This window comes from Micrococcus sp. CH7 (genome assembly GCF_001595485.1).
Lineage (GTDB): Bacteria > Actinomycetota > Actinomycetes > Actinomycetales > Micrococcaceae > Micrococcus > Micrococcus luteus.
The window spans coordinates 56,825-112,057 of the sequence record NZ_LOSQ01000008.1 but is presented as its reverse complement, the minus strand read 5'-3'; the positions used below and the strand labels follow the sequence as shown (position 1 = coordinate 112,057).

The following is a 55,233-nucleotide window of genomic DNA, read 5'->3' as shown; positions in this document are numbered from 1 at the left end:
TGCCGGCGGGGCCGCCCGCATCCGGTCCGGCCCGGGCGGCACCGAGGTCCACCTGACGCTGACCGAGCCCGAGGGAGCGCGAGCGCTCACCGGACAGGAGCACCCATGACCGACCCCGCCCCGCGCACGGCCGTCATCGTGGACGACCACGCGATCTTCCGCTCCGGCCTGCGCGCCGACCTGGACCCGGACCGACTGGCCATCGTCGGCGAGGCCGGGGACGTGGACGAGGCCGTCCGCACCGTGCTGGACCTGGCGCCGGATGTGGTGCTGCTGGACGTGCACCTGCCCGGCGGGGCCGGCGGCGGGGGAGCGGAGGTGGCCGAGCGCGTCCTCGCGCGCCGACCCGCGCAGCGGTTCCTGGCCCTGTCCGTCTCGGATGCGGCCGAGGACGTCGTCGCCGTGATCCGTGCGGGGGCCCGCGGCTACATCACCAAGACGGCCTCCGGCGCGGAGGTGGCGGACGCGGCGGTCCGCGTGGCCGACGGCGACGCGGTGTTCTCGCCCCGGCTGGCCGGGTTCGTCCTCGACGCCTTCCGCGGCACGGCGCCCGCGCCCCCGCTCGTCCCCGCCGCGGCGGCGAGCGGGGCTGCGGCCCCCGACGAGGACCTCGACCGGCTCTCGGCACGGGAGCGGGAGGTCATGCGGCTGATTGCCCGCGGCTACACCTACCGGGAGGCCGGGGCGGAGCTGTTCATCTCGGACCGCACGGTCGAGACCCACGTGTCCTCCGTGCTGCGCAAGCTCCAGCTCTCCAACCGCCACGAGCTGACCCGCTGGGCCGCGCGCCGCGGATACGCCTGAGCCCCGCGGCACGCGGCGTCGCGGGGCTCAGGGGCGGGGTGTGCGGCTCAGGCGCTGAGCAGGGCGCGGATGCGCTCGACGCCCTCGGCGAGGTCCGCATCGCCCAGCGCGTAGGACAGTCGCAGGTAGCCGGACGGGCCGAACGCCTCGCCGGGGACCACGGCGACCTCCGCCTCGTCGAGGATGAAGGCGGCCAGCTCGGCCGACGTCGTGGGGGTGACGCCGCCGCGGTAGGTCTTCCCGAGCGCCTCCCGCACGTCCACGTACGCGTAGAACGCACCCTGCGGGGTGGGACAGTGGAAGCCCGGCACGGCGTCCATGGCTTCGACCATGGCCCGGCGCCGGCGGTCGAACGCCGTCTTCATCTCCGCCACGGCGTCCAACGGGCCGGCGATGGCGGCCAGCGCGGCCCGCTGCGACACGTTGGCCACGTTCGAGGTGGCGTGGGACTGCAGGTTCGTGGCGGCCTTGACCACGTCCAGCGGGCCGGCCATCCACCCGACGCGCCAGCCCGTCATGGCGTAGGTCTTGGCGACGCCGTTGAGGATCACGGACTGCTCCGCCAGCTCGGGCACGGCGCGGACGATCGAGGTGAACGGCATGCCGTCGTAGGTCAGGTGCTCGTAGATCTCGTCGGTGACCACCCACAGCCCCCGCTCCCGTGCCCACCGGCCGATCGCCGCCGTCTCCTCGGGGGAGTACACGGCGCCGGTGGGGTTGGAGGGGGAGACGAACAGGAGCACCTTGGTGCGGTCCGTGACGGCCTCGTCGAGCTGGTCCACGGTGACCTTGTAGCCCTGCTCGGGGCCGGCGAACACCTCGACCGGCACGCCGCCGGCCAGGCGGATCGCCTCCGGGTAGGTGGTCCAGTAGGGGGCGGGGACGAGCACCTCGTCCTGCGGGTCCAGCAGGGCGGCGAAGGCGTTGTACACGGCCTGCTTCCCGCCGTTGGTCACGAGCACCTGGGCGGCCTCGAGGGACACGCCGGAGTCGCGCAGCGTCTTGGCCGCGATCGCCTCGCGCAGCTCGGGCAGGCCGGCGGCGGGGGAGTAGCGGTGGTTCTTCGGGTCCCGGGCCGCGGCGACGGCGGCCTCCACGATGTAGTCCGGGGTGGGGAAGTCGGGCTCGCCGGCGCCGAAGCCGATCACCGGGCGCCCGGCGGCCTTGAGCTCCTTGGCGCGGGCGTCGACGGCGAGGGTGGCGGAGGGCGCGATGGCGGACAGACGGGCGGAGACGCGGCGGGCGGGCGCGGCCATGAGGACCTTCTTCGAGCTCGACGGGGAGGGCGGGGCGGAGCGGGGCTCCGTCCTGCCAGGGTACTGACTGCCCGGGGCCCGTTCGACTCCCGCCGCCCGATGGCGTATCCTGGATCTCCGGTACCGCGTTCGCGGTCGATCCCGCGAGGGTTCGGTCGGCTCCGTCGGTTCGAAGGGTAGTGGCGCAATTGGTAGCGCAGCGGTCTCCAAAACCGCAGGTTGCAGGTTCGAGTCCTGTCTGCCCTGCTCGATGCCGGGCCTCGTGCTCGGCATCGGACGTGTAGAAAGCGATTCGGCGATCCGACGAGTGAGGCCACGTGACTGAGATGGCGGCGAACGGCGGGGGGCCCGCCCCCACGCCGAGCAGGCAGCGTCGCGGGCTGTTCGCGCGGATCGCGCTGTTCCTGCGCCAGGTGGTGGACGAGCTCCGCAAGGTCGTCACCCCCACGAGCGAGGAGCTGCTGCGCACGACCGGAGTGGTGCTCGCCTTCGTGGCGTTCATGATCCTGCTGGTCATGGGGCTGGACTGGGTGTTCGGCACCGTGGCGGGTCTCCTGTTCGGCGCCGGCGGCCTCTGAGCCCGGCGCGGACGGTCCCGACGTCGCAGGACGCGTCCCCCGCACGCCCGTGAGGGCCCTCCCCGACGGCAGGGCCCCCCGTCCGTCAGCAGAAAGCAGGAACCGTGTCCGAGCAGGAACTGGATCGTCAGCCCGCCGAGGAGTCCGTCCCGATGTCGGAGGACGCCGTGGCCGAGGAGACCGCCGAGACCGCGCAGGACGCCGGCACGCCCGTCGAGGACGCCCTGGACGAGGTCGCCGGCAGCGGTGACGAGACCGCCGAGGCCACCGTGCAGGAGGCCGACCTGGCCGTCGCCGAGGGCGAGGACGCACCGACCCCCGTCGAGGAGCAGTCCGACGACGAGCCCGCCGTGGACCCCGCCGAGGAGCTGCGCACCCGCCTGCGCCGCCAGCCCGGCGACTGGTACGTCGTCCACACCTACGCCGGCTACGAGAAGCGCGTGAAGACGAACCTCGAGGCCCGCATCCTGACCCAGGACATGGAGGACTCGATCTACGAGATCGAGGTCCCCATGGAGGAGGTCGTGGAGATCAAGAACACCACGCGCAAGATCGTCTCGCGCGTGCGCATCCCGGGCTACGTGCTCGTCCGCATGGACCTCGACGACGCCTCGTGGGGCGTCGTACGGCACACCCCGGGCGTCACGGGCTTCGTGGGCAACGACGCCCACCACCCGCAGCCGCTCAGCCTGGACGAGGTGTACGACATGCTCGCCCCGTCCGTGATCCAGGAGGCCGCCCGCGCCGCCGAGAAGGCCGGCCTGGCCGTCCCCGCCGCGGCCGAGTCCGGCGCGCCCGCCGCCCCCGCGATCCACGTGGACTTCGAGGTCGGCGAGTCGGTCACCGTCAACGACGGCCCGTTCGAGACCCTCCCGGCCACGATCTCCGAGATCAAGCCGGAGGCCCAGCAGCTCGTGGTGCTCGTCTCAATCTTCGAGCGCGAGACCCCCGTGACGCTGTCCTTCAACCAGGTGACCAAGGCCATCTGAGGACACCCGACGCTTCCGCACCGGGCCGGCCGCCTGCCGGCCCGGACGCGGCACCGGCCGCCGCGCCACGGCGGCCACCGCCCCCGGTGCGCTCCTGCGCCGAGGGTCCCCCAGTGAGAGAAGGATCCACTCATGGCTCCCAAGAAGAAGGTCACCGGTCTGATCAAGCTTCAGATCCAGGCCGGCGCCGCCAACCCGGCCCCGCCCATCGGCCCCGCCCTGGGCCAGCACGGCGTGAACATCATGGAGTTCTGCAAGGCGTACAACGCCGCCACCGAGTCGCAGCGCGGCAACGTGGTCCCGGTCGAGATCACCGTGTACGAGGACCGCTCGTTCACCTTCGTGACCAAGACCCCGCCGGCCGCCGAGCTCATCAAGAAGGCCGCCGGCGTCGCCAAGGGCTCCGCCACCCCGCACACGGCCAAGGTCGGCACGCTGACCCAGGCCCAGTGCGAGGAGATCGCCCAGACCAAGATGGAGGACCTGAACGCCAACGACGTCCAGGCCGCCGCCAAGATCATCGCGGGCACCGCCCGCTCGATGGGCATCACCGTCGAGGGCTGACGCCCACCCCCACCCCCTTCCAGTGGCAGGGCCGAGCGCGGCCCGCAGACCACGACTGCACAAGGAGAAGAACGCAGATGGCACAGCGCAGCAAGGCATACAAGGCGGCCAAGGCCGCGATCGGCGAGGATCTGTACTCGCCGGTGGAGGCGATCCGCCTCGCCAAGGAGACCAACCCCTCCAAGACCGACGCCACCGTGGAGGTGGCCCTCCGCCTCTCGGTCGACCCCCGCAAGGCCGACCAGATGGTCCGCGGCTCCGTGAGCCTGCCCCACGGCACCGGCAAGACCGCCCGCGTCGTCGTGTTCGCCACCGGTGACCGCGCCGAGGCCGCCCGCGCCGCCGGCGCGGACGTCGTGGGCGACGACGACCTGATCGCCCGGATCTCCGAGGGCTGGGTGGACTTCGACGCCGCCGTGGCCTCCCCGGAGCTCATGGGCAAGGTCGGCCGTCTGGGCAAGGTGCTCGGCCCCCGCAACCTGATGCCGAACCCCAAGACCGGCACCGTGACCCCGGACGTGGCCAAGGCCGTGGCCGACATCAAGGGCGGCAAGATCGACTTCCGCGTCGACAAGCACTCCAACCTGCACTTCATCATCGGCAAGACCTCCTTCGAGGCCAAGGCCCTGGTGGAGAACTACGCCGCAGCCCTCGAGGAGGTCCTGCGTCTGAAGCCGTCCTCCTCCAAGGGCCGCTACATCTCCAAGGCCACCGTGGCCACCACCTTCGGCCCGGGCGTGCCCATGGACCCGAACGTGACCTCGGTGGACTCCTCCGAGCTCTGAGCCACGCGGCCCCGGTGATCGGGGCCCACGACGTCGGCCGGTCGTCCCCGCAGCGGGGACGACCGGCCGGCGTCGTCCCGGGTCGATTTTGCGGGCCCGCCCCGGACGTGTACGCTGGTGCCTACCGAAGACCGCCGGTCGTGGTGCCCTGCCTCCGGGCAGAGCCCACCGAAGGATCTCCCTGACGGAGACGGCCCGCGCAGGTGAACGTGAGCCACGCTCGCATCCGCACGTCGACCCTCCGGGTCCGGCCGCGTCGATGCTCCTGCTGCGCCCCGTGCATCTGCACGGGGCGCTTTCTCGTCTCGGGGTGGCGGTTCCCACGCATCATCGAGAGGAGTGCCATGGCGACGTCCGCGAAGGAGTCGGCGGTGGCTGAGCTCACGGACCTGTTCCGTGAGTCCAGCGCCGCTGTTCTGACGGAATACCGTGGCCTGACGGTGACGGAGCTCAAGCAGCTGCGCGACTCCATCCGTCAGGACGCGACCTACGCCGTGGCGAAGAACACGCTGGCCGAGATCGCGGCCAAGGACGCCGGTCTGGAGGGCCTCGAGGCTCACCTGTCCGGTCCCACCGCGATCGCGTTCGTGACCGGGGACCCGGTCAACGTCGCGAAGGCCCTGCGTGACTTTGCCAAGGATCACGAGAAGCTCGTGCTCAAGGGCGGCTACATGGATGGCCAGCCCCTGGACGAGGCCGGCATCAAGAAGCTCGCGGACCTCGAGTCCCGCGAGGTGCTGCTGGCCAAGTTCGCCGGCGCGATGAAGGGCAGCATGTCCAAGGCTGCCGCCCTGTTCCAGGCGCCGCTGTCCAAGACCGTCCGCACGGTCGAGGCGCTGCGCGCCGCGCAGGGCGAGGCTGCCTGAGCAGTCCGCCCCGGGCTGCACGGCCCACCACTTCACACGTAGTCAAGACGTACCCGTAAAGGAGCCATCATGGCCAAGCTGACCACCGAAGAGCTGCTCGCCGCGTTCGAGGAGCTGACCCTCATCGAGCTGTCCGAGTTCATCAAGGCGTTCGAGGAGAAGTTCGACGTCACCGCCGCCGCCCCCGTGGCCGTGGCCGCCGCCGGCGGTGCCGCCGGCGGTGCCGAGGCCGCCGCCGCCGAGGAGAAGGACGAGTTCGACGTCGTCCTCGAGGCCGCCGGCGACAAGAAGATCGGCGTCATCAAGGAGGTGCGCGCCCTCACCTCCCTCGGCCTGAAGGAGGCCAAGGACCTGGTGGACGGCGCTCCCAAGCCCATCCTCGAGGGCGTCAACAAGGAGACCGCCGAGAAGGCCAAGGAGCAGCTCGAGGGCGCCGGCGCCACCGTCACCCTCAAGTGATGATCGCGGCCTGAGCCGCATCACGCCTCCTCACGAGGCCCCCGGACCCGCGCTGCGGACCGGGGGCCTCGTGGCGTCCCGGGTCACGCACCCCCGGCTGGACAGGGGCGACGGGCGCGGATAGGATGGATCTTTGCATCTCCCCTGTTCCGTGCCGCCCGCAGGACCTCGCGTCCCGCCGTGGCCCGCACGGTTCCGCACGGCCTTCATATAGCGGTGGGCCGGCGCCGCCGTCTCGCGGCAGGGGAGCGAACGGAACCCAGAAGGCCTGTGGAAGGATCCTACGTGGTCGCCTCGAGCACCTCCAACGAAACCGCTACCGTCTCCCCGCGATCCGGCGCCTCCGCCGGACGCGTCTCCTTCGCCAAGATCTCCGAGCCGCTGGACGTGCCGGACCTGCTGGCGCTGCAGACCGAGTCGTTCGACCGCCTGATCGGCAATGAGCGGTGGGCCGCGCGCGTGGACGCCGCCCTGGCCGCCGACGACCACTCCGTGCCCGTCACCTCGGGACTGACGGACATCTTCGAGGAGATCTCCCCGATCGAGGACTTCCAGGGCACCATGTCCCTGTCCTTCGCCGAGCCCGAGTTCGCCGACGCGAAGATGACGGAGGAGGAGTGCAAGGATCGCGACGCGACCTTCTCCGCCCCGCTGTACGTCAAGGCCGAGTTCATGAACAACACGACCGGCGAGATCAAGCAGCAGACCGTCTTCATGGGCGACTTCCCGCTGATGACCCGCAACGGCACGTTCATCATCAACGGCACCGAGCGCGTCGTCGTCTCCCAGCTGGTCCGCTCCCCGGGCGCCTACTTCGAGCGCACCCCGGACAAGACCTCGGACAAGGAGATCTTCTCCGCGAAGATCATCCCCTCGCGCGGCGCCTGGTTCGAGCTCGAGGTGGACAAGCGTGACCAGGTCGGCGTCCGCCTCGACCGCAAGCGCAAGCAGCCCGTGACGGTGCTGCTCAAGGCCATGGGCTGGACCGAGTCCCGCATCCTGGAGGAGTTCGGCCACTACGACTCCATCCGCGCCACCCTCGAGAAGGACGGCACCGCGGACCAGGACGAGGCCCTGCTCGACATCTACCGCAAGCTGCGCCCGGGCGAGCCGGCCGCCGTCGACGCCGCGCAGACGCTGCTGAACAACCTGTACTTCACCCCGAAGCGCTACGACCTCGCCAAGGTGGGCCGCTACAAGCTCAACCGCAAGCTCGGCGTGGACGTGCACCTCGGCGACCCCAACGCGTCTGTGCTCACCGAGGACGACATCGTCCAGATGGTGCACTTCATCGCCGCGCTGCACGCCGGCGAGACCGTCATCAAGGGCACGCGCGACGGCGAGCCGGTGGATGTGCGCGTGGAGATCGACGACATCGACCACTTCGGCAACCGTCGCATCCGTGCGGTGGGCGAGCTGATCGAGAACCAGATCCGCACCGGCCTGTCCCGCATGGAGCGCGTCGTGCGCGAGCGCATGACCACCCAGGACGTCGAGGCGATCACCCCGCAGACCCTGATCAACATCCGCCCCGTGGTGGCGGCGATCAAGGAGTTCTTCGGCACCTCGCAGCTGTCCCAGTTCATGGACCAGAACAACCCGCTGGCCGGCCTGACGCACAAGCGTCGCCTGTCCGCGCTCGGCCCGGGCGGCCTGTCCCGCGACCGTGCCGGCATGGAGGTCCGTGACGTCCACCCGTCGCACTACGGCCGCATGTGCCCCATCGAGACCCCGGAAGGCCCGAACATCGGCCTCATCGGGTCGCTGGCGACCTTCGGCCGGATCAACTCCTTCGGCTTCATCGAGACCCCGTACCGCCGCGTGGTCGACGGCCGGGTCACGGACACCGTGGACTACCTGACCGCCGACGACGAGCTGGCCTTCCAGATCGCCCAGGCGAACGCCCCGGTGGATGAGGACGGCCGGTTCGAGGAGGAGTTCGTGCTCTGCCGCCAGCGCGGCGGCGACGGCGAGCCCGTGCTCTCGACCGTGGACGAGATCGACTACATGGACGTGTCCCCGCGCCAGATGGTGTCGGCGGCCACCGCCCTGATCCCGTTCCTCGAGCACGACGACGCCAACCGCGCGCTCATGGGCGCGAACATGCAGCGTCAGGCCGTGCCGCTGCTCCGCTCCGAGGCCCCCTACGTGGGCACCGGCATGGAGAAGTACGTGGCCGTGGACGCGGGCGACTCCGTGACGGCCACCCAGGGCGGCGTCGTGACCGAGGTGGCCGCGGACCTGGTGACCGTCATGAACGACGACGGCACCACCACGCACTACCCGATCATGAAGTTCGCCCGCTCGAACCAGGGCAACGCCTACAACCAGCGGGTGCGCGTCTCCGAGGGCGAGCGGGTGGAGCCGCTGAGCATCATCGCCGACGGTCCCGCCACGGACAACGGCGAGCTCGCGCTCGGCAAGAACCTCCTCGTCGCGTTCATGCCCTGGGAGGGCCTGAACTACGAGGACGCGATCATCCTGTCCCAGCGCATGGTCTCGGAGGACGTCCTCACCTCGATCCACATCGAGGAGCACGAGGTCGACGCCCGCGACACCAAGCTGGGCGCCGAGGAGATCACGCGCGACATCCCCAACGTGTCCGAGGAGGTGCTCTCGCAGCTCGACGAGCGCGGCATCATCCACATCGGCGCCGAGGTGGAGGCCGGCGACATCCTGGTCGGCCGCGTGACCCCGAAGGGCGAGACCGAGCTGACCCCGGAGGAGCGCCTGCTGCGCGCGATCTTCGGCGAGAAGTCCCGCGAGGTCCGCGACACGTCCCTGAAGGTGCCGCACGGCGAGTCCGGCACCGTCATCGGCGTGCGCATCTTCGACCGCGACGAGGACGACGACCTGCCCCCGGGCGTGAACCAGCTGGTGCGCGTCTACGTGGCGCAGAAGCGCAAGATCACCGACGGCGACAAGATGGCCGGCCGCCACGGCAACAAGGGCGTCATCTCGAAGATCCTGCCGCTCGAGGACATGCCGTTCCTGGCGGACGGCACCCCGGTGGACATCGTGCTGAACCCGCTCGGCGTCCCCGGCCGCATGAACCTCGGCCAGGTCATGGAGCTGCACCTGGGCTGGGCCGCCTCGCGCGGCTGGGACATCCAGGGCGAGCCGGAGTGGATCAAGGACCTGCCGAACTTCCCGCGGCAGTCCGGTCCGGTCAACGTGGCCACCCCGGTGTTCGACGGCGCCGAGGCGTACGAGATCACGGGCCTGCTCGGCCACGTGAACGTGACCCGCGACGGCGACCGTCTCATGAGCGACAGCGGCAAGGCGCAGCTGTTCGACGGCCGCACCGGCGAGCCGTTCCCGGACCCGGTGTCCGTGGGCTACATGTACATGCTCAAGCTGCACCACCTGGTGGACGACAAGATCCACGCCCGTTCCACGGGCCCGTACTCGATGATCACGCAGCAGCCGCTGGGCGGTAAGGCCCAGTTCGGCGGCCAGCGCTTCGGCGAGATGGAGGTGTGGGCGCTCGAGGCGTACGGCGCGGCGTTCACCCTCCAGGAGCTGCTGACCATCAAGTCCGACGACATCCACGGCCGCGTGAAGGTCTACGAGGCCATCGTCAAGGGCGAGAACATCCCGGAGCCGGGTGTTCCCGAGTCCTTCAAGGTGCTCATCAAGGAGATGCAGTCCCTCTGCCTGAACGTGGAGGTCCTCTCCGCCGACGGCCAGGCCATCGAGATGCGCGACGCGGAGGACGAGGTCTACCGCGCCGCCGAGGAGCTGGGCATCGACCTCTCCCACGCCGAGCCCAGCTCGGTGGAGGAAGTCTGAGCCGGGCCCGATCCCGCATCCACAAGACGTCACCTGAGAACCACTGAACCAAGGGAGTTCACCGGAGCATGAGCGTGAACAGCATGTCCACTGACAACTCTTTCGGCCTGATGCGCATCGGCCTGGCCACGGCGGAGGACATCCGCCGCTGGTCCTACGGCGAGGTCAAGAAGCCGGAGACCATCAACTACCGCACCCTGAAGCCGGAGAAGGACGGACTCTTCTGCGAGAAGATCTTCGGCCCCACCCGTGACTGGGAGTGCGCGTGCGGCAAGTACAAGCGCGTGCGCTTCAAGGGCATCATCTGCGAGCGCTGCGGCGTCGAGGTGACCCGCTCGAAGGTGCGCCGCGACCGCATGGGCCACATCGAGCTGGCTGCGCCGGTCACCCACATCTGGTACTTCAAGGGCGTGCCCTCGCGCCTGGGCTACCTGCTGGACCTGGCGCCGAAGGACCTCGAGAAGGTCATCTACTTCGCGGCGTACATGATCACCTCGGTGGACGAGGAGGCCCGGCACCGCGACCTGGCCAACCTCCAGGCCGAGTACGACCAGGAGACCCGTGTCCTGGCCGACCAGCGTGACTCCGACATCGCCGCGGTGGCCGCCGACCTCGAGAAGGATCTGGCCAAGCTGGAGTCCGAGGGCGCCAAGGCCGCCGAGAAGAAGAAGGCCCGCGACGCCGCGGACAAGACCATGGCGCAGATCCGCAAGCGCGCGGACGCGGACCTGGACCGCAAGGAGCAGGTCTGGGACCGCTTCAAGAACCTCAAGGTCGCCGACCTCGAGGGCGACGAGGGTCTGTACCGCGCCATGCGGGACAAGTACGGCCAGTACTTCGAGGGCTCGATGGGCGCGGAGGCGATCCAGCGTCGCCTGCAGACCTTCGACCTCGAGGCCGAGTCCGAGATGCTGCGTGAGACCATCAAGACGGGCAAGGGCCAGCGCAAGACCCGCGCCCTGAAGCGCCTGAAGGTCGTCAACGCGTTCCTGACCACGGACAACTCGCCCGAGGGCATGGTCCTGGACGCCGTCCCGGTGATCCCGCCGGAGCTGCGTCCGATGGTGCAGCTGGACGGCGGCCGCTTCGCGACCTCCGACCTCAACGACCTGTACCGTCGCGTGATCAACCGCAACAACCGCCTGAAGCGGCTGCTCGACCTCGGCGCGCCCGAGATCATCGTCAACAACGAGAAGCGCATGCTGCAGGAGGCCGTGGACTCGCTGTTCGACAACGGCCGCCGCGGCCGGCCGGTGACCGGCCCGGGCAACCGCCCGCTCAAGTCACTCTCCGACATGCTCAAGGGCAAGCAGGGCCGGTTCCGTCAGAACCTGCTCGGCAAGCGCGTGGACTACTCGGGCCGCTCGGTCATCGTGGTGGGTCCCCAGCTCAAGCTGCACCAGTGCGGCCTGCCGAAGCAGATGGCGCTGGAGCTGTTCAAGCCGTTCGTGATGAAGCGTCTCGTGGACCTGAACCACGCGCAGAACATCAAGTCCGCCAAGCGCATGGTGGAGCGCTTCCGTCCGCAGGTCTGGGACGTGCTCGAGGAGGTCATCACCGAGCACCCGGTCCTGCTGAACCGCGCCCCCACCCTGCACCGTCTGGGCATCCAGGCCTTCGAGCCGCAGCTCGTGGAAGGCAAGGCCCTGCAGCTGCACCCGCTGGTCTGCTCCGCGTTCAACGCGGACTTCGACGGCGACCAGATGGCGGTCCACCTGCCCCTGTCGCCGGAGGCCCAGGCCGAGGCGCGCCTGCTCATGCTCTCGAGCCACAACATCCTGAAGCCCTCGGACGGCCGTGCGGTCGCCGTGCCGGCCCAGGACATGATCATCGGACTGAACCACCTCACCACGGTGCGTCCGGACGAGGTCGGCGCGGGCAACCTGTACGCGACCGTCGGCGAGGCCATCATGGCGTTCGACGGCGGCGACCTGCACCTGAACGCGCCCGCGCGGATCGGCGTCGAGGGCTTCGTGCCGTCGGCGGACGTGCCGGCCCCCGAGGGCTGGTCCGAGGGCGAGATCGCCCTCATCGAGACCACCCTGGGCAAGGTGCTGTTCAACGAGCTGCTGCCGGACGACTACCCGTGGCTGGACAAGCAGGCGACCAAGGGCACCCTCGGTCAGCTGGTCAACGACCTGGCCGAGCGCTACCCGATGGTCGTCACCGCGCAGACGCTGGACAACCTCAAGGACGCCGGCTTCCACTGGGGCACCTGGTCGGGTGTGACCGTGGCGATCTCGGACATCACCTCCGACTTCGACAAGGCCGCCATCATGGAGGGCTACGAGGAGCAGGCCCAGCGCGTGCAGCAGCAGTACGACAAGGGCCTGATCGCGGACGACGAGCGTCGCTCCGAGCTGATCGACATCTGGAACAAGGCCACCGACGAGGTCGCCGCGGCCATGAAGGACGGCCTGCCGGAGCTCAACACCATCAACCGCATGGTGTCCTCCGGTGCGCGAGGCAACTGGCTCCAGGTGCGCCAGATCGCGGGCATCCGCGGCCTCGTGGCCAACCCGAAGGGTGAGATCATCCCGCGTCCGATCAAGTCCTCGTACCGCGAGGGCCTGTCCGTGCTCGAGTACTTCTCCGCCACCCACGGCGCCCGCAAGGGCCTCGCGGACACCGCGCTGAAGACCGCGAACTCGGGCTACCTGACCCGTCGTCTCGTCGATGTGTCCCAGGACGTCATCGTCCGCGAGGACGACTGCGGCACCGAGCGCGGCCTGTCCGTCACGATCGCCGCCCCGAACGCCGACGGCGAGCTGGTGGCCCACGAGCAGGTCGAGAACTCGGCCTTCGCCCGCACGCTGGCCCAGGACGTCACGGGCGAGGACGGCACGGTGCTGGCCTCGGCCGGTGCGGACGTGGGCGACGTGCTGATCGGCGAGCTGGTGGCCGCCGGCGTCACGGAGATCAAGGTCCGCTCGGTCCTGACCTGCGAGTCCGCCGTGGGCACCTGCGCGAAGTGCTACGGCCGCTCCATGGCCACCGGCCAGCTGGTGGACATCGGCGAGGCCGTCGGCATCATCGCGGCCCAGTCGATCGGTGAGCCGGGCACCCAGCTCACCATGCGCACGTTCCACACCGGCGGTGTGGCCTCGGCCGACGACATCACGCAGGGTCTGCCCCGCATCCAGGAGCTCTTCGAGGCCCGCACCCCGAAGGGCGTGGCCCCGATCTCCGAGGTCGCCGGCCGCGTGACCATCGAGGACACCGAGGCGTCCGTGCGCCTGCTGCTCACGCCGGACGACGGCTCCGAGGAGATCGCCTACCCGGTGCTGCGCCGTGCGCGCATCCTCGTGGCCGACGGCGAGCACGTGCCGGTGGGCACGCAGCTCGTGGCCGGCGCCGTGGACCCGAAGCAGGTCCTGCGCGTGCTCGGCCCGCGGGCCGCGCAGCGGTTCCTCGTGGACGAGGTGCAGAACGTGTACCAGTCCCAGGGCGTGGGCATCCACGACAAGCACGTGGAGGTCATCGTCCGGCAGATGCTGCGTCGCATCACCGTCATCGAGTCCGGTGACACCGACCTGCTGCCGGGCGAGCTCACGGACCGGGCGCGCTTCGTGGCCGCCAACCGCGCCGCCGTCGCTGAGGGCCGCCAGCCGGCCTCCGGCCGCGACGAGCTGATGGGCATCACGAAGGCCTCGCTGGCCACGGACTCGTGGCTGTCGGCCGCGTCCTTCCAGGAGACGACCCGCGTCCTGACGCAGGCGGCCATGGAGGGCAAGTCCGACCCGCTGCTGGGCCTGAAGGAGAACGTGATCATCGGCAAGCTGATCCCGGCCGGCACGGGCCTGGACCGCTACACGAAGACCGTCGTGGAGCCGACGGAGGAGGCGAAGGCCAACCTGTTCGCCTCGCCGGCCGGCTTCGCGGACTTCGACTACCCGGGTCTGGACCAGTCGCTCGGCGAGAACGACTTCCACGCCGTCTCGTTGGACGACTACGACCGCGGGGGCGACTTCCGCGCCTGATCCCCGTCCCCCAGGGGGCCCGCCGCTCCGCCGCTCACGCGGGGGAGCGGCGGGCCCCTTGGCGTGCGGGGCCGGCTCGTCGACGGCGCCGGGGCGTGCTATGCTGTCAAGGATTGTTTTTCGTGTGGCAAATTGGACGCTGTCCGGGTCGCGGGGTCATTGCGCGGCAGATGCCACACTTTTGCACGCCTGCGGACGTCTGCTCGTTGCGAGCCCCCACAGGGAGAGGCAGAGCAGAGGAACGAGCAGCCGGCGCCCCGGGCGCCGGTCGATCACGTCAGCGATCACCGAAACACAGGAAGGCTGAAGAGTGCCTACGATTCAGCAGCTGGTCCGCAAGGGCCGCTCACCCAAGGTCGTCAATACGAAGGCCCCTGCCCTGCAGGGGAACCCCATGCGTCGTGGCGTGTGCACCCGTGTGTACACCACCACGCCCAAGAAGCCGAACTCGGCGCTGCGCAAGGTCGCCCGTGTGCGCCTGAACGGCGGCATCGAGGTCACGGCCTACATCCCCGGCGAGGGCCACAACCTGCAGGAGCATTCGATCGTGCTCGTCCGCGGCGGTCGTGTGAAGGACCTGCCCGGCGTGCGCTACAAGATCGTGCGCGGCGCCCTCGACACCCAGGGCGTGAAGAACCGCGGCCAGGCCCGCTCCCGCTACGGCGCCAAGAAGGAGAAGAAGTAATGCCTCGTAAGGGTCCTGCGCCGAAGCGCCCCCTCGTCGTCGATCCCGTCTACGGCTCCCCGCTGGTCACGCAGCTGATCAACAAGGTGCTCGTCGACGGCAAGAAGTCCACCGCCGAGCGCATCGTGTACGGCGCGCTCGAGGGCGCCCGTGCCAAGAACGGCGCCGATCCCGTGGCCACCCTCAAGAAGGCCATGGACAACATCAAGCCGGCCCTCGAGGTGCGCTCCCGCCGCGTCGGCGGCGCCACCTACCAGGTGCCCGTCGAGGTCAAGCCGGGCCGCTCCACGGCCCTGGCCCTGCGCTGGCTGGTCGGCTTCTCCAAGGCCCGCCGTGAGAAGACCATGACCGAGCGTCTGATGAACGAGATCCTGGACGCCTCGAACGGCCTGGGCGGCGCCGTGAAGCGTCGCGAGGACACCCACAAGATGGCCGAGGCCAACAAGGCCTTCGCCCACTACCGCTGGTGATCCGTGTGGCCCGGGGCGCGCGATCCGCGCCTCGGGCCGCAGGTGCGTCCTGTTCGGACGCGCCACCCACCGCATCCACCTCACGAGCCCCCCATTCCACCCGACCAAGGGAGACACCGTGGCACAGGACGTGCTGACCGACCTGCACAAGGTCCGCAACATCGGCATCATGGCCCACATCGATGCCGGCAAGACCACCACCACCGAGCGCATCCTGTTCTACACGGGTGTCAACCACAAGCTGGGCGAGACCCACGACGGCGGCGCGACGACGGACTGGATGGAGCAGGAGAAGGAGCGCGGCATCACCATCACCTCCGCCGCGGTGACCTGCTTCTGGAACGACCACCAGATCAACATCATCGACACCCCCGGCCACGTGGACTTCACGGTCGAGGTGGAGCGCTCGCTGCGCGTGCTCGACGGCGCCGTCGCCGTGTTCGACGGCAAGGAGGGCGTGGAGCCCCAGTCGGAGACCGTGTGGCGCCAGGCGGACAAGTACGACGTCCCCCGCATCTGCTTCGTCAACAAGATGGACAAGCTGGGCGCGGACTTCTACTTCACCGTCGACACCATCGTGAAGCGCCTCGGCGCGCGTCCGCTCGTGATGCAGCTGCCGATCGGCGCCGAGAACGACTTCGTGGGCGTCGTCGACCTGATCTCCATGAAGGCCTTCGTGTGGCCGGGCGACGCCAAGGGCGACGTCACCATGGGCGCCTCCTACGAGACCCGCGAGATCCCCGCCGAGCTCCAGGAGAAGGCCGAGGAGTACCGCAACCAGCTCGTCGAGGCCGTCGCCGAGAGCTCCGAGGAGCTCATGGAGAAGTACCTCGAGGGCGAGGAGCTCACCGTCGAGGAGATCCAGGCCGGCGTGCGCCAGCTGACCGTGAACGCCGAGGCCTACCCGGTGTTCTGCGGCTCCGCGTTCAAGAACCGTGGCGTGCAGCCGATGCTGGACGCCGTGGTCGCCTACCTGCCGAACCCGCTGGACGCCGGCGCCGTCAAGGGCCACGCCGTGAACGACGAGGAGCAGGTGCTGGAGCGCGAGGCGTCGAAGGAGGCCCCGTTCTCGGCCCTGGCCTTCAAGATCGCCACGCACCCCTTCTTCGGCACGCTGACCTTCATCCGCGTGTACTCCGGCCGCCTGGAGTCCGGCGCGCAGATCCTCAACGCCACCAAGGGCAAGAAGGAGCGCATCGGCAAGCTGTTCCAGATGCACGCCAACAAGGAGAACCCGGTGGACGAGGTGGTCGCCGGCCACATCTACGCCGTGATCGGCCTCAAGGACACCACCACGGGCGACACCCTGTGCGATTCCGCGAACCCGATCATCCTCGAGTCGATGACCTTCCCGGAGCCCGTGATCTCCGTGGCCATCGAGCCGAAGACCAAGGGTGACCAGGAGAAGCTCTCCACCGCCATCCAGAAGCTCGTCGCCGAGGACCCCACGTTCCGCGTGAACCTCAACGAGGAGACCGGTCAGACCGAGATCGGCGGCATGGGCGAGCTCCACCTGGACGTGTTCGTGGACCGCATGAAGCGCGAGTTCAAGGTCGAGGCCAACGTGGGCAAGCCCCAGGTCGCGTACCGCGAGACCATCAAGCGCAAGGTCGACAAGGTCGACTACACGCACAAGAAGCAGACCGGCGGCTCCGGCCAGTTCGCCAAGGTGCAGCTGTCCTTCGAGCCCCTGGACACCGCTGAGGGCGAGGTCTACGAGTTCGAGAACGCCGTCACCGGCGGTCGCGTGCCCCGCGAGTACATCCCCTCGGTGGACGCGGGCATCCAGGACGCCATGCAGTTCGGCGTGCTGGCCGGCTACCCGATGGTCGGCGTGAAGGCCACCCTGCTCGACGGTGCGTACCACGACGTCGACTCCTCGGAGATGGCGTTCAAGATCGCCGGCTCCCAGGCCTTCAAGGAGGGTGTCCGCAAGGCCAACCCGATCATCCTCGAGCCGCTGATGGCCGTGGAGGTCCGCACCCCCGAGGAGTTCATGGGCGACGTCATCGGCGACCTGAACTCCCGCCGCGGCCAGATCCAGTCCATGGAGGACGCGACCGGCGTGAAGGTGGTCAACGCCCTCGTGCCGCTCTCGGAGATGTTCGGCTACATCGGCGACCTGCGCTCCAAGACGCAGGGCCGCGCGGTGTACTCGATGACCTTCCACTCCTACGCCGAGGTCCCCAAGGCCGTGGCGGACGAGATCGTCCAGAAGTCCCAGGGCGAGTGACCGCAGGTCACACGCTCTGAACGACCTGCCCCGGGTCGGCCGCCGCAGCGGCGGCCGACCCGGGGCGACCGGACCGCCCTCCCCGGCGCGGCGGTCCGCGATCAGGACGGGTCAGGTCCGGTCCGCTTCCGGCGGTCCCGACGGCCTGGAACCGGACTGGCCCTCGTGAGGCCGGGATTTCCCCAACCCCGCACCATCCGAGTAGACTCAGTCAAGTTGTCAGCACGTCGCAGGCGGCTGAGCAGTCTTCTTGACGATGAACCAGTTCTTAGGAGGAACTAGTGGCAAAGGCAAAGTTCGAGCGGACGAAGCCGCACGTCAACATCGGCACCATCGGCCACGTTGACCACGGCAAGACCACGCTGACCGCCGCCATCTCGAAGGTCCTGTACGACAAGTACCCGGACCTGAATGAGGCCCGTGACTTCGCGACGATCGACTCCGCCCCCGAGGAGCGTCAGCGCGGCATCACCATCAACATCTCCCACGTGGAGTACCAGACCGAGAAGCGTCACTACGCCCACGTGGACGCCCCCGGTCACGCCGACTACATCAAGAACATGATCACCGGCGCCGCTCAGATGGACGGTGCGATCCTCGTGGTCGCCGCCACCGACGGCCCGATGGCCCAGACCCGTGAGCACGTGCTCCTGGCCCGCCAGGTCGGCGTGCCGGCCCTGCTCGTGGCCCTGAACAAGTCGGACATGGTCGAGGACGAGGAGCTCCTCGAGCTCGTCGAGATGGAGGTCCGCGAGCTGCTGTCCTCGCAGGAGTTCGACGGCGACGACGCCCCGGTCATCCGCACCTCCGGTCTGAAGGCCCTCGAGGGCGACCCCCAGTGGGTCAAGTCCGTCGAGGACCTCATGGATGCCGTGGACGAGTTCATCCCGGACCCGGTCCGCGACAAGGACAAGCCGTTCCTGATGCCGATCGAGGACGTCTTCACCATCACCGGCCGTGGCACCGTGGTGACCGGTCGCGCCGAGCGCGGCACCCTGAAGATCAACTCCGAGGTCGAGATCGTCGGCATCCGCGACGTGCAGAAGACCACCGTCACCGGCATCGAGATGTTCCACAAGCAGCTCGACGAGGCCTGGGCCGGCGAGAACTGCGGTCTGCTGCTGCGCGGTCTGAAGCGCGACGACGTCGAGCGCGGCCAGGTCGTGGTGGAGCCGGGTTCCATCACCCCGCACACCAACTTCGAGGCGAACGTCTACATCCTGTCCAAGGACGAGGGTGGGCGTCACAACCCGTTCTACTCGAACTACCGCCCGCAGTTCTACTTCCGCACCACCGACGTCACCGGCGTCATCACGCTGCCCGAGGGCACCGAGATGGTCATGCCCGGCGACACCACCGAGATGTCGGTCGAGCTCATCCAGCCGATCGCCATGGAGGAGGGCCTCGGCTTCGCCATCCGCGAGGGTGGCCGCACCGTGGGCTCCGGCCGCGTCACCAAGATCACCAAGTGATCTGACGCACCCCGTCTCGTGGCTCCATTGAGCCGCTGACGCGCGACGCCCCCGTCTCCGGGTCTCCCGGAGGTGGGGGCGTCGCCGTGTCCGACGACGGCGCGGCGGCGGCCGCTAGGCTGAGGACATGCCTGAACTGCTCATCTTCATCGTGGTGCTCGCCGTGGCCGCCGTGGCCGTGCGCTGGGCGCTGCGGACCTTCCGTCCCGAGATCGACCGCGCCCGGCGCATCCGGCGCGCGAACCGCGGTGGGGAGCTGGAGCGATGAGCCTGCCCAGCCCGCGCCGCCTGTTCGCCGTCACGGCGATGGCCGAGATGTTCACCTGGGCCGGCCTGCTGATCGCCATGGGCCTCAAGTACGGCGGAGTCACGGAGCGGGTGGTGCCGGTCGCCGGCGGCGTCCACGGTTTCGTGTTCCTCTGCTACCTCGTGGTGACGGTCGCCGTGTGGATCGACGGGCGATGGTCGGTGACCCGCGGGCTCCTCGGCCTCGGCTCGACGATCGTCCCGTTCATGACGGTCCCGTTCGAGCGGGCCCAGCGGCGGCGCGGCGAGCCGGCCCCGCGGTGGCAGGTCGTGGACCGTGCGCCGGGGGAGCGGAGGCCCCTCGAACGGCTCCTCGTCGTGGTGCTGCGTCATCCGGTGGTCAGCGCGCTGGTGGCGGTCGCCGTGGTCGCCGTCGTCTTCACGCTGCTGCTCAACGCCGGCCCGCCCACCGAGTGGGGCCGCTGAGCCCTGGTGACCGCCGGGCCCGGTCCGCCGATTGGCGGACCGGGCCCGGTTCTGTCTATACTGATTCGGTTGCTCAAGCGCCATTGCGCTGTCGTCGTGTGTCTCGCGGCGGCAGCTCGGCCCAGATGTGACGTCACCACTCCGATCCGCCGCAGGCGTGTGCCCTCCCAGGAATGCGACACGCCCGACCGCGTGGACCGGAGTCCGGCGGCGGCGAGGAACCCGGTCCGACCGGATTCGCCCCGCGCGGGTGGAGGACAAGAAGGCGGACCCGATCCGCCGCACAGGGACAGGAACAGCACACCCGACGAGAGAGGCGTGACGCCATGGCGGGACAGAAGATCCGCATCCGGCTGAAGTCGTACGACCACGAGGTCATCGACGTCTCGGCCCGCAAGATCGTTGACACGGTCACGCGCGCAGGCGCGACGGTGGTCGGCCCCGTGCCGCTGCCGACGGAGAAGAACGTGTACTGCGTTATCCGTTCTCCCCACAAGTACAAGGACAGCCGCGAGCATTTCGAGATGCGCACCCACAAGCGGCTCATCGACATCATCGACCCGACCCCGAAGGCCGTCGACTCGCTCATGCGACTGGACCTGCCCGCGGACGTCAACATCGAGATCAAGCTCTGAGAGGGAGGTGCTGAGAGACTATGACCAACACCCAGAACATCAAGGGCCTGCTGGGCACGAAGCTCGGCATGACCCAGGTCTGGGATGAGGACAACAAGCTCATCCCCGTGACCGTGGTCAAGGCAGACCCGAACGTCGTCACCCAGCTGCGCTCCGAGGAGACCGACGGCTACACCGCCGTGCAGATCGCCTACGGCCAGATCGATCCCCGCCGCGTGACCAAGCCCCTGGCCGGTCACTTCGAGAAGGCCGGCGTGACCCCGCGTCGCCACCTCGTCGAGCTGCGCACCGCCGACGCCGCCGAGTACGAGCTCGGCCAGGACGTGACCGTGGAGGTCTTCGAGGCCGGCCAGAAGGTCGACGTCGTGGGCACCACCAAGGGCAAGGGCTTCGCCGGCGCCATGAAGCGCCACGGCTTCGCCGGTGTGGGCGCCTCGCACGGTGCGCACAAGAACCACCGCAAGCCCGGCTCCGTGGGCGGCGCGTCCACCCCCGGCCGCGTGTTCAAGGGCCAGCGCATGCCCGGTCGCATGGGCGCCGTGCGCCAGACCACCATGAACCTGACCCTCCACGGCATCGACGTGGAGAACAACCTCCTGCTGATCAAGGGCGCGGTGCCCGGCTCCAAGGGCCAGGTCGTGCTCGTCCGCAGCGCCGTGAAGGGAGCCTGAGACCATGGCTGAGAACTCCGTGAAGACCATCCAGGTCGATCTGCCCGTCGAGCTCTTCGACGTGCAGTCCAACGTGCCGCTCATGCACCAGGTCGTCGTCGCCCAGCTCGCCGCCGCCCGCCAGGGCACGCACAAGACGAAGCGCCGCGGCGAGGTGTCCGGTGCCGGTCGCAAGCCGTTCAAGCAGAAGGGCACCGGCCGCGCCCGTCAGGGCTCCATCCGGGCCCCGCACATGACCGGCGGTGGCGTCGTCCACGGCCCCACCCCGCGCGACTACTCGCAGCGGACCCCCAAGAAGATGAAGGCCGCCGCCCTGCGCGGTGCCCTGTCGGACCGCGCCCGCAACGGCCGCGTCCACGTCATCGAGGCCCTCGTGTCCGGGACCACCCCGTCCACCAAGGCCGCCAAGGCGGGCCTCGCGTCCCTGAACACCGGCCGCAAGAACGTGCTGCTGGTGATCGACCGGGCCGACGACGTCGCCGCCCTGTCCGCCCGCAACCTGCCTGCGGTCCACACCCTGTACGCCGACCAGCTGAACACCTACGACGTGCTCGTCTCCGACGACGTCGTGTTCACCCAGGCGGCCTACGAGGCGTACGTGGCCCAGGCTTCCGGCGCCAAGAAGGAGGATGCCCAGTGAGCGGCTCCATCAACAAGGATCCCCGCGACGTGATCATCGCTCCCGTCGTGTCGGAGAAGAGCTACGGTCTGATCGACGAGGGCAAGTACACCTTCCTGGTCGACCCCCGCTCCAACAAGTCCGAGATCAAGCAGGCGGTGGAGCGCATCTTCAACGTCGACGTGGCCTCGGTCAACACCCTGAACCGTTCCGGCAAGCGCCGTCGCACCCGCTTCGGGTGGGGCCAGCGCAAGTCCACCAAGCGTGCCATCGTCACGCTCAAGGACGGGACCATCGACATCTTCGGAGGTCCGCTCGCCTGATCGGCGTGCGGAGACCACTTAATCGAGGAACTGACACATGGCTATCCGTAAGTACAAGCCGACCACCCCGGGCCTGCGCGGCTCGTCCGTGGCCGACTTCGCAGAGATCACCCGGTCCACGCCGGAGAAGTCCCTTCTCCGTCCGCTGCACAAGACCGGCGGCCGCAACAACACCGGCCGCATCACCACTCGTCACAAGGGCGGCGGCCACAAGCGCCAGTACCGCCTGGTCGACTTCCGTCGCCACGACAAGGACGGCGTGCCCGCCACCGTCGCGCACATCGAGTACGACCCGAACCGCACCGCCCGCATCGCGCTGCTGCACTACGCGGACGGCGCCAAGCGCTACATCCTGGCCCCGGCCAAGCTGAAGCAGGGCGACGTGGTCGAGGCCGGCCCGAACGCCGACATCAAGCCCGGCAACAACCTGCCGCTGCGCAACATCCCCGTGGGCACCACCATCCACGCGGTGGAGCTGCGCCCCGGCGGCGGCGCCAAGATGGCCCGCTCCGCCGGCGCCTCCGTGCAGCTGGTCGCCCGCGAGGGCAAGTACGCCCAGCTGCGCCTGCCCTCCGGGGAGATCCGCAACGTCGACGTGCGCTGCCGCGCCACGATCGGCGAGGTCGGCAACGCCGAGCAGTCGAACATCAACTGGGGCAAGGCCGGCCGCATGCGCTGGAAGGGCGTGCGCCCGACCGTCCGCGGTGTCGTCATGAACCCGGTCGACCACCCGCACGGCGGTGGCGAGGGCAAGACCTCCGGCGGTCGTCACCCCGTCAACCGGAACGGCAAGCCCGAGGGCCGCACGCGTCGTCCGAACAAGGAAAGCGACAAGCTCATCGTGCGTCGCCGTCGTACCGGCAAGAACAAGCGATAAGGGAGCAGGGAAGACATGCCTCGCAGCCTGAAGAAGGGCCCCTTCGTCGATCAGCACCTCTACCTGAAGGTTCTGGCCGAGAACGAGAAGGGCAGCAAGAACGTCATCAAGACCTGGTCCCGCCGGTCGATGATCATCCCGGACATGCTGGGTCACACCATCGCGGTCCACGACGGACGCAAGCACGTCCCGGTGTTCGTCACCGAGTCCATGGTGGGTCACAAGCTGGGCGAGTTCGCCCCGACCCGGACCTACCGCGGCCACGTGAAGGACGACAAGAAGGGCAAGCGTCGCTGAGCCTGAGGGCACAGCACGCTTGACCTTCTCGAGAATCGAAAGAGAGAAGCAATGGAAGCCAAGGCAATTGCGCGCCACCTGCGCGTGACGCCGATGAAGGCCCGGCGCGTCGTCGACCTGGTCCGTGGCAAGCAGGCCACCGAAGCACTGGCCATCCTGAAGTTCGCCCAGCAGGGTGCTTCGGAGCCGGTGTACAAGCTGGTGGCCTCCGCGGTGGCGAACGCCCGTGTCAAGGCGGACCGCGAGGGCCAGGCCTTCGACGAGGACGCCCTCTACATCACCGAGGCCTTCGTGGACGAGGGCCCGACCATGAAGCGGTTCCAGCCCCGTGCTCAGGGCCGCGCGTACCGCATCAACAAGCGCACGAGCCACGTGACCGTGGTCGTCGCGTCCAAGGACGAGAAGGGTGGGAACTGACAATGGGACAGAAGATCAACCCCAACGGGTTCCGCCTCGGCATCACCACCGACCACGTCTCGCACTGGTTCGCGGACTCCCACAAGGAGGGCCAGCGCTACGCTGACTTCCTCAAGGAGGACGTCAAGATCCGCGAGCTGATGACCACCGGCATGGAGCGCGCCGGCATCTCCAAGGTGGAGATCGAGCGCACCCGTGACCGCGTGCGCGTGGACATCCACACCGCGCGTCCGGGCATCGTGATCGGCCGCCGCGGCGCCGAGGCCGACCGCATCCGCGGTGAGCTCGAGAAGCTCACCGGCAAGCAGATCCAGCTGAACATCCTCGAGGTCAAGAACCCCGAGACCGATGCCCAGCTGGTGGCGCAGGGTGTGGCCGAGCAGCTCGCCTCCCGCGTGGCGTTCCGCCGTGCGATGAAGAAGGCGATCCAGTCCGCCATGCGCGCCGGCGCGCAGGGCATCCGCATCCAGTGCTCCGGCCGCCTCGGCGGCGCCGAGATGAGCCGCTCGGAGTTCTACCGCGAGGGTCGCGTGCCGCTGCACACCCTCCGCGCGAACATCGACTTCGGCAAGTTCGAGGCCAAGACCACCTTCGGCCGCATCGGCGTGAAGGTCTGGATCTACAAGGGCGACCTGACCGCCAAGGAGCTCGCGGCCAAGGAGGCCGCTCAGCCCTCCGGCCGTGGCCGTGGCGGCGAGCGCCGTGGCGGCGGCGAGCGTCGTCGTCGCAACGATCGCGCCGAGCGTGCTCCCCGCCAGGAGAACGCCGGCGCCGGCGCCGAGACCCCGGCCGCCGCTCCCGCTGAAGGAGGCAACGCCTGATGCTGATCCCCCGTCGCGTCAAGCACCGCAAGCAGCACCACCCCAAGCGTTCCGGCGCCGCCAAGGGCGGCACCACCGTGACGTTCGGCGAGTGGGGCATCCAGGCGCTCACGCCGGCCTATGTGACCAACCGTCAGATCGAGGCCGCCCGTATCGCCATGACCCGCTACATCAAGCGTGGCGGCAAGGTCTGGATCAACATCTACCCGGACCGTCCCATCACCAAGAAGCCCGCCGAGACCCGCATGGGCTCCGGCAAGGGCTCGCCGGAGTGGTGGGTCGCCAACGTCAAGCCCGGACGCGTGCTCTTCGAGCTGTCGGGTGTCACGGAGGACGTCGCCCGTGAGGCGCTCCGCCTGGCCATCCACAAGCTGCCGCTGAAGGCCCGTATCATCCGTCGAGAGGGTGGTGAGTGATCCCATGGCGATCGGCACCAAGGATCTGAACGTCGAGTCCCTGGACGGGATGGACAACGCCCGCCTGCTGGAGGCCCTGAAGTCCTCCAAGGAGGAGCTGTTCAACCTGCGCTTCCAGGCCGCCACCGGCCAGCTGGACAACGCCAGCCGGCTGAAGTCCGTCAAGCGTGACATCGCGCGCATCTACACGATCCTGCGCGAGCGCGAGCTGGGCATCCGCGGCGATGTCGCCGCCGAGGCGCAGGCCGAGAAGAACGAGGAGGCTGCCAAGTGACCGAGCAGACCCCGGCCGTCTCCGAGGAGCGCGGCTACCGCAAGGCCCTCCGTGGCATCGTCGTGTCCGACAAGATGGACAAGACCATCGTCGTCGAGGTCCAGGACCGCAAGAAGCACTCGCTCTACGGCAAGGTGATGAAGACCTCGAAGCGCGTGAAGGCGCACGACGAGGACAACACCGCCGGCGTGGGCGACCGCGTCCGCATCGCCGAGACCCGCCCGCTGTCCGCCTCCAAGCGGTGGCGCCTGGTGGAGGTCGTCGAGCGCGCCAAGTGACCGACCCGGCCCCCTGAGGGTCGGCGACGCAGAGGGCCGCCCCGTGCACTGGCACGGGGCGGCCTTGTGCGTTAGACTCTGATATTCGTGCGCCCTCTCGTTGGCAGGACCATCCATCCTGTGTGCCGAGGGCCGCGCACACCGATCCCGGATCCGCCTCGGCCCTGCCCTGCGCGCCCCTCCGCTCTCGACCTCCCCGACGCTGTCTGAACACGCGTCGCCGGGGGACGACGGTGGGCGGCCCGCCTCGGGGGAGGGGTAAGCGTCCCGGGATGCCCGTTCAACCGTTCCGCAAGGCTCGCCCATCGTGGGGGAGAACCGGCGCGACGCTAGGAGAGACAAGTGATCCAGCAGGAGTCGCGGCTCAAGGTCGCCGACAACACCGGTGCGAAGGAAATCCTGACCATCCGTGTTCTCGGCGGTTCCGGACGCCGCTACGCAGGCATCGGCGACACCATCGTCGCCACCGTGAAGGACGCCATCCCCGGCGGCAACGTCAAGAAGGGCGACGTCGTCAAGGCCGTGGTGGTCCGCACCCGCAAGCAGTCCCGCCGTCCCGACGGCTCGTACATCAAGTTCGACGAGAACGCGGCGGTCATCCTGAAGACCGACGGCGAGCCCCGTGGCACGCGCATCTTCGGCCCCGTGGGTCGCGAGCTGCGTGACAAGAAGTTCATGAAGATCGTGTCGCTCGCCCCGGAGGTGATCTGACCTCATGGCCAAGATCAAGAAGGACGACCTCGTCCAGGTCATCAGTGGCAAGGACAAGGGCAAGCAGGGCAAGGTCCTGCGCGTGTTCCCGACGGATGAGCGTGTGCTCGTCGAGGGCGTGAACCGCGTGACCAAGCACCTGCGCGCCGGCCAGGACAACAACGGTTCCACCGAGGGCGGCCTGCAGGTCGTCGAGGCCCCGATCCACATCTCGAACGTGGCCGTGGTGGACCCGGAGACCAAGAAGCCGACCCGTGTGGGCTACCGCTTCGAGACCGTCGAGAAGGACGGCGTGAGCAAGACCGTGAAGGTCCGCTTCGCCAAGGCCTCGGGGAAGGAGCTGTGATGACCGAGGTGCAGCAGACCGAGAAGGTCACCCCGCGTCTGAAGACCAAGTACCGCGAGGAGATCCGCGGCGCCCTGCAGGAGCAGTTCCAGTACGGGAACGTCATGCAGGTGCCGGGCCTCGTGAAGGTCGTCGTCAACATGGGCGTCGGCGAGGCCGCCAAGGACTCCAAGATCATCGACGGCGCGGTCACCGACCTCACCGCCATCACCGGCCAGAAGCCGATGATCACCAAGGCCCGCAAGTCCATCGCGCAGTTCAAGCTGCGTGAGGGCATGCCCATCGGCACGCACGCCACCCTCCGTGGCGACCGCATGTGGGAGTTCCTGGACCGCCTGGTCACGCTCGCGCTGCCGCGCATCCGTGACTTCCGCGGCCTGTCCGACCGCCAGTTCGACGGCAACGGCAACTACACCTTCGGCCTGTCCGAGCAGACCGTGTTCCACGAGATCGATCAGGACAAGATCGACCGCGTGCGCGGCATGGACATCACCGTGGTGACGACCGCCAAGAACGACGACGAGGGCCGCGCGCTGCTGAAGGCGCTGGGCTTCCCGTTCAAGACCGACCAGTAAGACCTCCACGCCACAGGTCCTCCACCGGTGAACCGGTGGCGGAAACCACGGCGAGAAAGGGCGTGAAGCCCACATGACCATGACCGATCCCGTCGCAGACATGCTGACCCGTCTGCGCAACGCAAACTCGGCCTACCACGACACCGTGTCCATGCCGTCCTCGAAGCTGAAGACTCGCGTCGCCGAGATCCTCAAGGCCGAGGGCTACATCCAGGACTGGCGCGAGGAGGAGGCCGAGGTCGGCAAGAAGCTGACCATCGACCTGAAGTTCGGCCCGCAGCGTGAGCGTGCGATCGCCGGCCTGCGCCGCATCTCCAAGCCGGGCCTGCGCGTGTACGCGAAGTCCACGAACCTGCCCCACGTGCTGGGCGGCCTCGGCATCGCCATCCTGTCCACCTCCTCTGGTCTCCTCACGAACCAGCAGGCCGCCAAGAAGGGCGTGGGCGGAGAAGTCCTCGCCTACGTCTGGTGACGGGCAAGACGGAAGAAAGGCTGAACTGACATGTCTCGAATCGGACGTCTCCCGATCACCATCCCCGCCGGCGTCGATGTGACCATCGACGGCGACCGCGTCTCCGTGAAGGGCCCCAAGGGCCAGCTCGAGCACTCGCTGCCCACGCCCATCACGGCCACCCTCGAGGAGGGGCAGGTCACCGTGGCCCGCCCCGACGACGAGCGTGAGTCCCGCTCCCTGCACGGTCTGACCCGTACCCTCATCAGCAACATGGTCGAGGGCGTGACCAACGGCTTCTCCAAGCAGCTCGAGGTCGTCGGCACCGGCTACCGCGTGCAGGCCAAGGGCCAGGACCTCGAGTTCGCCCTGGGCTACTCCCACCCCGTCCCGGTGAAGGCGCCCCAGGGCATCACCTTCACGGTGGAGGGCAACAGGGTCACCGTCGCCGGTATCGACAAGCAGCAGGTCGGCGAGACCGCCGCCAACATCCGCAAGCTGCGCCGCCCCGACCCGTACAAGGGCAAGGGCGTGCGCTACGCGGGCGAGCAGATCCGCCGCAAGGCCGGAAAGGCAGGTAAGTGATGTCTACTCTGAAGGTGAAGGGCAAGGGCAAGTTCAACGCCCGCACCCGCCGCCACCTCCGGGTGCGCAAGCGGATCTCCGGCACCACCGTCCGTCCCCGCCTCGTCGTCAACCGCTCTGCACGGCACATGTTCGTGCAGGTCGTGGACGACACGCAGAGCCGCACGCTCGCGTACGCCTCCACCATGGAGGCCGACGTGCGTGCGCTCGAGGGTGACAAGACGGCCAAGGCCAAGCGCGTGGGCGAGCTCGTCGCCGAGCGTGCCAAGGCGGCCGGCATCGAGGCCGTGGTCTTCGACCGCGGCGGCAACAAGTACCACGGGCGCGTCGCGGCCGTGGCCGACGGTGCGCGAGAGGGTGGGCTGCAGCTGTGACCGAGAACATCAACCAGAAGGACACTCAGGTGACCGAGAGCACCGAGACCACCGTCTCCGAGACCGGGTCGGGCTCGGCGAGCCAGACCACCGAGCGCGCCACCGGTGGCCGCGGCGGTCGCGACGGCGGCCGCGGTGGCCGTGACGGCGATCGTCGTGGCGGCCGTCGCGACGACCGCAACCGTCGTGGCGCCCAGGACGACGAGAAGGACCAGTTCCTCGAGCGCGTCGTGGGCATCAACCGCGTCTCCAAGGTCGTCAAGGGCGGCCGCCGCTTCTCCTTCACCGCCCTCGTGGTGGTGGGTGACGGCGACGGCACCGTCGGCGTCGGCTACGGCAAGGCGAAGGAGGTCCCCGCTGCGATCCAGAAGGCCGTGGAGGAGGCCAAGAAGTCCTTCTTCCGCGTCCCCCGCGTCGGCTCCACCATCCCGCACCTGGTGCAGGGTGAGGACGCCGCCGGCGTCGTGCTGCTCCGCCCGGCCTCCCCGGGTACCGGCGTGATCGCCGGCGGTCCGGTGCGCGCCGTGCTCGAGTGCGCCGGCATCCACGACGTGCTCTCCAAGTCCATGGGCTCCGTGAACGCGATCAACATCGTGCGCGGCACCGTGGACGCCCTCAAGAAGCTGGAAGAGCCCCAGGCCGTCGCCGCCCGCCGCGGCAAGGCCCTGGACGAGATCGCCCCCCATGCGATGCTGCGCACCATGGAGAACGATCGCGCCCAGAAGAGCGCGAAGGCAGGTGCGTGAGCCGTGTTTGAGCCCACTCGCAAGAACATCCAGCCCTCGGACGCCTCCCTGGTCATCACCCAGACCCGCGGCGTCACGGGCTCCAAGCAGAACCATCGGGACACCCTGCGCTCGCTGGGCCTGAAGCGGATCGGCCACCAGGTCACCCGCAAGGCCGACGCGGTGACGGTCGGCATGGTCAACACCGTGCCGCACCTGGTGTCCGTGGAGGAGGTCAACAATGGCTGACAACGACGCCATCAAGGTCCACGACCTGCGTCCGGCCCCCGGTGCCAAGACCGCCAAGACCCGCGTGGGTCGCGGTGAGGCGTCGAAGGGCAAGACCGCCGGTCGCGGCACCAAGGGCACCAAGGCCCGTTACCAGGTCCGTGCGGGCTTCGAGGGCGGCCAGCTGCCCCTGCAGATGCGTCTGCCGAAGCTCCGCGGCTTCAAGAACCCGTTCCGCACGGAGTACCAGGTCGTGAACCTGGACAAGCTCTCCGCGCACTTCCCCGAGGGCGGTGAGGTCACCGTGGACGCGCTCGTGTCCAAGGGCCTCGTCCGTCGCGGTCAGCCCGTGAAGGTGCTGGGCACGGGGGAGATCACCTCGGCCGTGCAGGTGAAGGCGAACGCCTTCTCCTCGTCCGCCGTGGAGAAGATCCAGGCCGCCGGCGGGTCCACCGAGACCCTCTGACACGCCGACCCATCCACCGAGGGCCCTGGCCCGGAGCAGCCGCTCCGGACCAGGGCCCTCGGTCCGTCCGTGTAGACTCGCACAGCGGCCGCCCCGGTGTGGCCGCCGTCTCGTGCCCCGCCCCGCGGCCGGCGCGCGCCCCACAGGACCACCGCAGGAGGACTCGTGCTCAAGGCCATCGCCCGGATCGTCCGGACGCCTGACCTGTTGCGGAAGATCGCCTTCACGCTCGCGCTCATCGCCGTCTACCGGATGGGCGCCTTCGTGCCGGCCCCCGGGGTGGACTACCCGGCGGTGCAGCAGTGTCTCGCGGCGGGCAACGCCCAGGGCGGCCTGTACTCCTTCGTGAACATGTTCTCGGGCGGGGCGCTCCTGCAGGTGTCCGTCTTCGCGCTCGGCATCATGCCCTACATCACGGCGTCGATCATCGTGCAGCTGCTGCGCGTGGTGATCCCGCGCTTCGAGCAGCTCCACCAGGAGGGCCCGCAGGGCCAGGCGACGCTGACGCAGTACACCCGCTACCTGACCCTCGCCCTCGCCCTGCTGCAGGCGACCACGATGGCCTCGCTGGCCCGCACCGGGGCCCTGCTCGGATGCAGCCTGCCGCTGCTGCGCGACGGCTCCATCCTCACGGTGCTGCTCGTGGTCATCGCCCTGACCACCGGCTGTCTCATCGTCATGTGGTTCGGCGAGCGGATCACCGAGCACGGCGTGGGCAACGGCATGTCCCTGCTGATCTTCACCTCCATCGCGGCGGGCTTCCCGGCCGGCCTCGGCCAGGTGGTCCAGACGCAGGGCTGGCGCGTGTTCGCGATCGTCATGGGGATCGGCCTGCTCACCATGCTGGCCATCGTCTTCGTGGAGGAGTCGCAGCGCCGGATCCCGGTCCAGTACGCCAAGCGGCAGATCGGCTCGCGGACCGTGGGCGGGTCGAGCACCTACATCCCGGTCAAGGTGAACATGGCCAACGTCATCCCGGTCATCTTCGCCTCCTCCGTGCTGATGCTCCCGAGCATCCTCATCCAGTTCAACACGCCGCAGGACGGCAGTGCGCCGGCCCCGTGGATCACGTGGCTGAGCCGGTACTTCGGCCCCGGCGACCACCCGGTGTACATGGCCCTGTACTTCCTGCTCATCATCGGCTTCACGTACTTCTACGTGTCCATCACGTTCAACCCGGTGGAGATCTCGGACAACATGAAGCGCTACGGCGGCTTCATCCCGGGCGTCCGCGCCGGCCGGCCCACCGAGCGTTACCTGCAGTACGTCATCAGCCGCATCACGCTCGTGGGCGCCCTCTACCTCGGTATCGTGGCCATGATCCCGCTGATCGCCTTCGCGGTGATCGGCACCAGCCAGAACTTCCCGCTCGGCGGCACGTCCATCCTCATCATGGTGGGCGTCGGCCTCCAGACCGTGAAGCAGGTCAGCGCACAGATGGAGCAGCGCCACTACGAGGGCCTGCTGCGCTGAGCCCCGACCCGATCCCGCAACGCCGTCCGTATCGACAGTGAGGAACACACGATGACCCGCATGCTGCTCATGGGCCCTCCCGGTTCCGGCAAGGGCACCCAGGCCACCCGGATCGCCGACAAGATGGGGATCGTCCCGATCTCCACCGGTGACATCTTCCGCCACAACGTGAAGTCGATGACGCCGCTCGGCGTCGAGGCCAAGAAGTACATCGACAACGGCGACTTCGTCCCCGATGAGGTCACGAACCGCATGGTCGCGGACCGCATCGCCCAGGCCGACGCGGAGCACGGCTTCCTGCTGGACGGCTACCCGCGCACGAAGGGCCAGGTCGAGGCGCTGGACGCCATGCTCGCCGAGTCCGGCCTGTCGCTGTCCGCCGTCGTCGAGCTGGAGGTGCCCGACGAGGAGCTCGTGGAGCGTCTGCTCAAGCGTGCCGAGATCGAGGGCCGCGCGGACGACACCCAGGAGGTCATCGAGCACCGCCTGGACCTGTACCACCGCGAGACCGAGTCCGTCATCCAGGAGTACGTGGAGCGCGGCATCGTCGCCCGCGTGGACGGCACCGGGCAGATCGACGACGTCACCGAGCGCCTGCTGCAGGCCGTGTACTCCGTGCGCGCCGCCACGGGCTCCCTGCCCGTGATCCAGCCGGGCGCGGAGTCCTGACCCCGTGATCGGCCGCCGCTCGCTCGAGCTCAAGACCGCCCCCCAGCTGCAGGCCATGCAGCGCGCGGGGGTGGTCCTGTCCGAGGCGCTGGACGCCACGCTGGCCGCGGCCGCGCCGGGCGTCACCACCGCGGAGCTGGACGCCGTGTTCGCGGGCGTGCTGGCCGAGCGCGGTGCGACCTCCAACTTCCTGGGCTACTACGACTTCCCGGCCTCGATCTGCACCTCGGTCAACGACGAGGTCGTGCACGGCATCCCCGGGGACCGGGTCCTGCAGACCGGCGACGTGCTGAAGGTCGACGGGGGCGCGATCGTGGACGGCTGGCACGCCGACTCGGCCCGCACGGTGATCCTGGGCTCCTCCGCGGCCGGCACCGCGGACCCGGCCGACGAGCGCCTCTCGGCGATCACGCGGGAGGCGCTCTGGGTCGGCATCGCGGCCTTCGCCTCCGCCACCCACGTCGGGGACATCGGGGACGCCATCGACGACTTCGTCTCCGCGCAGCCGGGCGAGGAGCTCGGCATCCTCGAGGAGTACGTGGGGCACGGCATCGGCTCGGCCATGCACCTGCCGCCGGACGTGTTCAACTACCGCACCGGCCACCGGGGGCCCAAGATCCGCCCCGGTCTGGCGCTCGCCATCGAGCCGATGCTGGTGCGCGGCTCCATCGACACGAAGGTGCTCGCGGACGACTGGACCGTGGTGACCCTCGACGGCGCCCGCGCGAGCCAGTGGGAGCACTCGGTCTGCCGGCACGACGCCGGCGTGTGGGTGCTCACCGCGCCCGACGGCGGCGCCTCCGAGCTCGCCCGGTTCGGCGTGGTCCCGGTCCCGCCGGGGGAGTGAGGGGCCCGAGCTGTCGGCCGTCCGTCCCGCCCGTCCGGCGGACCGGGCGGCCGTCCTCGTCTGTGCTGGTTCTCAGGCCGAGAATGCGGTATCATCGAACGTTGTTCGTGTGCGCGCACTCGTGTGCGCCGGCGAGCAGACCCGTTCCCGCCCCGTCATCCGGCCCTCCGCGGCCGTGCCCGGGGCATGACGATTGTGGAGGACATGGCTAAGAAGGAAGGTGTCATCGAGGTCGAGGGCACGGTGTCGGAGGCATTGCCGAACGCGATGTTCCGGGTCCGTCTGCAGAACGAGCACGTCGTGCTCGCCACGATCTCCGGAAAGATGCGTCAGCACTACATCCGCATCCTCCCCGAGGATCGCGTCGTGGTGGAGCTTAGCCCGTACGACCTCAACCGGGGTCGGATCGTGTACCGATACAAGTAAGAACCCCCGTCCAAGCGAGCGCAGGAGGAAGAGCCGTGAAGGTTCAGCCGAGCGTGAAGCGGATTTGTGACAAGTGCCAGGTCGTGCGCCGTAAGGGCCGCGTGCTGGTGATCTGCTCGAACCCGCGCCACAAGCAGCGCCAGGGCTGATCGCCTCCCCGGGAGCCCGGGGAGCGACGCCGTCGCGTTGACCACACCACCCACCGGCCATCGGGCCGAACAGCAGGGACAGCGGTCCACCCCGTGAGGGGAGGGCCCCCACCTCCGGCCGCAGGGGCCGGAGACCGACGACGGCGGACGCCCGCCGCGGAGCACGCCGGATCTTCCCCGGCGCCGCGACGACGGGTCCGCGAGGCCCAGTGCCGCGTCGTACGGGACGTCCCTGGTGCAGACCCCTGCTGCAGAAGAACAGGAGGACGGCCACATGGCTCGTCTTGCAGGCGTTGACATTCCGCGCGAGAAGCGCGTGATCATCGCACTCACGTACATCTACGGTGTGGGCAAGACCCGCGCTGAGGAGACCCTCGCCGCCACGGGCATCGACCCGAACATCCGCGTGAAGGACCTCTCCGACGAGCAGCTGGTGCAGCTGCGCGACCACATCGAGGGCAGCTACAAGGTGGAGGGCGACCTCCGCCGCGAGGTGGCCGCCGACATCCGTCGCAAGGTGGAGATCGGCTCCTACGAGGGCCTGCGCCACCGCCGCGGCCTGCCGGTGCGCGGCCAGCGCACGAAGACCAACGCCCGTACCCGCAAGGGCCCCAAGAAGACGGTCGCCGGCAAGAAGAAGTGATCCTGCACCGGCGGTGACCGCGTCCACGTCCGGACGCCCCGCCCGCAGCATCAGCACCAGCAGCTTTCCCGGAGGAGAATCACATGCCCCCCAAGACTCGCGCATCGGCTGCCCGCAAGCCGCGTCGCAAGGCCAACAAGAACATCACCGTGGGCCAGGCCCACATCAAGAGCACGTTCAACAACACCATCGTGTCCATCACGGACACCACGGGTGCCGTCATCTCCTGGGCCTCGTCCGGCGAGGTCGGCTTCAAGGGGTCGCGCAAGTCGACCCCGTACGCCGCGCAGATGGCCGCCGAGCAGGCCGCCAAGCGTGCACAGGAGCACGGCATGAAGAAGGTGGACGTCTTCGTGAAGGGTCCGGGCTCGGGCCGCGAGACCGCCATCCGCTCCCTGCAGGCCGCCGGCCTCGAGGTGGGGTCCATCCAGGACGTCACCCCCATGGCCCACAACGGCGCTCGCCCGGCGAAGCGCCGCCGCGTCTGACCTGAGCGCTGTGTCCGCGTCCGCCCCCGCCCGGGGCGGACGCGGACAGGTCTGCGGACCTGCCCCCACCCCGTCCTCGTTTCCACCCACCGCGTGCGTCATATGGCGGACGCTCGCCGAAAGGAAATGTCCGTGCTCATTGCACAGCGCCCCACGCTGACCGAAGAGGTCGTCTCCGACCGTCGTTCCCGGTTCGTCATCGAGCCCCTGGAGCCCGGCTTCGGCTACACCCTCGGCAACTCCCTGCGCCGCACTCTGCTCTCGTCGATCCCCGGTGCTGCCGTGACCAGCATCCGCGTGGACGGCGTGCTGCACGAGTTCAGCACCGTCAACGGAGTCAAGGAGGATGTCACCGAGATCATCCTCAACATCAAGAAGCTCTCCGTCTCCTCGGAGAACGACGAGCCCGTGGTGGCCTACCTGCGCAAGCAGGGGGCCGGCGTCGTCACCGCCGCGGACATCACCGCGCCGGCCGGCGTCGAGATCCACAACCCGGACCTGCACATCGCGACCCTGAACGCGAAGGGCAAGTTCGACATGGAGCTGACCATCGAGCGCGGTCGCGGCTACGTGACCGCCGCCCAGAACAAGTCCGCGGACGCGGAGATCGGCCGTATCCCGGTCGACTCCATCTACTCGCCGGTCCTCAAGGTGACCTTCAAGGTCGAGGCCACCCGTGTGGAGCAGCGCACCGACTTCGACCGTCTGATCCTGGACGTGGAGACCAAGGAGAACATGCTGCCGCGTGACGCGGTGGCCTCTGCCGGCTCCACCCTGGTCGAGCTGTTCGGCCTGGCCCGCTCGCTCAACGTCGAGGCCGAGGGCATCGACCTGGGCGACGAGCCCGAGGTCGTCGAGGGCTCCGCCGACCTGGCCCAGCCGATCGAGGAGCTCGAGCTCACCGTGCGCTCGTACAACTGCCTCAAGCGCGAGGGCATCCACACCGTGGGCGAGCTCGTGGGCCGTTCCGAGGCCGACCTGATGGACATCCGCAACTTCGGCGCGAAGTCCATCGACGAGGTCAAGGAGAAGCTCCAGGAGCTGGGCCTGTCCCTCAAGGACTCGCCGGCCGGCTACGACCCGCAGGCGCACGCGCGCCAGATGGACGACGACCCGTTCTCGGACTTCTGAGCCGATCCCGCACCACCTGACATCTTCGACCCGACGCCGCAGCCGGCTGAAGGGTCCCACCCGAGGAGAAACACCATGCCTACCCCCACCAAGGGTCCGCGTCTGGGCGGCAGCCCGGCCCACGAGCGCATCATGCTGGCGAACATGTCCGCCCAGCTGTTCGAGCACAAGTCGATCACCACGACGCTCACCCGCGCCAAGCGCCTGCGCCCGTACGCCGAGCGCCTGATCACCTTCGCCAAGAAGGGCGATCTGCCGGCCCGCCGCAAGGTGCAGGGTCTCATCGCCGCCAAGAACCGCACCAACAAGGCGGTCGTGCACGAGCTGTTCACCGTGATCGGCCCGGCGATGGCCGAGCGCAACGGCGGCTACACCCGCATCACCAAGATCGGCAACCGCCAGGGCGACAACGCGCCCATGGCCGTGATCGAGCTGATCATGGACCCGATCTCCGGCAAGCAGGCCGTGGTGCGTGAGGCCGAGCAGGCCGCCGCGTCCGCGCCGGCCGCCCCGGCCGAGTCCACCCCGGTGGAGGCCGTCGACCCGGCCGCCACCGAGGAGGTCACCGTGGCCGAGTCGCAGGAGACCGCCGCCGAGATCGACGGCGCCGTGCCCACCAACGAGGACGGCTCGGCTCCGGCCGAGGCCGCCATCAAGGGCAATGCCAGCTCGAAGAAGTACCACGTCCCCGGCTCGCGCTGGTACGACCAGACCACCGCCGAGGTCTGGTTCTCCACCGTCGAGGAGGCCAAGGCCGCGGGCTTCGAGCCCGCCGGTGGCGAGGCCGCCCAGAAGATGGCCTGACGCCATCGCGTGAGTCCGCGTCCGTCCCCGTGACGACGCATCGGCGAGGGCCGTCCACCACTCGGTGGGCGGCCCTTCGCCGTCTCCCGCCCCGCCCCGACCCGCTTGAGGAGCAGCATGAGCGAGCAGCACCGCCCGGACGCCCCGCCGGCGCCCGGGGATCCCGCGTCCGTGCGCGTCCGCCTGGACCTGGCCTACGACGGCGGCGCCTTCCACGGCTGGGCCCGCCAGCCCGGTCTCGACTCGGTCCAGGGCGCTCTGGAGGAGGGGCTCGAGCGGATCCTCCGCCGGCCCGTGCGCACGGTGGTCGCCGGCCGCACCGACGCGGGGGTGCACGCGCGCGGCCAGGTCGTCCACCTCGACCTGACCGAGACGGAGTGGGCGGGCCTGACCCGCGGCCGGCCCGGCCTGGAGCCGGCCACCTCCCTCACCCGCCGCCTCGGCGGGGTGCTCTCCGGGTGGGGCGGGGCCGTCGTCGTGCACGGGGCGCGGCGGGCTCCCGCGGGCTTCGACGCGCGGTTTAGCGCGCTGTGGCGCGAGTACGAGTACCGGATCGACGACGCTCCCGCCGCGCGTGATCCGCGCACGCGGGGCTTCACCCACTGGCACGGCGCCGCCCTGGACGATCGCCTCATGGCCCTGGAGGCCGACGCCGTCCTCGGACTGCACGACTTCCTGTCCTTCTGCCGGCCCCGCGCGGGCGCCACGACCATCCGCGAGGTGAAGCACCTGGAGGTGCGACGCGATGAGGACGGCGTCGTGCGCATCCGGATCCGGGCCGACGCGTTCTGCCACAACATGGTCCGGGCGATCGTCGGGGCGCTGCTGCAGGTGGGGGAGGGGGCCCGCGAGCCCGGCTGGCTCGCGCACCGGGTGGCGAGGCCGGCCCGCGACTCCGAGGTGCGCCTCGCCCCGCCCGGGGGGCTGACGCTGCTCGCCGTCGGCTATCCCGACGAGGCGGAGGAGCTGCGCCGGCGCGCCGAGGGCACCCGGGCGAAGCGGACCCTGTGAGCCGGGGTCGCCCGCGGCGACGGCTTTTGGCTCCGGGGCCCGCGTTCGGTAGGATGGGTGGACGTTGCGCATGCCCGCACCCGGATGCGTCGTGCCGCGAGTGGCTCAGTTGCATGGCCTTCAGCTCGCGCCGCACCCCCGGGGCATCGGGCCCGGACGCCTTCCAGCCCTCACCTGGGGGACCGGCGCGCACGGAGAACTGACAGCGCGAGCGCGCCGGAATCACGACCCGGCGGGCAGGTGCTGTGGACCACCACCGACCCTGAAGGCAGACAACGTGCGTACGTACTCTCCCAAGCCTGGTGACGCCGACCGTCAGTGGCACATCATCGATGCCACCGACGTCGTCCTCGGCCGCCTGGCCTCCCACACCGCCGCCCTCCTGCGCGGCAAGCACAAGCCGACGTTCGCCCCCCACATGGACATGGGCGACTACGTCATCATCGTGAACGCCGAGAAGGTCGCCCTCACCGGCGCCAAGCTCGAGAAGAAGCGCGCCTACCGCCACTCGGGCTACCCGGGCGGCCTGAAGTCGCAGTCCTACGCCGAGCTGCTCGAGACCAACCCGGTCCGCGCCGTGGAGAAGGCCGTCAAGGGCATGCTCCCGAAGAACTCGCTGGCCGCCCAGCAGCTCTCCAAGCTGAAGGTGTACAAGGGCGCCGAGCACCCGCACACCGCCCAGCAGCCCCAGACCTTCGAGATCGGCCAGGTCGCCCAGTGACCCCGGCGGGCCACTGACGCAGACCTTCCCTGAGGAGAACCATGAGCATCAACGAGAACGACGACGTGGAGCTGACGAGCTACACCTCTGAGTCCACCGCCGCCGCCGAGGCCCCCGTCGCCTCCGAGCGCCCGGCCCTGACCGTGCCCGGCTCCGCCGTCGGCCGCCGCAAGGAGGCCGTGGCCCGCGTGCGCCTCGTCCCCGGCTCCGGCCAGTGGACCATCAACGGCCGCGCCCTGGAGAACTACTTCCCCAACAAGCTGCACCAGCAGGAGGTCTCCGACCCCTTCACGCTGCTGGAGCTGACCGGCGCCTACGACGTGATCGCCCGCATCCACGGCGGCGGCCCCTCCGGCCAGGCCGGTGCGCTGCGCCTGGGCATCTCCCGCGCCCTCAACGAGATCGACCGCGAGCACAACCGCCCGGCGCTCAAGAAGGCCGGCTTCCTGACCCGCGACGCCCGCGTCATCGAGCGCAAGAAGGCCGGCCTCAAGAAGGCCCGCAAGGCCTCGCAGTTCTCGAAGCGCTGATCCTGCGCCGCACGGTGTCCCCACCGTGCCCCCGCCGACGCCCCGTCCCGCTCCTCACGAGCGGGGCGGGGCGTCCGCCGTCTCCGTGGGCCGGCGGCACCTGACCCAGGGGTAATATGAAGGCGCATGGCGACGACGCCATGACGGGCCGCTCGCCCGTCCGGTGCGCGGTCCGATCGGAGACACCATCAGGAGCCGCCGTGGCCGAGAACACGAGTCCCACGCCCGACCCCCGCACCCGTGGCGAGCACGGCACGGAGCACGCCGCGCAGGCCCCCTTCGCCGTGACCCGTGACTACGCCGCCGAGGTGGACGAGATCCGGGAGCTGGGCCGCAAGCTCGGCGGGGAGAAGAAGACCCCCACCCCGGACCCGCAGGCCTGGCGTGAGGGCTACCCGTACAAGACCAAGCTCAGCCGCAAGAGCTACGAACGACGCAAGCGCGAGCTGCAGATCGAGCTGTTGAAGATGCAGCTCTGGGTCAAGGAGACCGGCCAGAAGGTCCTGATCATCTTCGAGGGCCGCGACGCCGCCGGCAAGGGCGGCGCCATCAAGCGATTCAACGAGCACCTCAACCCCCGCGGCGCCCGGACCGTGGCCCTGGAGAAGCCCACGGAGGAGGAGGCCTCGCAGTGGTACTTCCAGCGCTACATCCAGCACCTGCCCTCCGGCGGTGAGATCGTGATGTTCGACCGCTCCTGGTACAACCGGGCCGGCGTCGAGCGCGTCATGGGCTACTGCACGGCGCAGCAGTACCTCGAGTTCATGCGCGAGACCCCTGAGCTGGAGCGCATGCTCGTCAACTCCGGCGTGCACATCATCAAGTTCTGGTTCTCCGTGTCCCAGCGCGAGCAGCTCAACCGCTTCGCCGCGCGGGAGACCGACCCCGTGCGTCGCTGGAAGCTCTCGCCCACCGACCTGGCCTCCCTGGACAAGTGGGACGACTACACGAACGCGAAGGAGGCCATGTTCTTCTACACGCACACGGCCGACGCCCCGTGGACCGTCGTGAAGTCGAACGACAAGAAGCGCGCCCGCCTCGAGGCCATCCGCCACGTGCTGCACACGCTGCCCTACCCGGACAAGGACGAGCGCATCGTCCACCGCCCCGACCCGCAGATCTGCGGCCCGGCCAACGAGCTGGCCGAGTACGGCGAGGTCTCCGGCGGCTCGTTCCCGCGCGTGCGCTGACCGGGCCGCACACGACGGCGCCCCTCACCGTCCGGTGAGGGGGGCCGTCGTGGGCAGCGGGGCGGATTCAGCCGCGCTCCTCCTCCACGTACTCCGGGGTGACGTGTGCGTCGTCGAAGAGGTTGTCCGCCCCGAAGCCCTCCGAGACGTGGTACTCGCCCGAGGCCAGGGAGAGGCGGACGTCCTCGCGCAGGATCGGCAGCTTGGCGTAGAACGCGTCGCCGCAGCAGCTGGTGGCGGTGACGTCGCGGTGGCCGATGATGCGGGACGGCGGCAGCTCGTACTGCTGGCAGATGTAGGCGACGAGCGGCACCAGGCCGGCGTACAGGCTCTGCGGCGGCGGGTTCAGCATGTACAGCCCCTCGCACTCGATGCCGAGCGCGTAGGCGTTGAAACCGAGCGCGTGGACGCCGAGCATGAACGTCTGTCCGTCCTCGAGCGCGTGCCGGGAGCCGTGGCGGCCCTCCATCGCGAAGCCGCCGCGGGAGACGGTGAAGTGCTGCCCGGTGTCGCCCCAGTCGTTCGCGGGGCTCATGTGCGCGTTCTGGACCACCTGTGCGATGCTTTCCGCCGCCTCCCGGGAGCCGTCCGTGACGTTCGGCGTGGTGGTGTGGTGGATCACCAGGTAGGAGGGGCGCTCGTTCAGGGTCTGCAGGTAGTAGTTGGGCTGCATGGCGCCCCACTGCGCCGTGGTGATGATGTCCGGAGCGGGCAGGCGGGTGGCCTGCTCGTCGCCCTCCGAGCTCTGCTCGGCCTGCTCATCACGCCCGCAGCCGGCCACGCCGGCGGCGATCGCCAGGCCCGTGCCGCCCAGCACGCTGCGGCGCGTCCAGGAATGGGGGAGCGGGGGCGGGGTCACGTCGGGCATGGATCGAGGTCCTTCGGGTTCGGGGCGGGGCCTCCCGGGCGGGTGTGAGCGGACGGGCGCGGCCGCGGGGGCTCGACCGGTCCGATGCTACCGCCCCCCGGCCCGTTTCGTGACCCTCCCGTGATGCAGGCCGCAGGGGCGGCCCCTACACTGACTGATCATGTCGAGATTGTTCGGAACCGATGGCGTCCGTGGCCTGGCCAACGAGACCCTCACCGTGGAGTTGTCCGTCCAGCTGGCCCAGGCCGCCTCGCCCGTCCTCGGCGCGGAGGCCTTCGACGCCGGCCGACGCCCGGTCGCCGTCGTGGCCCGGGACCCGCGCATCAGCGGCGAGTTCATCGCGGCCGCCGTGCAGGCGGGCCTGGCGTCCTCCGGCGTGGACGTGTGGGACGCCGGTGTGCTGCCGACCCCCGCCGCCGCCTATCTCGTGGGGGACCTGGACGCCGACTTCGGTGTGATGATCTCCGCCTCCCACAACCCGGCCCCGGACAACGGCATCAAGTTCCTCGCGCGCGGCGGCGAGAAGCTGACCGACGCACAGGAGGACGAGATCATCCGCCACCTCGAGGGCGTGACGCCGCGGCGGCCCCAGGGCGCGGACGTGGGCCGCGTGCGCGTCTTCGCGGACGCCGAGGACCGCTACGTCCTCCACCTCCTGCAGACCCTCCCGCACCGGCTGGACGGGCTCAAGGTCGTCCTGGACTGCGCACACGGCGCGGCCGCCGGCTGCTCGCCCGAGGCGTTCCGCGCCGCCGGCGCGGAGGTCGTGGTGATCGGCGCGTCCCCGGACGGGCTCAACATCAACGACGGCTACGGCTCCACCCACCTCGAGAAGCTCCAGGCGGCCGTGCGCAAGCACGGTGCGGACCTCGGCATCGCGCACGACGGCGACGCCGACCGGTGCCTCGCCGTGGACGAGCGCGGCGAGGTCGTCGACGGCGACCAGATCATGGGCGTCATGGCCGTGGCACTCAAGGACCGCGGCGTCCTGCGCGACGACACCCTGGTCGTGACCGTCATGTCCAACCTGGGCCTGAAGCTGGCCATGGGCCGGGAGGGCGTCCAGCTCGTCGAGACCCAGGTGGGCGACCGCTACGTCCTGGCCGGCATGAAGCTCGGCGACTACTCGCTCGGCGGCGAGCAGTCCGGCCACGTGATCTTCTCGGACCACGCCACCACCGGCGACGGGGTCCTCACCGGCCTGCAGCTCGCCTCGCGCGTCGCCGAGACCGGCACCCCGCTCTCCGAGCTGGCCGCGGTGATGGACCGGCTGCCCCAGGTCCTCGTGAACGTGCGCGGCGTGGACAAGTCCCGCGCCGCCGAGGACGAGGCCGTCCAGGCGGCGGTCGCCGAGGCGGAGGCCCGCCTCGGCGAGACCGGCCGCGTGCTGCTGCGCCCGTCGGGCACGGAGCCGGTCGTGCGCGTCATGGTCGAGGCCCCGGACGAGGAGACCGCCGGCCGGGAGGCCCAGGTGCTGGCCGACGTCGTGCAGCGCGAGCTGCGCCTGCACGACTGACCGGGCCGATGACGTCGGACGCGGCCCCCCCGCCCCGCCGCTGGACCCTGTTCGCGGGGCTGCTCGCGGGGCTGGCGGTCCTGTGGTCGGCCGCGTTCCTCGCCGTGGACGCGCCCGTGTGCGCGCGGCAGGGCGCCCCCGTGGAGTGGCTGCCGTGCCTGGATCCGGACCGGCAGGACTCGGAGATCGCCCCGGACGCCGGGTCCAGCGCGGACCGGACGACGTCGCGCCCCTGAGGGCACCGCCCCGGTGGCGCCGCGGGCATGAAGGAAGGGCCCGGGGCGACTCGCGTGAGTCGTCCCGGGCCCTTCGGCGTCGGACAGGGAGAGATCAGAGGGCGGTGGTCCCGGAGGTGGGGCCGCCGCGGCGCTCGGCGAGCAGGTCGCGGATCTCGGTGAGCACGGCGACGTCGGCGGCCACCTCCTCCTCGGCGGGGTCGATGCCGAGGCGGCGGTTGCGGGCCTCGATCATCTTGTTCATCGGCATCACGATGGCGAAGTACACGGCCGCGGCGATCAGCAGGAAGTTGACGATGGCGGTGAGCAGCACGCCGAACTTCACGTCGTTGCCGTTGAGGGTCAGCACGGCGAACGAGTCGAAGTTCGGCGAGCCCACGGCGGCGGCGATGAGCGGCATGAGGACCGCCTCGACGAGCGCGTTCACGATCTTGCCGAAGGCGGCGCCGATGATGACGGCCACGGCAAGGTCGAGGACGTTGCCCTTCATGATGAAGTCTTTGAATCCCTGGAGCATGGGGAGAATCCTACGTGTGACGAGGGCGGCGCGGTACGGGTTCGAGCGAGTCGCGCGTCTCAGTCCGCGTAGTCCGGCGCCGGCGGCAGACCCCACGCGGTCTCGAGGACGCCGCCGGCCGACTCGACCCGGGCCGCCTCCGCGGACCCGACGTAGCGCAGATGCCACGGCTCGTGGGCGAAGCCCGTCACGTCCTCGGCCCCGGCGGGATAGCGGATGACGAACCCGTACTCGGCGGCATGCGCGGCCACCCAGCGGCCCGCGGCGGTGTCGCCGAAGCACGCTTCCAGGTCACACGCGGGGGTCGCGGCGTCGCCCACGTCCCAGGCCAGGCCGGTCTGGTGCTCGGAGTACCCCGGCCGAGCCGAGACGCGGTCGGCCTCGGCGCGGCCCAGCTCGTCGACCCAGTGGCCGTACGTCCGGACCTGGTAGTCGTACGAGCGGTAGGCGCTCAGGGTGGTGAGGTCGTGGTCCGCCGCCGCGGCCGCATCCAGCAGGTCACCGGCCGCCGTCGCGGCCTCCGCCCTCAGGGGCAGCTCGCTGCCGGTCACGGCCACCAGATCCGAGGGCGCCCAGTCGGGCGGGGCCACGGGGCGGGTCTTGTTCACGACGACGTCGAGGGCGGCCGGGTCGGCGTGCGTGCCCGACGACGGCGCCGTGCTCGAGGCGGCGCCGGACGACGCGGCCGCGCTCGCGGAGCCGGACGTCGGCGTCGTCGGCGTCGAGGACGGGCCCGCGGCGGGCGTGCCGCAGCCGGCCGCGAGCAGCGCGAGCGCGGCCAGCGCGGCGAGCGGGAGGGTGCGACGCATGGATCAGACCTTCCTCAGCAGCACGCGGGTCACCTCGTGTTGCGCGTTCTTCGTGAGCACCAGCCGGGCGCGCCCGCGGGTCGGGCGCACGTTCTGCTCGAGGTTCGGGCCGTTGATGGAGTCCCAGATGGACTCGGCCGTCGCCTGAGCCTCGGCGTCCGACAGGGAGGAGTACCGGTGGAAGTAGCTGCGCGGGTCGGCGAAGGCCCCCGAGCGCAGACCCATGAACCGGTCGATGTACCAGGACCGGATCCAGGACGCGCGCGCGTCCACGTACACCGAGAAGTCGAAGAAGTCGGAGACGGAGAGCCCGGCGGTGCCGTCGGCCCGGGTGCGCGGCGGGGCCAGCACGTTGAGTCCCTCCACGATCAGCACGTCGGGACGGTGCACCACCTGTTCCTCGCCCGGCACGATGTCGTAGGTGATGTGCGAGTACACGGGCGCGCGCACCTCCTGCGCCCCGGACTTGACGTCCGCCATGAAGCGCAGCAGCGCGCGGCGGTCGTAGGACTCGGGGAAGCCCTTGCGGGACATGATGCCGCGCTCGTGCAGCACCGCGTTGGGGTGCAGGAAGCCGTCCGTGGTGACCAGCTCGACGCGCGGCGTCGTCGGCCAGCGGCGCAGCATCTCCTGGAGCACACGCGCCGTCGTCGACTTGCCGACGGCGACCGACCCGGCCACCCCGATCACGTACGGGGTGCGCCCCGTCCGCTCGCCGAGGAACGCGTTGGTCGCGCTGCGCAGGGCCGCGGAGGCCTCCACGTTGATGCTCAGCAGGCGCGAGAGCGGAAGGTAGACCTCGGCGACCTCGCGCAGGGACAGATGCTCGCCGAGGCCGCGCAGACGCTCCACGTCCGCCTGGTCGAAGGGCTGCGCCATCTCCGAGGCGAGACGGGCCCAGGTCTGGCGGTCCAGCTCCACGAAGGGGGAGCGCTGGTGGCCGTCGGGCACGGCGTCCGCGGGCTCCTCGGGGCCCACGAGGGGCAGCTCGGAGGTCGGGGGGGTGTAGGTCACCCGATCCATTATGGCCGCGGCCCGCCCGGAGCGGGCCCCCGCGTGACGTCACAGGGCCCGGATAGGATCGGCCCATGCGCGTTCTCGTGACCGGCGGTGCCGGATACCTCGGATCCCACACCGTGCTCACGCTGCTCGAGGCGGGCCACGACGTCCTCGTCCTGGACAGCCTGGTCACAGCGACGACGACGTCGCTCGAGCGCGTCGCCGAGCTCGCCGGAACGCGCCTGGGCGGGTCGCGGCTGCGCCTGCACGTGGCCGACATCCGCCGCCCCGAGGACTACCGCGGGGCGCTCGCGGACTTCGGCCCGGCCGCACTCGTGCACTTCGCCGGGCTGAAGTCGCCCACCGAGTCGATGACCCGCCCCGCCGCCTACTACGACGTGAACGTGGGCGGCACGGCCGCCGTCGCCGAGACCGCGCTCGCGGCCGGCGCCCGCACGGTCCTGTTCTCCTCCTCCGCGACCGTGTACGGCGACCGCGCGCCGGTGCCGGTCGCCGAGGACGCGGCCACGGACCCGGTCTCGCCCTATGGGCACTCCAAGCTCATGGCGGAGCAGGTGCTGCGCGACGTCTGCGCCACGGTCGACGGCGGCGGGCTGGCGATGCTGCGCTACTTCAACCCGGTCGGCGCGCATCCCTCCGGGCGGCTGGGCGAGGACCCGAGCGGGGTGCCGGCGAACCTCATGCCCTTCGTGGCGCGGGTGGCCTCCGGCGCGTACCCCGAGCTGCGGGTGTTCGGCGCGGACTTCGACACGCGCGACGGCAGCGCCGTGCGCGACTTCATCCACGTGATGGACCTCGCGGAGGCGCACGTGGCCGGGCTCGACTGGCTCGCGGCCCGGGTGGCGGCCGGGGGCGGTACGACGACCCGGGTCTGGAACATCGGCCGGGGCGAGGGCGTCACCGTGTTCGAGATGGTGCGCGCCTTCGAGGCGGTCACGGGCGGCCGCATCCCCTACCGCGTGGTCGAGCGCCGGCCCGGGGACATCGCCGAGTCGTGCGCCGCCGTGGACGCGATCGGCGCCGAGGTGGGCTGGCACGCCCGACGCGATGTGACCGCGATGGTGCGGGACCTCTGGGCCTGGCAGGAGGCCAACCCCGCGGGGTTCTCGTCCCGGACGGAGTGAGCCGGCCCGCCGTGCGCCGAAGTCGGGCCCGGCCCGGTATTCTCGTGCGCATGTGCGGAATCGTCGGATACATCGGCCAGCCCCAGTCGGATCGTGAGCACGGCGCTCTCGACGTCCTGATGGAGGGCCTGCGTCGTCTTGAATACCGCGGATACGACTCCGCCGGTGTGGCCGTGGTGGACGGCGGTCAGCTGTACCACCGGAAGAAGGCGGGCAAGCTCGCCAACCTCGCCGAGGAGCTCGCCGAGCACCCCATCCCCACCGGCCTCGTCGGCATCGGCCACACCCGGTGGGCCACCCACGGCGGCCCCACCGACCGCAACGCCCACCCGCATGTGGCGGACGAGGGCCGCCTGGCGCTGATCCACAACGGCATCATCGAGAACTACGCCGAGCTGCGCGAGGAGCTGCTCGCCAAGGGCGTCGAGTTCCTCTCCGAGACGGACACCGAGGTGGCCGCCCACCTCCTCGCCGACGTCTACCGGAACGCGGCCGGCCAGGACCTGACCCGCGCCATGCAGCTGGCCTCCCAGCGCCTCGAGGGTGCCTTCACCCTGCTGGCCGTGCACGTGGACCACCCCGACCGCGTGGTGGCCTCGCGCCGCAACTCGCCGCTCGTCGTCGGCCTGGGCGAGGGGGAGAACTTCCTCGGCTCGGACGTCTCCGGCTTCATCGACTTCACCCGCGAGGCCATCGAGCTCGAGCAGGACCAGGTCGTGACGATCACGGCCGACGCCGTCGAGATCTCGGACTTCCGGGGCGGCCCCGCCGAGGGCAAGCGCTTCACCGTGGACTGGGACGCCTCGGCCGCGGAGAAGGGCGGCTTCGAGACCTTCATGGAGAAGGAGATCCACGACCAGCCCCAGGCCGTGCAGGACACCCTGCTGGGCCGCACGGACGCCGCCGGCGCCCTGATGCTGGACGAGCTGCGGATCGACCCCGAGGAGCTCAAGGCCGTCGACAAGATCATCGTCCTGGCGTGCGGCACGTCCGCCTACGCGGGCACGGTGGCCAAGTACGCCATCGAGCACTGGTGCCGGATCCCCGTGGAGGTGGAGCTCTCCCACGAGTTCCGCTACCGCGACCCGATCATCGACCCGCACACCCTCGTGGTGTCCATCTCCCAGTCCGGCGAGACCATGGACACCCTCATGGCGGTCCGCTACGCCAAGGAGCAGGGCGCCCGCACCGTGTCCATCTGCAACACCAACGGCTCCACGATCCCGCGCGAGTCGGACGCCGTGCTCTACACGCACGCCGGCCCCGAGATCGCCGTCGCCTCCACCAAGGCGTTCCTGGCGCAGATCACCGCCGCCTACCTGCTGGGCCTGTACCTGGCCCAGCTGAACAAGAAGCTGTTCAGCGGCCAGATCAAGGACATCCTGGCGGACCTCGGGGCGATCCCCGGCAAGATCGAGGAGATCCTCGCCGCCAAGGACCAGGTCAAGGAGCTCGCCCGCTCCATGGCCGACGCCACCTCCGTCCTGTTCCTCGGCCGCAACGTGGGCTACCCGGTGGCCATGGAGGGCGCGCTCAAGCTCAAGGAGCTCGCGTACATCCACGCCGAGGGCTTCGCCGCGGGCGAGCTCAAGCACGGCCCGATCGCCCTGATCGACGACGGCCAGCCGGTCTTCGTGGTCATGCCCTCGCCCATGGACCGTCACTCGCTGCACGCCAAGGTGGTCTCGAACATCCAGGAGGTCCGCGCCCGCGGCGCCCGCACCTTCGCGGTCGCCGAGCGCGGCGACGCGGCCGTGCGCGGCCAGGCCGAGGTCGTCTTCGAGGTCCCCGAGACCCAGCCGATGCTCATGCCGCTGCTGACCACGGTCCCGCTGCAGATCTTCGCCCTCGAGCTCGCCACGGCGAAGGGCTACGACGTGGACCAGCCGCGCAACCTCGCCAAGTCCGTCACGGTGGAGTGATCCGCCGCTGAGGCCACCGAGACCTCTCCTGCCGGGCCCGGCCGCCACAGAGCGGCCGGGCCCGCGACGCGTCCGGCACGGTCGTCCTCCCGCGCCAGTAGACTCCCCGAGGAGGCCCGCCGCACCCGGCGGGCCGCACGACGAGACCCCGGAGAGTCATGCACACAGTGGAGATCGGCCAGCCGTACCCCCTCGGGGCCACCGTGGACGAGACCGGCACCAACTTCGCCCTCGCGGTCTCCCGCGAGGTGGAGGCGGTCGAGCTGTGCCTCGTCGCCGACGACGGCACGGAGACGCGCATCCCTCTCGAGGAGCGGCACGGCACCACATGGCACGCCCACGTGGCGGGCATCGGCCACGGGCAGCGCTACGGCTACCGCGTGCACGGCCCCTGGGACCCCGCCCGCGGCCTGTGGCACAACCCGGCCAAGATCCTCGTGGACCCGTACGCGCGGGCGTTCACCGGCGACTACGAGTGGGGCCAGCAGCACCACTCGTACGACTTCGACGAGCCGGACCGCATCGACACCTCGGACAACCTGGACACGAGCATGCTCGGCGTCGTCGTCGCCGAGGACTTCGACTGGGGCGATGACGCCCCACCCGCCGTCGAGCTCACGGACACGGTGATCTACGAGACCCACGTCAAGGGCATGACCAAGCTGCACCCCGCCGTCCCCGAGGAGCTGCGCGGCACCTACGCCGGCATGGCCCACCCGGAGGTGGTCCGCCACCTGACCGAGCTCGGGGTGACCGCCGTCGAGCTGATGCCCGTGCACCAGTTCGTCAACGACGCCACCCTGCAGGAGAAGGGGCTGAGCAACTACTGGGGCTACAACACGCTCGGCTTCTTCGCCCCGCACGCCGCCTACGCCTCCTCCTCGGAGGTGGGCGGCCAGGTCCGCGAGTTCAAGCAGATGGTGAAGGACCTGCACGCCGCCGGTCTCGAGGTGATCCTCGACGTGGTCTACAACCACACGGCCGAGGGCAACGACAAGGGCCCCATGCTCAGCCTGCGCGGGCTGGACAACGCCGGCTACTACCACCTCGTCGACGGCGACGAGCGGCACTACATGGACTACACGGGCACCGGGAACTCGGTGGACCTCTCCAGCCCCAAGGCCCTCCAGCTGGTCATGGACTCCCTGCGCTACTGGGTCACCGAGATGCACGTGGACGGCTTCCGGTTCGACCTGGCCACCACCCTCACCCGGGTGGAGGGGGAGCAGGGCCCGGACATGTTCTCCGGGTTCTTCGACGTGGTCCGCCAGGACCCGGTGCTGCGCACCGTCAAGCTCATCGCCGAGCCGTGGGACGTGGGCTGGGGCGGCTACCAGGTGGGCAACTTCCCCGGCCTGTGGTCCGAGTGGAACGGCATGTACCGGGATGCGGTACGCGACTTCTGGCGGGGCGAGCCCGGCACCCTCGGCGAGTTCGCCACCCGCCTGACCGGCTCGGCCGACCTCTACGAGGGGGACGGGCGCAGCCCCGGCGCGTCCGTCAACTTCGTCACGGCCCATGATGGCTTCACCCTGCGCGACCTCGTCTCCTACAACGAGAAGCACAACGAGGCCAACGGCGAGGACAACAACGACGGCGACGCGCACAACCGCTCGTGGAACTGCGGCGTCGAGGGGGAGACCGACGACCCCGAGGTCGTGACGCTGCGCGCCCGCCAGCGCCGCAACTTCCTGGCCACCCTGCTGATCAGCCAGGGCGTGCCCATGATCAGCCACGGCGACGAGCTGGGCCGCACCCAGGGCGGCAACAACAACGTCTACTGCCAGGACAACGAGATCTCGTGGATCGACTGGTCCGCCATGGACGACTCGCTCGTGGCGTTCACCCGCGACCTGATCGCGCTGCGCCGTGACCACGCGGTGTTCCGCCGTCGCCACCACTTCGACGGTCGCCCGGCGGCCCGCGACATCGAGGCGCCCCTGCCGGACATCGTGTGGCTCGAGCCGGACGCGACCGCCAAGACGGAGGACGACTGGGGCGCCGAGGCCCGGTCGATCGGCTTCTACCTCAACGGGCACACGCTCCCCCGAGGGGACGAGGACGGGGAGGAGCCCTACCGCGACTTCTACGTCCTCATGAACGCGTGGTGGGAGCCCGTGCCGTACACCCTGCCCGGGCCCACGTTCCCGGCCGAGTGGGAGGTCGTCGTGGACACCTCGTCCCACGTCGCCCCGAGCGGCTCGCACCCCCGCGTGCGCGCCGGGGACGTGCTCGAGCTCCCGGCCCGCTCCACCGTCGTGCTGCGGCAGGTCCCCGAGGGCGCATGAGCCCGCAGGCCGACCGGGGGCGCGTCCGCCGTGGCCTGCCGCGGTGGGCGCGGTCCCTCTGCGCCACCGTGGCGACCCTGGCGGCGCTGGGACTGGCCTTCGGCGCGGGATGGGCCACGCACGCCGTGACGGAGCCGCACCCGGACGACGCACCGCGCGTGGACGCCCTCCTCGTCCTCTACAGCCAGCCCCGCGTCTATGACGCCGCGATCGAGCTCGCCGCGTCCGGCGTCACCGACCGGCTCTTCGTCTCCGCGTACCTGGGGCCGGACGGGCACGAGAAGCTGTGCGGCGGCCCGGGGGAACGCGACCCGCGGCTGGCCGGCGTCAGCGTCGAGTGCTTCGCGCCCGATCCGGTGACCACCCAGGGCGAGGTCATCCACGCGGGCGACCGCATGCGCGAGCTCGGCCTGCACCACCTGGGCGTGCTCACCTTCCACCAGCACGTGGAGCGTGCGCGGCTGCTGGCGGAGCGGTGCTTCACCCCCGAGGAGGGCCGGGTGTCCCTGTACGCGTTCGACGCCGGCTTCGACCGGCTCGGCCGCCTGCAGCACGGCGTCTACGGCGTGCTGGCCTACGGGAAGGCGATGCTCACGCCGGGCTGCGACCAGCAGCTGCCCGGCGTGCTGCAGTGGCCGCTCGACCTGGCCAAGCGACTGCGCGGGCAGCCCGTCGGGGACGAGGCCGGCGCCGTCGTCGTGGGCGCCCGGCGGGCGGGGGCGGTGTGATCGTCGGCGTGGGGGTGGACGTGGTGGACGTCCCGCGGTTCCGGGCGCAGCTCGAGCGCACGCCGGCGCTGCGCGCACGCCTGTTCACCGAGGACGAGCGGGACCTGCCGCTGCGCTCGCTGGCCGCGCGCTTCGCCGCCAAGGAGGCGGTCGCCAAGGCCATGGGCGCCCCGCCCGGGATGATGTGGCACCACTGCTGGATCCCGCGCCCGGACCACGGCGACGCCCGCCCCACCGTGCACCTGACCGGCACCGTGCAGGCCCAGGCCGAGGCCCTGGGCATCACCCACTGGCACCTCTCCCTCAGTCATGACGGGGACGTCGCCACCGCCTACGTGGTCGCCGAACGCCGCGCGGCCGAGGAGGAGTCCGCATGACCGCCGATGACCTGACCCGCATCGCCGTGACCGGCTCGGCCGTGCGCACGGCCGAGGAGCCCCTGCTCGCGGCCGGGCGCGGCCCGGAGCTGATGCGCGCCGCCGCCTGGGCCCTGGCCGAGCACGCCGCCGCCCTGCTGCGTGAGCGCGGCCCCGTGGCCGGGGCGACCGTGGCCGCCCTCGTCGGCCCCGGCAACAACGGCGGGGACGCGCTGTTCGCCCTCGCCTTCCTGCGCCGCCGGGGCGTGGCCGCGGTCGCCGTGCCCGTCCGCCGGGACGACGACGGCGCCCCGCGCTGGCACGCCGAGGGCTGGGCTGCGCTGCGAGCGGCCGGGGGACGCCGCGCCGACGCGGTGCCGCCCGAGGCCGCGCTCGTGGTGGACGGCGTGCTCGGCACGGGCTTCACCGGCGAGTATGAGCTGCCCGCCGCGGCGCGCGCGCTGCCGACGGAGGCGCTCGTGCTGGCGTGCGACGTGCCCTCCGGCGTGGACGCGGACACCGGCGAGGTGCGGGGGGAGGCCCTCCGCGCGGACGCGACCGTGACGTTCGGCGCCCTCAAGTCCGGTCTCGTCCTCGGGGAGGGGGCGGCGCGCGCGGGCACCGTGCACGTGGTGGACATCGGGCTGGGACCGCACCTGCCGACGTCGCCGGCCGCGCGGCTGGGCGTGATGGACGAGGCCGCAGCACGGACCGCCCACCCGGCCCCCGCAGCCAAGGCCCACAAGTACACGCGCGGCGTGGTGGCCGTCGTCGCCGGATCGGAGCGCTACCCGGGGGCCGCCGTGCTCGCGAGCGCGGGCGCGCTGCAGACGGGCGCGGGCATGGTGCACCACGCCGGCCCGCAGACCACCCGGGACCTGGTGCTCGCCGCCCACCCCGAGGCGCTGGTCTCGGCGGAGGGGCCCGAGCCGTCGCGCGCGGACGCCTGGGTGGTCGGCCCCGGCCTGGACACCGAGCACGACGCGCGGCGGCGCTGGGCCGGCGTCCTCGCCGCGCTCGAGGAACGGCCCGAGGCGGCCCTCGTCGCCGACGCCTCGGCCCTGGACCTGGTCACCGCCGCCGAGCTGCGGACGCTGCGCGCGGCCGGCACGCCCGTGGTCCTGACGCCGCACGCCGGGGAGTGGTCCCGCCTGCGCGAGCGCGTCCCCGCGGACGGCGCCGACGCCGCCGACCCGCTCGCGGCACTGCGGGCGTGGACCGCTGCGCACGGGGCCACCGTCCTGCTCAAGGGCCCGCGCACCCTCGTGGTCGCTCCGGACGGCGAGGCATGGGTCGTGACCGGCGGCGGGCCCGACCTCGCGATGGGCGGGACCGGCGACGTGCTCTCCGGGGCGATCGGCGCCGTCCTGGCCGCGGACGTGGCGCGGCGCTCGCGGGCGCGCCGGGCCGGGGAGGATCCGGGCCCGGCGCCCACGGCCCGGCTCGCGGCCGCCGCCGCCTGGCTGCATGCCCAGGCCGGGGCCGACCAGGCCCGCGCCGGGCGGATCACCACGGCCACGCTGCCGGCCGCGCTGGGCGCGGGCGTCGCGCGCCTGTGGTGGCCGGTCGACGCCGAGCCGGAGGCCGTCCGATGAGCCGCGCCGACGTCAACCCGGCGGACACCGAGCGCGCCGTACGCATCGACCTGGCGGCCGTCCGGCACAACGTGGGCGTGCTGCAGGAGCGGATCCGCCGCCCCGACGGCAGCCGGCCGCTGCTGACCGCCGTCGTCAAGGCCGACGCCTACGGCCACGGCGCGGTGGCCGTCGCGCGCGCCGCCGCGGCCGCCGGCGCGGACCGGCTCGGGGTGGCCCACGTGCGCGAGGCCCTGGCCCTGCGCGCGGCGGGGGTGCGCCTGCCCGTGCTCGCGTGGCTGCACACCGGGGCCACGGACTTCGCCGCCGCGGTGGAGGCGGAGGTGACCCTCGGCGTCTCGGGCTGGGACCTCGACGCCGTCGCCGACGCCGTCCGGGGGCCGCGGGCCCGCGGCGGGGCCGGACCCGAGGCCCGCGCGGTCCTGCACCTGAAGGCGGACACCGGCCTGGGCCGCCACGGCTGCACGCCCGCGCGGTGGCCCGCGTTCGTCGCCCGTGCCGCCGAGCTCGAGGCCGCGGGCCTCGTGCGGGTGGAGGGCGTGTTCTCCCACCTCGGCGTGGCGGACGAGCCGGACCGGGCCGCCGAGACCACGGCGCAGCTGCTGCGGTTCGAACGGATGGCCGCCGAGGCCGCCGAGACGCTCGGCCACCCACTGCTGCGGCACCTGGCCAACACGCCCGCCACCCTCTCCCGGCCGGACACGCACCTGGACATGGTGCGCGTCGGCCTGGGCCTGTACGGGCTCTCCCCGTTCGCGGACGTCACCGCCGCCGAGCTCGGGCTGCGCCCGGCCATGTCCCTCGTCACCGTCCTGGCCAACGTCAAGGCCGTCCCCGCCGGGCAGGGCGTGTCCTACGGGTTCCGCCACGTCACGGCGGAGCCCACCACCCTCGGGCTCGTGCCCGTCGGCTACGCCGACGGCGTCCCGCGCGTCGTCGAGGGCACGCGCGTCCACGTCGGCGACCGGACCGTCCCCGTGGTGGGCCGCATCGCGATGGACCAGTTCGTGGTGGACCTCGGCCCGGACGCCGCGGACGCGCCCGGCGACGCCGTCGAGCTGTTCGGACCGGCCTCCGGCATTCCGGTGGAGGAGTGGGCCGCGGCCGCCGGGACGATCAACTACGAGCTGGTGACCCGCATCGGAGGCCGCGTGGACCGGCAGCACGTGGACCCCACGCCGACCCAGGAGGCCCGCCCATGAGCGACCACAAGATCCCCGCCCCCGGCCCGACCCTGCCGGAGCCCGTGCTGACGGTGACGGTCCCGCTCGAGGGCGCCGACGGCACCCGGGCGTTCGGCCGCGCCCTCGCCGGGGTGCTCCGCGCCGGCGACGTGCTGATCCTCACGGGCGACCTCGGCGCGGGCAAGACGACCTTCACCCAGGGGCTGGCCAGCGGATTCGGCGTGGCCTCCGGCGTGGTCTCGCCGACGTTCGTCCTCTCCCGCGTCCACCCCGCCCCGGCCAACGCCCCGGCGGGCACCCCGGACCTCGTGCACGTGGACGCGTATCGGCTGCGCTCGGCGGGGGAGCTCACGGACCTCGACCTGGACGCGAGCGTGGACCGCTCCGTGACCGTCGTCGAGTGGGGCCGGGGCATGGCCGAGTCCCTCGCCGGGTTCCCCGAGGACCCGGACGCCTCGTGGCTGGACATCGAGATCGTCCGGGCCCGCGGGGGTGAGGACGCCCCCGCGGCCTCGGCGGGGGAGGGCGAGGACGGCATCGTCACCGACTTCTCCGACGAGGACGGGGGCCAGGCCGAGGAGCTGCGTTCGGCCGTCGTGACCGGCCGCGGCCCGCGCTGGGCCGGCGTCGTGCTTCCGTAGACTGGCCGCCATGGCCCTGCTCCTCGCGATCGACTCCTCCGCCGCCGCCTCCGTCGCCGTCCTGCGGGACGGTGAGGAGCTCGCGCGCTGGGCCACGGACGACACCCACGCCCACGCCGAGGTGCTCGCCCCCGCGGTGCAGACCGTGCTCGGCGAGGCCGGCGTCACCGGCACCGCGCTGGACGCGCTCGCGGTCGGCGTCGGCCCCGGACCCTTCACGGGACTGCGCGCGGGCCTGGCGACGGCGGCCGCCCTCGGCCTGGCGTGGGACGTGCCCGTGCACGGGGTCCGCAGCCTCGACGCGCTCGCCCACGCGGCCGGCGTCGACGCCTTCCGCCACGGGATCGAGGAGTTCGTGGTCGCCACGGACGCCCGCCGCCGCGAGGTCTACTGGGCCCACTACGCGCAGGTCGGCGGGCAGCCGACCCTGCTGCACGGCCCCTTCGTCTCGCCGGCGGACGAGGTCACCCCGCTGCCCGTCTACGGCGCGGGGGCCGGGCTCTACCCCGAGGCGCTGCGCGCGGTGCCGGACTGGGAGTCGGCCACGCCGTCCGCCGTCGGGGTGGGGCAGGTGGCCGAGCTCGCCCTGCGGC

At 70.8% G+C, this 55,233-nt stretch carries 65 protein-coding genes and 1 tRNA gene (2 of these 66 only partly in view); 61 read left to right on the top strand and 5 right to left on the bottom strand.

The genetic code is table 11. The annotated features are described in order from the left end of the window. Together AUV08_RS03935 and AUV08_RS03930 are read left to right on the top strand one after the other, a co-directional pair. Positions 1-109, top strand: partial view of an ATP-binding protein gene (locus AUV08_RS03935; RefSeq protein WP_061867124.1) — the 3' end only. 1,151 nt of this gene lie to the left of the window's left edge; the window shows 109 of its 1,260 coding nt (coding positions 1,152-1,260); its start codon lies off the left edge, out of view; its stop codon occupies positions 107-109. Further along, the gene (locus AUV08_RS03930; protein ID WP_041103562.1) at positions 106-804 is read left to right on the top strand and encodes a response regulator transcription factor; all 699 of its coding nucleotides are present in this window, start codon (positions 106-108) and stop codon (positions 802-804) included. Before AUV08_RS03935 ends, AUV08_RS03930 begins: the two co-directional genes overlap by 4 nt. Positions 805-851: 47 nt before the next feature. Here AUV08_RS03930 and AUV08_RS03925 read toward each other — a convergent pair whose 3' ends face one another. After that, the gene (locus AUV08_RS03925; RefSeq protein ID WP_041103561.1) at positions 852-2,060 is read right to left on the bottom strand and encodes a pyridoxal phosphate-dependent aminotransferase; all 1,209 of its coding nucleotides are present in this window, start codon (positions 2,058-2,060) and stop codon (positions 852-854) included. Positions 2,061-2,233: 173 nt separating this feature from the next. Between AUV08_RS03925 and AUV08_RS03920 the strand changes: the two genes are divergently transcribed. The 48 genes from AUV08_RS03920 to ppk2 all read left to right on the top strand — a co-directional run bounded on the left by AUV08_RS03920 (position 2,234) and on the right by ppk2 (position 39,836). After that, positions 2,234-2,306: transfer RNA gene (locus tag AUV08_RS03920), tRNA-Trp, on the top strand. A gap of 80 nt (positions 2,307-2,386) precedes the next feature. Then, positions 2,387-2,638 (top strand): preprotein translocase subunit SecE, encoded by a 252-nt coding sequence (gene secE, locus AUV08_RS03915; RefSeq protein ID WP_036317743.1) that lies wholly within the window; start codon positions 2,387-2,389, stop codon positions 2,636-2,638. A gap of 104 nt (positions 2,639-2,742) precedes the next feature. After that, entirely contained in the window at positions 2,743-3,627 is an 885-nt protein-coding gene (gene nusG / locus AUV08_RS03910; RefSeq protein WP_036317744.1) for a transcription termination/antitermination protein NusG, read from the top strand. Between the two features lie 132 nt (positions 3,628-3,759). Further along, complete coding sequence (gene rplK, locus AUV08_RS03905) at positions 3,760-4,191, top strand: 50S ribosomal protein L11 (protein WP_010080374.1); 432 nt, start codon at positions 3,760-3,762, stop codon at positions 4,189-4,191. Positions 4,192-4,268: 77 nt separating this feature from the next. Further along, positions 4,269-4,976 (top strand): 50S ribosomal protein L1, encoded by a 708-nt coding sequence (gene rplA / locus AUV08_RS03900; protein WP_036317746.1) that lies wholly within the window; start codon positions 4,269-4,271, stop codon positions 4,974-4,976. A 344-nt stretch (positions 4,977-5,320) separates the two neighbouring features. Further along, a complete protein-coding gene (gene rplJ, locus AUV08_RS03895; protein ID WP_002854782.1) occupies positions 5,321-5,842 on the top strand; it encodes a 50S ribosomal protein L10 in 522 nt (173 codons plus the stop codon). A gap of 69 nt (positions 5,843-5,911) precedes the next feature. After that, positions 5,912-6,301: a 50S ribosomal protein L7/L12 gene (gene rplL / locus AUV08_RS03890; RefSeq protein WP_036317747.1), complete on the top strand. Its 390-nt coding sequence runs from the start codon at positions 5,912-5,914 to the stop codon at positions 6,299-6,301. A 285-nt stretch (positions 6,302-6,586) separates the two neighbouring features. Continuing rightward, positions 6,587-10,093 (top strand): DNA-directed RNA polymerase subunit beta, encoded by a 3,507-nt coding sequence (rpoB, locus tag AUV08_RS03885; protein WP_036317750.1) that lies wholly within the window; start codon positions 6,587-6,589, stop codon positions 10,091-10,093. Positions 10,094-10,176: 83 nt separating this feature from the next. Continuing rightward, positions 10,177-14,073, top strand: coding sequence for a DNA-directed RNA polymerase subunit beta' (locus AUV08_RS03880; RefSeq protein WP_036317751.1), 3,897 nt, complete (start codon positions 10,177-10,179; stop codon positions 14,071-14,073). A 310-nt stretch (positions 14,074-14,383) separates the two neighbouring features. Beyond that, the gene (gene rpsL / locus AUV08_RS03875; protein ID WP_002854787.1) at positions 14,384-14,758 is read left to right on the top strand and encodes a 30S ribosomal protein S12; all 375 of its coding nucleotides are present in this window, start codon (positions 14,384-14,386) and stop codon (positions 14,756-14,758) included. Continuing rightward, positions 14,758-15,228, top strand: coding sequence for a 30S ribosomal protein S7 (gene rpsG, locus AUV08_RS03870; protein ID WP_010080379.1), 471 nt, complete (start codon positions 14,758-14,760; stop codon positions 15,226-15,228). Before rpsL ends, rpsG begins: the two co-directional genes overlap by 1 nt. A gap of 118 nt (positions 15,229-15,346) precedes the next feature. After that, on the top strand, positions 15,347-17,461 hold the full coding sequence (fusA, locus tag AUV08_RS03865) for an elongation factor G (RefSeq protein ID WP_002854789.1): 2,115 nt from the start codon (positions 15,347-15,349) through the stop codon (positions 17,459-17,461). A 281-nt stretch (positions 17,462-17,742) separates the two neighbouring features. After that, the gene (gene tuf, locus AUV08_RS03860) at positions 17,743-18,933 is read left to right on the top strand and encodes an elongation factor Tu (protein WP_061867122.1); all 1,191 of its coding nucleotides are present in this window, start codon (positions 17,743-17,745) and stop codon (positions 18,931-18,933) included. A gap of 127 nt (positions 18,934-19,060) precedes the next feature. Beyond that, positions 19,061-19,201: a hypothetical protein gene (locus AUV08_RS12055; protein WP_002857460.1), complete on the top strand. Its 141-nt coding sequence runs from the start codon at positions 19,061-19,063 to the stop codon at positions 19,199-19,201. Then, a complete protein-coding gene (locus AUV08_RS03855) occupies positions 19,198-19,665 on the top strand; it encodes a DUF3817 domain-containing protein (protein ID WP_002857462.1) in 468 nt (155 codons plus the stop codon). Before AUV08_RS12055 ends, AUV08_RS03855 begins: the two co-directional genes overlap by 4 nt. A 326-nt stretch (positions 19,666-19,991) precedes the next feature. Next, the gene (rpsJ, locus tag AUV08_RS03850; protein WP_002857463.1) at positions 19,992-20,300 is read left to right on the top strand and encodes a 30S ribosomal protein S10; all 309 of its coding nucleotides are present in this window, start codon (positions 19,992-19,994) and stop codon (positions 20,298-20,300) included. 20 nt (positions 20,301-20,320) lie between these two features. Then, on the top strand, positions 20,321-20,971 hold the full coding sequence (rplC, locus tag AUV08_RS03845) for a 50S ribosomal protein L3 (RefSeq protein ID WP_002857467.1): 651 nt from the start codon (positions 20,321-20,323) through the stop codon (positions 20,969-20,971). Positions 20,972-20,975: 4 nt separating this feature from the next. Next, positions 20,976-21,611 (top strand): 50S ribosomal protein L4, encoded by a 636-nt coding sequence (rplD, locus tag AUV08_RS03840; RefSeq protein ID WP_002857469.1) that lies wholly within the window; start codon positions 20,976-20,978, stop codon positions 21,609-21,611. Beyond that, positions 21,608-21,913: a 50S ribosomal protein L23 gene (rplW, locus tag AUV08_RS03835; protein WP_002857471.1), complete on the top strand. Its 306-nt coding sequence runs from the start codon at positions 21,608-21,610 to the stop codon at positions 21,911-21,913. The genes rplD and rplW overlap by 4 nt, the downstream gene beginning before the upstream one ends. 37 nt (positions 21,914-21,950) lie before the next feature. Further along, positions 21,951-22,790 carry a 50S ribosomal protein L2 gene (rplB, locus tag AUV08_RS03830; RefSeq protein WP_002857473.1) on the top strand — a complete coding sequence of 280 codons (840 nt, stop codon included), beginning with the start codon at positions 21,951-21,953 and terminating at the stop codon, positions 22,788-22,790. A gap of 15 nt (positions 22,791-22,805) precedes the next feature. Beyond that, positions 22,806-23,087 carry a 30S ribosomal protein S19 gene (gene rpsS / locus AUV08_RS03825; RefSeq protein WP_002857475.1) on the top strand — a complete coding sequence of 94 codons (282 nt, stop codon included), beginning with the start codon at positions 22,806-22,808 and terminating at the stop codon, positions 23,085-23,087. A gap of 51 nt (positions 23,088-23,138) precedes the next feature. Beyond that, positions 23,139-23,504 (top strand): 50S ribosomal protein L22, encoded by a 366-nt coding sequence (gene rplV / locus AUV08_RS03820; protein WP_017487837.1) that lies wholly within the window; start codon positions 23,139-23,141, stop codon positions 23,502-23,504. A gap of 2 nt (positions 23,505-23,506) precedes the next feature. Continuing rightward, positions 23,507-24,325 (top strand): 30S ribosomal protein S3, encoded by an 819-nt coding sequence (rpsC, locus tag AUV08_RS03815; protein WP_002857479.1) that lies wholly within the window; start codon positions 23,507-23,509, stop codon positions 24,323-24,325. After that, entirely contained in the window at positions 24,325-24,741 is a 417-nt protein-coding gene (gene rplP / locus AUV08_RS03810) for a 50S ribosomal protein L16 (RefSeq protein WP_002857481.1), read from the top strand. Before rpsC ends, rplP begins: the two co-directional genes overlap by 1 nt. Positions 24,742-24,745: 4 nt before the next feature. Continuing rightward, a complete protein-coding gene (gene rpmC / locus AUV08_RS03805; protein WP_002857484.1) occupies positions 24,746-25,015 on the top strand; it encodes a 50S ribosomal protein L29 in 270 nt (89 codons plus the stop codon). Further along, positions 25,012-25,293: a 30S ribosomal protein S17 gene (gene rpsQ, locus AUV08_RS03800; RefSeq protein WP_002857485.1), complete on the top strand. Its 282-nt coding sequence runs from the start codon at positions 25,012-25,014 to the stop codon at positions 25,291-25,293. The genes rpmC and rpsQ overlap by 4 nt, the downstream gene beginning before the upstream one ends. A gap of 342 nt (positions 25,294-25,635) precedes the next feature. Next, positions 25,636-26,004, top strand: coding sequence for a 50S ribosomal protein L14 (gene rplN, locus AUV08_RS03795; protein ID WP_002857487.1), 369 nt, complete (start codon positions 25,636-25,638; stop codon positions 26,002-26,004). A gap of 4 nt (positions 26,005-26,008) precedes the next feature. Continuing rightward, positions 26,009-26,350, top strand: coding sequence for a 50S ribosomal protein L24 (gene rplX / locus AUV08_RS03790; RefSeq protein ID WP_002857489.1), 342 nt, complete (start codon positions 26,009-26,011; stop codon positions 26,348-26,350). Further along, entirely contained in the window at positions 26,350-26,925 is a 576-nt protein-coding gene (gene rplE / locus AUV08_RS03785; RefSeq protein WP_002857492.1) for a 50S ribosomal protein L5, read from the top strand. Before rplX ends, rplE begins: the two co-directional genes overlap by 1 nt. A gap of 73 nt (positions 26,926-26,998) precedes the next feature. Next, positions 26,999-27,397, top strand: a complete 399-nt coding sequence (gene rpsH / locus AUV08_RS03780; protein ID WP_002857494.1) for a 30S ribosomal protein S8 — start codon at positions 26,999-27,001, stop codon at positions 27,395-27,397. 30 nt (positions 27,398-27,427) lie between these two features. Beyond that, positions 27,428-27,961, top strand: a complete 534-nt coding sequence (gene rplF / locus AUV08_RS03775) for a 50S ribosomal protein L6 (RefSeq protein WP_002857496.1) — start codon at positions 27,428-27,430, stop codon at positions 27,959-27,961. Further along, positions 27,961-28,335 carry a 50S ribosomal protein L18 gene (gene rplR, locus AUV08_RS03770; RefSeq protein WP_002857498.1) on the top strand — a complete coding sequence of 125 codons (375 nt, stop codon included), beginning with the start codon at positions 27,961-27,963 and terminating at the stop codon, positions 28,333-28,335. The genes rplF and rplR overlap by 1 nt, the downstream gene beginning before the upstream one ends. After that, positions 28,332-29,081, top strand: a complete 750-nt coding sequence (gene rpsE / locus AUV08_RS03765; RefSeq protein WP_002857500.1) for a 30S ribosomal protein S5 — start codon at positions 28,332-28,334, stop codon at positions 29,079-29,081. Before rplR ends, rpsE begins: the two co-directional genes overlap by 4 nt. Before the next feature lie 3 nt (positions 29,082-29,084). Continuing rightward, a complete protein-coding gene (gene rpmD, locus AUV08_RS03760; RefSeq protein ID WP_061867121.1) occupies positions 29,085-29,309 on the top strand; it encodes a 50S ribosomal protein L30 in 225 nt (74 codons plus the stop codon). Then, entirely contained in the window at positions 29,302-29,754 is a 453-nt protein-coding gene (rplO, locus tag AUV08_RS03755; protein WP_036317776.1) for a 50S ribosomal protein L15, read from the top strand. The genes rpmD and rplO overlap by 8 nt, the downstream gene beginning before the upstream one ends. Positions 29,755-29,919: 165 nt before the next feature. After that, positions 29,920-31,227: a preprotein translocase subunit SecY gene (secY, locus tag AUV08_RS03750; protein WP_061867120.1), complete on the top strand. Its 1,308-nt coding sequence runs from the start codon at positions 29,920-29,922 to the stop codon at positions 31,225-31,227. Positions 31,228-31,278: 51 nt separating this feature from the next. Continuing rightward, positions 31,279-31,896, top strand: a complete 618-nt coding sequence (locus tag AUV08_RS03745; RefSeq protein WP_061867119.1) for an adenylate kinase — start codon at positions 31,279-31,281, stop codon at positions 31,894-31,896. Positions 31,897-31,900: 4 nt separating this feature from the next. Further along, positions 31,901-32,743, top strand: a complete 843-nt coding sequence (gene map / locus AUV08_RS03740; protein ID WP_084776546.1) for a type I methionyl aminopeptidase — start codon at positions 31,901-31,903, stop codon at positions 32,741-32,743. A 204-nt stretch (positions 32,744-32,947) separates the two neighbouring features. Then, entirely contained in the window at positions 32,948-33,169 is a 222-nt protein-coding gene (infA, locus tag AUV08_RS03735) for a translation initiation factor IF-1 (protein ID WP_010080397.1), read from the top strand. Positions 33,170-33,204: 35 nt separating this feature from the next. Next, positions 33,205-33,318 carry a 50S ribosomal protein L36 gene (gene rpmJ, locus AUV08_RS11735; RefSeq protein ID WP_002857509.1) on the top strand — a complete coding sequence of 38 codons (114 nt, stop codon included), beginning with the start codon at positions 33,205-33,207 and terminating at the stop codon, positions 33,316-33,318. 274 nt (positions 33,319-33,592) lie between these two features. Further along, on the top strand, positions 33,593-33,961 hold the full coding sequence (gene rpsM / locus AUV08_RS03730; RefSeq protein ID WP_017487821.1) for a 30S ribosomal protein S13: 369 nt from the start codon (positions 33,593-33,595) through the stop codon (positions 33,959-33,961). Between the two features lie 83 nt (positions 33,962-34,044). Further along, positions 34,045-34,449: a 30S ribosomal protein S11 gene (gene rpsK, locus AUV08_RS03725; RefSeq protein ID WP_002857513.1), complete on the top strand. Its 405-nt coding sequence runs from the start codon at positions 34,045-34,047 to the stop codon at positions 34,447-34,449. Between the two features lie 132 nt (positions 34,450-34,581). Continuing rightward, a complete protein-coding gene (locus tag AUV08_RS03720) occupies positions 34,582-35,580 on the top strand; it encodes a DNA-directed RNA polymerase subunit alpha (protein WP_049146318.1) in 999 nt (332 codons plus the stop codon). Positions 35,581-35,655: 75 nt separating this feature from the next. Then, the gene (gene rplQ, locus AUV08_RS03715; RefSeq protein ID WP_061867118.1) at positions 35,656-36,384 is read left to right on the top strand and encodes a 50S ribosomal protein L17; all 729 of its coding nucleotides are present in this window, start codon (positions 35,656-35,658) and stop codon (positions 36,382-36,384) included. 117 nt (positions 36,385-36,501) lie between these two features. Then, a complete protein-coding gene (gene truA, locus AUV08_RS03710; protein WP_061867117.1) occupies positions 36,502-37,395 on the top strand; it encodes a tRNA pseudouridine(38-40) synthase TruA in 894 nt (297 codons plus the stop codon). A gap of 277 nt (positions 37,396-37,672) precedes the next feature. Then, the gene (gene rplM / locus AUV08_RS03705) at positions 37,673-38,116 is read left to right on the top strand and encodes a 50S ribosomal protein L13 (RefSeq protein WP_036337972.1); all 444 of its coding nucleotides are present in this window, start codon (positions 37,673-37,675) and stop codon (positions 38,114-38,116) included. A gap of 41 nt (positions 38,117-38,157) precedes the next feature. Further along, positions 38,158-38,646 (top strand): 30S ribosomal protein S9, encoded by a 489-nt coding sequence (rpsI, locus tag AUV08_RS03700; protein ID WP_036317791.1) that lies wholly within the window; start codon positions 38,158-38,160, stop codon positions 38,644-38,646. Positions 38,647-38,846: 200 nt separating this feature from the next. Then, positions 38,847-39,836 carry a polyphosphate kinase 2 gene (gene ppk2 / locus AUV08_RS03695; protein WP_061867116.1) on the top strand — a complete coding sequence of 330 codons (990 nt, stop codon included), beginning with the start codon at positions 38,847-38,849 and terminating at the stop codon, positions 39,834-39,836. A 67-nt stretch (positions 39,837-39,903) separates the two neighbouring features. On the opposite strand, the gene AUV08_RS03690 is transcribed toward ppk2, so the two are convergent. Beyond that, on the bottom strand, positions 39,904-40,704 hold the full coding sequence (locus AUV08_RS03690) for a peptidoglycan recognition family protein (RefSeq protein WP_061867115.1): 801 nt from the start codon (positions 40,702-40,704) through the stop codon (positions 39,904-39,906). 160 nt (positions 40,705-40,864) lie between these two features. Between AUV08_RS03690 and glmM the strand changes: the two genes are divergently transcribed. After that, the gene (gene glmM / locus AUV08_RS03685; protein WP_197459298.1) at positions 40,865-42,220 is read left to right on the top strand and encodes a phosphoglucosamine mutase; all 1,356 of its coding nucleotides are present in this window, start codon (positions 40,865-40,867) and stop codon (positions 42,218-42,220) included. Positions 42,221-42,228: 8 nt separating this feature from the next. Further along, positions 42,229-42,456: a hypothetical protein gene (locus AUV08_RS03680; RefSeq protein WP_061867113.1), complete on the top strand. Its 228-nt coding sequence runs from the start codon at positions 42,229-42,231 to the stop codon at positions 42,454-42,456. Positions 42,457-42,550: 94 nt separating this feature from the next. On the opposite strand, the gene mscL is transcribed toward AUV08_RS03680, so the two are convergent. Genes mscL through coaA form a run of 3 tightly spaced genes read right to left on the bottom strand, consistent with a single transcriptional unit; the run spans position 42,551 to position 44,796 of the window. Then, positions 42,551-42,973, bottom strand: a complete 423-nt coding sequence (gene mscL, locus AUV08_RS03675) for a large conductance mechanosensitive channel protein MscL (RefSeq protein WP_061867112.1) — start codon at positions 42,971-42,973, stop codon at positions 42,551-42,553. 59 nt (positions 42,974-43,032) lie between these two features. Continuing rightward, positions 43,033-43,782, bottom strand: a complete 750-nt coding sequence (locus AUV08_RS03670; RefSeq protein WP_157554059.1) for a M15 family metallopeptidase — start codon at positions 43,780-43,782, stop codon at positions 43,033-43,035. Between the two features lie 3 nt (positions 43,783-43,785). Further along, on the bottom strand, positions 43,786-44,796 hold the full coding sequence (gene coaA, locus AUV08_RS03665) for a type I pantothenate kinase (protein WP_044659424.1): 1,011 nt from the start codon (positions 44,794-44,796) through the stop codon (positions 43,786-43,788). Between the two features lie 74 nt (positions 44,797-44,870). Between coaA and galE the strand changes: the two genes are divergently transcribed. The 9 genes from galE to tsaB form a co-directional block, all read left to right on the top strand. Further along, complete coding sequence (galE, locus tag AUV08_RS03660) at positions 44,871-45,926, top strand: UDP-glucose 4-epimerase GalE (protein WP_061867111.1); 1,056 nt, start codon at positions 44,871-44,873, stop codon at positions 45,924-45,926. Positions 45,927-45,976: 50 nt separating this feature from the next. Continuing rightward, positions 45,977-47,848, top strand: a complete 1,872-nt coding sequence (gene glmS / locus AUV08_RS03655) for a glutamine--fructose-6-phosphate transaminase (isomerizing) (RefSeq protein ID WP_044659426.1) — start codon at positions 45,977-45,979, stop codon at positions 47,846-47,848. A 158-nt stretch (positions 47,849-48,006) separates the two neighbouring features. Beyond that, positions 48,007-50,136, top strand: coding sequence for a glycogen debranching protein GlgX (glgX, locus tag AUV08_RS03650; protein WP_061867110.1), 2,130 nt, complete (start codon positions 48,007-48,009; stop codon positions 50,134-50,136). After that, the gene (locus AUV08_RS03645) at positions 50,133-50,864 is read left to right on the top strand and encodes a hypothetical protein (protein ID WP_061867109.1); all 732 of its coding nucleotides are present in this window, start codon (positions 50,133-50,135) and stop codon (positions 50,862-50,864) included. Before glgX ends, AUV08_RS03645 begins: the two co-directional genes overlap by 4 nt. After that, positions 50,861-51,241, top strand: coding sequence for a holo-ACP synthase (locus AUV08_RS03640; protein ID WP_061867108.1), 381 nt, complete (start codon positions 50,861-50,863; stop codon positions 51,239-51,241). Before AUV08_RS03645 ends, AUV08_RS03640 begins: the two co-directional genes overlap by 4 nt. Beyond that, positions 51,238-52,815 carry an NAD(P)H-hydrate dehydratase gene (locus tag AUV08_RS03635; RefSeq protein ID WP_061867107.1) on the top strand — a complete coding sequence of 526 codons (1,578 nt, stop codon included), beginning with the start codon at positions 51,238-51,240 and terminating at the stop codon, positions 52,813-52,815. Before AUV08_RS03640 ends, AUV08_RS03635 begins: the two co-directional genes overlap by 4 nt. Next, complete coding sequence (alr, locus tag AUV08_RS03630; protein WP_061867106.1) at positions 52,812-54,017, top strand: alanine racemase; 1,206 nt, start codon at positions 52,812-52,814, stop codon at positions 54,015-54,017. Before AUV08_RS03635 ends, alr begins: the two co-directional genes overlap by 4 nt. Continuing rightward, on the top strand, positions 54,014-54,640 hold the full coding sequence (tsaE, locus tag AUV08_RS03625; protein ID WP_061867105.1) for a tRNA (adenosine(37)-N6)-threonylcarbamoyltransferase complex ATPase subunit type 1 TsaE: 627 nt from the start codon (positions 54,014-54,016) through the stop codon (positions 54,638-54,640). Before alr ends, tsaE begins: the two co-directional genes overlap by 4 nt. 10 nt (positions 54,641-54,650) lie before the next feature. Then, on the top strand, positions 54,651-55,233 hold the 5' portion of the coding sequence (gene tsaB, locus AUV08_RS03620) for a tRNA (adenosine(37)-N6)-threonylcarbamoyltransferase complex dimerization subunit type 1 TsaB (RefSeq protein WP_036315870.1). 89 nt of this gene lie beyond the right edge of the window; 583 of the gene's 672 nt are visible here — the first part of the coding sequence; it begins with the start codon at positions 54,651-54,653; the stop codon falls past the right edge of the window.

Bases quoted from the DNA above. Each gene is read 5' to 3' on its own strand.
- glgX (WP_061867110.1), top strand. From the start codon at position 48,007: ATGCACACAGTGGAGATCGGCCAGCCGTACCCCCTCGGGGCCACCGTG.
- rpsS (WP_002857475.1), top strand. From the start codon at position 22,806: ATGCCTCGCAGCCTGAAGAAGGGCCCCTTCGTCGATCAGCACCTCTAC.
- rplK (WP_010080374.1), top strand. From the start codon at position 3,760: ATGGCTCCCAAGAAGAAGGTCACCGGTCTGATCAAGCTTCAGATCCAG.
- rpsI (WP_036317791.1), top strand. From the start codon at position 38,158: ATGAGCATCAACGAGAACGACGACGTGGAGCTGACGAGCTACACCTCT.
- rplC (WP_002857467.1), top strand. From the start codon at position 20,321: ATGACCAACACCCAGAACATCAAGGGCCTGCTGGGCACGAAGCTCGGC.
- AUV08_RS03930 (WP_041103562.1), top strand. From the start codon at position 106: ATGACCGACCCCGCCCCGCGCACGGCCGTCATCGTGGACGACCACGCG.
- AUV08_RS03645 (WP_061867109.1), top strand. From the start codon at position 50,133: ATGAGCCCGCAGGCCGACCGGGGGCGCGTCCGCCGTGGCCTGCCGCGG.
- glmS (WP_044659426.1), top strand. From the start codon at position 45,977: ATGTGCGGAATCGTCGGATACATCGGCCAGCCCCAGTCGGATCGTGAG.
- rplR (WP_002857498.1), top strand. From the start codon at position 27,961: ATGTCTACTCTGAAGGTGAAGGGCAAGGGCAAGTTCAACGCCCGCACC.
- rplP (WP_002857481.1), top strand. From the start codon at position 24,325: ATGCTGATCCCCCGTCGCGTCAAGCACCGCAAGCAGCACCACCCCAAG.
- AUV08_RS03670 (WP_157554059.1), bottom strand. From the start codon at position 43,782: ATGCGTCGCACCCTCCCGCTCGCCGCGCTGGCCGCGCTCGCGCTGCTC.
- galE (WP_061867111.1), top strand. From the start codon at position 44,871: ATGCGCGTTCTCGTGACCGGCGGTGCCGGATACCTCGGATCCCACACC.
- rplV (WP_017487837.1), top strand. From the start codon at position 23,139: ATGGAAGCCAAGGCAATTGCGCGCCACCTGCGCGTGACGCCGATGAAG.
- AUV08_RS03745 (WP_061867119.1), top strand. From the start codon at position 31,279: ATGACCCGCATGCTGCTCATGGGCCCTCCCGGTTCCGGCAAGGGCACC.
- truA (WP_061867117.1), top strand. From the start codon at position 36,502: ATGAGCGAGCAGCACCGCCCGGACGCCCCGCCGGCGCCCGGGGATCCC.
- infA (WP_010080397.1), top strand. From the start codon at position 32,948: ATGGCTAAGAAGGAAGGTGTCATCGAGGTCGAGGGCACGGTGTCGGAG.
- AUV08_RS03925 (WP_041103561.1), bottom strand. From the start codon at position 2,060: ATGGCCGCGCCCGCCCGCCGCGTCTCCGCCCGTCTGTCCGCCATCGCG.
- rplL (WP_036317747.1), top strand. From the start codon at position 5,912: ATGGCCAAGCTGACCACCGAAGAGCTGCTCGCCGCGTTCGAGGAGCTG.
- rpsM (WP_017487821.1), top strand. From the start codon at position 33,593: ATGGCTCGTCTTGCAGGCGTTGACATTCCGCGCGAGAAGCGCGTGATC.
- rplB (WP_002857473.1), top strand. From the start codon at position 21,951: ATGGCTATCCGTAAGTACAAGCCGACCACCCCGGGCCTGCGCGGCTCG.
- rplD (WP_002857469.1), top strand. From the start codon at position 20,976: ATGGCTGAGAACTCCGTGAAGACCATCCAGGTCGATCTGCCCGTCGAG.
- AUV08_RS03635 (WP_061867107.1), top strand. From the start codon at position 51,238: ATGACCGCCGATGACCTGACCCGCATCGCCGTGACCGGCTCGGCCGTG.
- AUV08_RS03855 (WP_002857462.1), top strand. From the start codon at position 19,198: ATGAGCCTGCCCAGCCCGCGCCGCCTGTTCGCCGTCACGGCGATGGCC.
- rpsH (WP_002857494.1), top strand. From the start codon at position 26,999: ATGACCATGACCGATCCCGTCGCAGACATGCTGACCCGTCTGCGCAAC.
- AUV08_RS03690 (WP_061867115.1), bottom strand. From the start codon at position 40,704: ATGCCCGACGTGACCCCGCCCCCGCTCCCCCATTCCTGGACGCGCCGC.
- rplE (WP_002857492.1), top strand. From the start codon at position 26,350: ATGACCGAGGTGCAGCAGACCGAGAAGGTCACCCCGCGTCTGAAGACC.
- AUV08_RS03880 (WP_036317751.1), top strand. From the start codon at position 10,177: ATGTCCACTGACAACTCTTTCGGCCTGATGCGCATCGGCCTGGCCACG.
- rpsC (WP_002857479.1), top strand. From the start codon at position 23,507: ATGGGACAGAAGATCAACCCCAACGGGTTCCGCCTCGGCATCACCACC.
- AUV08_RS03680 (WP_061867113.1), top strand. From the start codon at position 42,229: ATGACGTCGGACGCGGCCCCCCCGCCCCGCCGCTGGACCCTGTTCGCG.
- rplO (WP_036317776.1), top strand. From the start codon at position 29,302: ATGGCTGACAACGACGCCATCAAGGTCCACGACCTGCGTCCGGCCCCC.
- rplQ (WP_061867118.1), top strand. From the start codon at position 35,656: ATGCCTACCCCCACCAAGGGTCCGCGTCTGGGCGGCAGCCCGGCCCAC.
- rplF (WP_002857496.1), top strand. From the start codon at position 27,428: ATGTCTCGAATCGGACGTCTCCCGATCACCATCCCCGCCGGCGTCGAT.
- rplX (WP_002857489.1), top strand. From the start codon at position 26,009: ATGGCCAAGATCAAGAAGGACGACCTCGTCCAGGTCATCAGTGGCAAG.
- rpmC (WP_002857484.1), top strand. From the start codon at position 24,746: ATGGCGATCGGCACCAAGGATCTGAACGTCGAGTCCCTGGACGGGATG.
- AUV08_RS12055 (WP_002857460.1), top strand. From the start codon at position 19,061: ATGCCTGAACTGCTCATCTTCATCGTGGTGCTCGCCGTGGCCGCCGTG.
- rpsJ (WP_002857463.1), top strand. From the start codon at position 19,992: ATGGCGGGACAGAAGATCCGCATCCGGCTGAAGTCGTACGACCACGAG.
- rpsG (WP_010080379.1), top strand. From the start codon at position 14,758: ATGCCTCGTAAGGGTCCTGCGCCGAAGCGCCCCCTCGTCGTCGATCCC.
- rplA (WP_036317746.1), top strand. From the start codon at position 4,269: ATGGCACAGCGCAGCAAGGCATACAAGGCGGCCAAGGCCGCGATCGGC.
- alr (WP_061867106.1), top strand. From the start codon at position 52,812: ATGAGCCGCGCCGACGTCAACCCGGCGGACACCGAGCGCGCCGTACGC.
- rplJ (WP_002854782.1), top strand. From the start codon at position 5,321: ATGGCGACGTCCGCGAAGGAGTCGGCGGTGGCTGAGCTCACGGACCTG.
- glmM (WP_197459298.1), top strand. From the start codon at position 40,865: ATGTCGAGATTGTTCGGAACCGATGGCGTCCGTGGCCTGGCCAACGAG.
- tsaE (WP_061867105.1), top strand. From the start codon at position 54,014: ATGAGCGACCACAAGATCCCCGCCCCCGGCCCGACCCTGCCGGAGCCC.
- mscL (WP_061867112.1), bottom strand. From the start codon at position 42,973: ATGCTCCAGGGATTCAAAGACTTCATCATGAAGGGCAACGTCCTCGAC.
- secE (WP_036317743.1), top strand. From the start codon at position 2,387: ATGGCGGCGAACGGCGGGGGGCCCGCCCCCACGCCGAGCAGGCAGCGT.
- rpsK (WP_002857513.1), top strand. From the start codon at position 34,045: ATGCCCCCCAAGACTCGCGCATCGGCTGCCCGCAAGCCGCGTCGCAAG.